This window comes from Streptomyces paromomycinus (assembly GCF_003865155.1).
Classification (GTDB): domain Bacteria; phylum Actinomycetota; class Actinomycetes; order Streptomycetales; family Streptomycetaceae; genus Streptomyces; species Streptomyces chrestomyceticus.
In genome coordinates this window covers 9474680-9532350 of record NZ_BHZD01000001.1, presented here as the reverse complement: position 1 = coordinate 9532350, position 57671 = coordinate 9474680, and the positions used below count along the sequence as shown (strand labels likewise).

Annotated in this window: 39 protein-coding genes and 1 pseudogene (1 of these 40 cut by a window edge); 16 read left to right on the top strand and 24 right to left on the bottom strand. The window is 74.0% G+C overall.

The features are described from left to right. The 3 genes and pseudogenes from OEIGOIKO_RS40450 to OEIGOIKO_RS40440 all read left to right on the top strand — a co-directional run. Positions 1 to 378: pseudogene (locus tag OEIGOIKO_RS40450) on the top strand (phytoene/squalene synthase family protein) (its annotated part extends 573 nt beyond the left edge of the window); the annotation flags it as partial. A gap of 9 nt (positions 379 to 387) precedes the next feature. Continuing rightward, the gene (locus tag OEIGOIKO_RS40445; protein ID WP_125059594.1) at positions 388 to 1395 is read left to right on the top strand and encodes a DUF5914 domain-containing protein; all 1008 of its coding nucleotides are present in this window, start codon (positions 388 to 390) and stop codon (positions 1393 to 1395) included. 102 nt (positions 1396 to 1497) lie between these two features. Continuing rightward, complete coding sequence (locus OEIGOIKO_RS40440) at positions 1498 to 2058, top strand: cysteine hydrolase family protein (protein ID WP_125058242.1); 561 nt, start codon at positions 1498 to 1500, stop codon at positions 2056 to 2058. A 32-nt stretch (positions 2059 to 2090) separates the two neighbouring features. Here OEIGOIKO_RS40440 and OEIGOIKO_RS40435 read toward each other — a convergent pair whose 3' ends face one another. Beyond that, on the bottom strand, positions 2091 to 2420 hold the full coding sequence (locus OEIGOIKO_RS40435) for a branched-chain amino acid transporter permease (protein ID WP_125058241.1): 330 nt from the start codon (positions 2418 to 2420) through the stop codon (positions 2091 to 2093). Next, the gene (locus OEIGOIKO_RS40430) at positions 2413 to 3141 is read right to left on the bottom strand and encodes an AzlC family ABC transporter permease (protein ID WP_125058240.1); all 729 of its coding nucleotides are present in this window, start codon (positions 3139 to 3141) and stop codon (positions 2413 to 2415) included. The genes OEIGOIKO_RS40435 and OEIGOIKO_RS40430 overlap by 8 nt, the downstream gene beginning before the upstream one ends. Before the next feature lie 83 nt (positions 3142 to 3224). Here OEIGOIKO_RS40430 and OEIGOIKO_RS40425 point away from each other — a divergent pair, with 83 nt between their 5' ends. After that, complete coding sequence (locus tag OEIGOIKO_RS40425; protein ID WP_125058239.1) at positions 3225 to 3683, top strand: Lrp/AsnC family transcriptional regulator; 459 nt, start codon at positions 3225 to 3227, stop codon at positions 3681 to 3683. Between the two features lie 11 nt (positions 3684 to 3694). On the opposite strand, the gene OEIGOIKO_RS40420 is transcribed toward OEIGOIKO_RS40425, so the two are convergent. The 4 genes from OEIGOIKO_RS40420 to ligD all read right to left on the bottom strand — a co-directional run bounded on the left by OEIGOIKO_RS40420 (position 3695) and on the right by ligD (position 8903). After that, entirely contained in the window at positions 3695 to 5296 is a 1602-nt protein-coding gene (locus tag OEIGOIKO_RS40420; RefSeq protein WP_125058238.1) for an FAD-dependent oxidoreductase, read from the bottom strand. Next, positions 5277 to 6572: a lycopene cyclase family protein gene (locus tag OEIGOIKO_RS40415; RefSeq protein ID WP_246177910.1), complete on the bottom strand. Its 1296-nt coding sequence runs from the start codon at positions 6570 to 6572 to the stop codon at positions 5277 to 5279. The genes OEIGOIKO_RS40420 and OEIGOIKO_RS40415 overlap by 20 nt, the downstream gene beginning before the upstream one ends. Positions 6573 to 7074: 502 nt before the next feature. Then, on the bottom strand, positions 7075 to 7740 hold the full coding sequence (snpA, locus tag OEIGOIKO_RS40410; RefSeq protein ID WP_125058237.1) for a snapalysin: 666 nt from the start codon (positions 7738 to 7740) through the stop codon (positions 7075 to 7077). Between the two features lie 275 nt (positions 7741 to 8015). After that, entirely contained in the window at positions 8016 to 8903 is an 888-nt protein-coding gene (ligD, locus tag OEIGOIKO_RS40405; protein WP_125058236.1) for a non-homologous end-joining DNA ligase, read from the bottom strand. A gap of 41 nt (positions 8904 to 8944) precedes the next feature. Between ligD and ku the strand changes: the two genes are divergently transcribed. Together ku and OEIGOIKO_RS40395 are read left to right on the top strand one after the other, a co-directional pair. Continuing rightward, positions 8945 to 10054, top strand: coding sequence for a non-homologous end joining protein Ku (ku, locus tag OEIGOIKO_RS40400; protein ID WP_125058235.1), 1110 nt, complete (start codon positions 8945 to 8947; stop codon positions 10052 to 10054). A gap of 77 nt (positions 10055 to 10131) precedes the next feature. Next, positions 10132 to 10509 carry an RNA-binding S4 domain-containing protein gene (locus tag OEIGOIKO_RS40395; protein WP_125058234.1) on the top strand — a complete coding sequence of 126 codons (378 nt, stop codon included), beginning with the start codon at positions 10132 to 10134 and terminating at the stop codon, positions 10507 to 10509. 64 nt (positions 10510 to 10573) lie between these two features. Here the strand turns inward: OEIGOIKO_RS40395 and OEIGOIKO_RS40390 are convergent, their stop codons facing one another. The 3 genes from OEIGOIKO_RS40390 to OEIGOIKO_RS43410 form a co-directional block, all read right to left on the bottom strand. Next, positions 10574 to 10987: a YchJ family protein gene (locus tag OEIGOIKO_RS40390; RefSeq protein ID WP_125058233.1), complete on the bottom strand. Its 414-nt coding sequence runs from the start codon at positions 10985 to 10987 to the stop codon at positions 10574 to 10576. An 85-nt stretch (positions 10988 to 11072) separates the two neighbouring features. Beyond that, a complete protein-coding gene (locus OEIGOIKO_RS40385; RefSeq protein ID WP_125058232.1) occupies positions 11073 to 12041 on the bottom strand; it encodes an SGNH/GDSL hydrolase family protein in 969 nt (322 codons plus the stop codon). Between the two features lie 215 nt (positions 12042 to 12256). Then, positions 12257 to 12601 carry a hypothetical protein gene (locus OEIGOIKO_RS43410; RefSeq protein ID WP_246177909.1) on the bottom strand — a complete coding sequence of 115 codons (345 nt, stop codon included), beginning with the start codon at positions 12599 to 12601 and terminating at the stop codon, positions 12257 to 12259. 307 nt (positions 12602 to 12908) lie between these two features. Between OEIGOIKO_RS43410 and OEIGOIKO_RS40375 the strand changes: the two genes are divergently transcribed. Continuing rightward, complete coding sequence (locus OEIGOIKO_RS40375) at positions 12909 to 13109, top strand: hypothetical protein (RefSeq protein ID WP_030021550.1); 201 nt, start codon at positions 12909 to 12911, stop codon at positions 13107 to 13109. Positions 13110 to 13134: 25 nt separating this feature from the next. Here OEIGOIKO_RS40375 and OEIGOIKO_RS40370 read toward each other — a convergent pair whose 3' ends face one another. Beyond that, positions 13135 to 13503 carry a hypothetical protein gene (locus OEIGOIKO_RS40370; protein WP_125058231.1) on the bottom strand — a complete coding sequence of 123 codons (369 nt, stop codon included), beginning with the start codon at positions 13501 to 13503 and terminating at the stop codon, positions 13135 to 13137. A gap of 115 nt (positions 13504 to 13618) precedes the next feature. Here OEIGOIKO_RS40370 and OEIGOIKO_RS40365 point away from each other — a divergent pair, with 115 nt between their 5' ends. Beyond that, positions 13619 to 13885: a hypothetical protein gene (locus tag OEIGOIKO_RS40365; RefSeq protein WP_125058230.1), complete on the top strand. Its 267-nt coding sequence runs from the start codon at positions 13619 to 13621 to the stop codon at positions 13883 to 13885. A gap of 92 nt (positions 13886 to 13977) precedes the next feature. On the opposite strand, the gene OEIGOIKO_RS40360 is transcribed toward OEIGOIKO_RS40365, so the two are convergent. The 7 genes from OEIGOIKO_RS40360 to OEIGOIKO_RS40325 all read right to left on the bottom strand — a co-directional run bounded on the left by OEIGOIKO_RS40360 (position 13978) and on the right by OEIGOIKO_RS40325 (position 42783). Beyond that, positions 13978 to 14199: an MbtH family protein gene (locus OEIGOIKO_RS40360; protein ID WP_125058229.1), complete on the bottom strand. Its 222-nt coding sequence runs from the start codon at positions 14197 to 14199 to the stop codon at positions 13978 to 13980. Between the two features lie 49 nt (positions 14200 to 14248). After that, positions 14249 to 35833, bottom strand: a complete 21585-nt coding sequence (locus OEIGOIKO_RS40355) for a non-ribosomal peptide synthase/polyketide synthase (protein ID WP_125058228.1) — start codon at positions 35831 to 35833, stop codon at positions 14249 to 14251. Positions 35834 to 35957: 124 nt separating this feature from the next. Next, a complete protein-coding gene (locus OEIGOIKO_RS40350) occupies positions 35958 to 36782 on the bottom strand; it encodes a 2OG-Fe(II) oxygenase (protein ID WP_125058227.1) in 825 nt (274 codons plus the stop codon). A 357-nt stretch (positions 36783 to 37139) separates the two neighbouring features. Further along, on the bottom strand, positions 37140 to 38765 hold the full coding sequence (locus OEIGOIKO_RS40345) for an ABC transporter substrate-binding protein (protein ID WP_125058226.1): 1626 nt from the start codon (positions 38763 to 38765) through the stop codon (positions 37140 to 37142). Between the two features lie 22 nt (positions 38766 to 38787). Next, a complete protein-coding gene (locus tag OEIGOIKO_RS40340; protein ID WP_125058225.1) occupies positions 38788 to 40923 on the bottom strand; it encodes a hypothetical protein in 2136 nt (711 codons plus the stop codon). A gap of 117 nt (positions 40924 to 41040) precedes the next feature. Further along, complete coding sequence (locus OEIGOIKO_RS40335; RefSeq protein ID WP_125058224.1) at positions 41041 to 41508, bottom strand: DNA-binding protein; 468 nt, start codon at positions 41506 to 41508, stop codon at positions 41041 to 41043. 369 nt (positions 41509 to 41877) lie between these two features. Beyond that, positions 41878 to 42783: an NAD(P)-dependent oxidoreductase gene (locus tag OEIGOIKO_RS40325; protein WP_125058223.1), complete on the bottom strand. Its 906-nt coding sequence runs from the start codon at positions 42781 to 42783 to the stop codon at positions 41878 to 41880. A gap of 84 nt (positions 42784 to 42867) precedes the next feature. On the opposite strand from OEIGOIKO_RS40325, the gene OEIGOIKO_RS40320 reads away from it, so the two are divergent. Continuing rightward, on the top strand, positions 42868 to 43239 hold the full coding sequence (locus tag OEIGOIKO_RS40320) for a winged helix-turn-helix transcriptional regulator (protein WP_125058222.1): 372 nt from the start codon (positions 42868 to 42870) through the stop codon (positions 43237 to 43239). Between the two features lie 82 nt (positions 43240 to 43321). On the opposite strand, the gene OEIGOIKO_RS40315 is transcribed toward OEIGOIKO_RS40320, so the two are convergent. The 3 genes from OEIGOIKO_RS40315 to OEIGOIKO_RS40305 form a co-directional block, all read right to left on the bottom strand. Further along, positions 43322 to 45286, bottom strand: coding sequence for a SpoIIE family protein phosphatase (locus OEIGOIKO_RS40315; RefSeq protein ID WP_125058221.1), 1965 nt, complete (start codon positions 45284 to 45286; stop codon positions 43322 to 43324). Positions 45287 to 45551: 265 nt separating this feature from the next. Then, positions 45552 to 45782 (bottom strand): cold-shock protein, encoded by a 231-nt coding sequence (locus OEIGOIKO_RS40310; RefSeq protein ID WP_031000384.1) that lies wholly within the window; start codon positions 45780 to 45782, stop codon positions 45552 to 45554. A gap of 170 nt (positions 45783 to 45952) precedes the next feature. After that, positions 45953 to 46522: a TetR/AcrR family transcriptional regulator gene (locus OEIGOIKO_RS40305; protein WP_125058220.1), complete on the bottom strand. Its 570-nt coding sequence runs from the start codon at positions 46520 to 46522 to the stop codon at positions 45953 to 45955. A gap of 170 nt (positions 46523 to 46692) precedes the next feature. On the opposite strand from OEIGOIKO_RS40305, the gene OEIGOIKO_RS40300 reads away from it, so the two are divergent. Next, entirely contained in the window at positions 46693 to 47694 is a 1002-nt protein-coding gene (locus OEIGOIKO_RS40300; protein ID WP_125058219.1) for an alpha/beta fold hydrolase, read from the top strand. Between the two features lie 51 nt (positions 47695 to 47745). On the opposite strand, the gene OEIGOIKO_RS40295 is transcribed toward OEIGOIKO_RS40300, so the two are convergent. The 3 genes from OEIGOIKO_RS40295 to OEIGOIKO_RS40285 form a co-directional block, all read right to left on the bottom strand. Further along, entirely contained in the window at positions 47746 to 48321 is a 576-nt protein-coding gene (locus OEIGOIKO_RS40295; RefSeq protein ID WP_125058218.1) for a GNAT family N-acetyltransferase, read from the bottom strand. Further along, positions 48318 to 49184 carry an aminoglycoside 3-N-acetyltransferase gene (gene aac(3), locus OEIGOIKO_RS40290; protein WP_125058217.1) on the bottom strand — a complete coding sequence of 289 codons (867 nt, stop codon included), beginning with the start codon at positions 49182 to 49184 and terminating at the stop codon, positions 48318 to 48320. Before aac(3) ends, OEIGOIKO_RS40295 begins: the two co-directional genes overlap by 4 nt. Positions 49185 to 49250: 66 nt before the next feature. Next, positions 49251 to 50153: a DMT family transporter gene (locus OEIGOIKO_RS40285; RefSeq protein ID WP_125058216.1), complete on the bottom strand. Its 903-nt coding sequence runs from the start codon at positions 50151 to 50153 to the stop codon at positions 49251 to 49253. Positions 50154 to 50487: 334 nt separating this feature from the next. On the opposite strand from OEIGOIKO_RS40285, the gene OEIGOIKO_RS40280 reads away from it, so the two are divergent. The 3 genes from OEIGOIKO_RS40280 to OEIGOIKO_RS40270 all read left to right on the top strand — a co-directional run bounded on the left by OEIGOIKO_RS40280 (position 50488) and on the right by OEIGOIKO_RS40270 (position 53200). Next, the gene (locus tag OEIGOIKO_RS40280) at positions 50488 to 50682 is read left to right on the top strand and encodes a hypothetical protein (RefSeq protein ID WP_030019622.1); all 195 of its coding nucleotides are present in this window, start codon (positions 50488 to 50490) and stop codon (positions 50680 to 50682) included. A 96-nt stretch (positions 50683 to 50778) separates the two neighbouring features. After that, positions 50779 to 52539 carry an ABC transporter ATP-binding protein gene (locus OEIGOIKO_RS40275; protein ID WP_246177908.1) on the top strand — a complete coding sequence of 587 codons (1761 nt, stop codon included), beginning with the start codon at positions 50779 to 50781 and terminating at the stop codon, positions 52537 to 52539. Positions 52540 to 52663: 124 nt separating this feature from the next. Beyond that, positions 52664 to 53200, top strand: coding sequence for an HAD domain-containing protein (locus OEIGOIKO_RS40270; protein WP_371859042.1), 537 nt, complete (start codon positions 52664 to 52666; stop codon positions 53198 to 53200). Between the two features lie 60 nt (positions 53201 to 53260). Here the strand turns inward: OEIGOIKO_RS40270 and OEIGOIKO_RS40265 are convergent, their stop codons facing one another. Beyond that, a complete protein-coding gene (locus OEIGOIKO_RS40265) occupies positions 53261 to 54763 on the bottom strand; it encodes an SCO1417 family PLP biosynthesis transcription factor (RefSeq protein WP_125058214.1) in 1503 nt (500 codons plus the stop codon). A gap of 100 nt (positions 54764 to 54863) precedes the next feature. Here OEIGOIKO_RS40265 and yczE point away from each other — a divergent pair, with 100 nt between their 5' ends. The 3 genes from yczE (at position 54864) to OEIGOIKO_RS40250 (ending at position 57663) form a co-directional block, all read left to right on the top strand. Next, positions 54864 to 55601 carry a membrane protein YczE gene (yczE, locus tag OEIGOIKO_RS40260; protein ID WP_125058213.1) on the top strand — a complete coding sequence of 246 codons (738 nt, stop codon included), beginning with the start codon at positions 54864 to 54866 and terminating at the stop codon, positions 55599 to 55601. Between the two features lie 182 nt (positions 55602 to 55783). Then, positions 55784 to 56710, top strand: coding sequence for an LLM class F420-dependent oxidoreductase (locus OEIGOIKO_RS40255; RefSeq protein WP_125058212.1), 927 nt, complete (start codon positions 55784 to 55786; stop codon positions 56708 to 56710). 131 nt (positions 56711 to 56841) lie between these two features. Next, entirely contained in the window at positions 56842 to 57663 is an 822-nt protein-coding gene (locus OEIGOIKO_RS40250; RefSeq protein ID WP_125058211.1) for a glycerophosphodiester phosphodiesterase family protein, read from the top strand. Positions 57664 to 57671: the final 8 nt, after the last annotated feature.

The window sequence follows — 57671 nt, the reverse complement described above, 5'->3', positions numbered from 1 at the left end:
GACCGGGGCCGCGTCTACCTCCCCGCCGACCTGCTGGCCGCGCACGACGTGGACCGGGAACTGCTCCGGTGGAGCCGGCTGACCGGCGGCACGGACGCCCGGATCACCGCGGCGCTGCGGGCCGCCGCCGACCTCACCCGCGGCGTGTACCGCCGGGCCGCGCCCGGCGTCGCCATGCTCGACCCGGTGTCCCGGCCGTGCATCCGCACCGCGTTCATCCTGTACCGCGGCATCCTGGACGCCGTGGAGGCCGACGGCTTCGCGGTCCTGCACCGCCGCGCCGTCGTCTCGCGCCCGGTCCGCGCGACCGTGGCCCTGGACGGACTGGTACGGGTCACGGCGGCCCGCACGGCAGGACGCACCGCGACACGCCCCGGAGGAAACACCGTGGACGCTCCCCGCCGCCCCGCCGGACGCGGCCGGTACCCGCTGAGCCTGCGCCGGCGGCCCGTCGCGTGGGAGCGCCAGCGGCCCACCTGGCGGGACGCCGCGCCCGGCGTGATCGCGGGCGCGCTGGAGCGCGCCAGGTCCCGGCCGTCCGGCAACTGGTACGCCGTGGGCGCCGCGCGGGACGTCGGCCGGGACCGGCCGCTGGGCCGGACCGTCGCCGGGGCGGAGGTGGTGCTGTGGCGCGCCGCCGACGGGCGGCTGCGTGGCGGCCCCGGCGCCTGCCCGCATCTGGGCGCGCCCCTGAAGGACAGTCCGGTGCGGTGCGGCACTCTCGTCTGCCACTGGCACGGACTCGCCCTGGACGGCGGACCGTTCGCCGGGTGGGAGCCGTATCCGGTGTACGACGACGGGGTGCTGGTCTGGGTGCGCCTGGACCGGGCGGGCGGTGAGGAACCGCTGGCCAGGCCCCGTGTTCCCCGGCGCCCGGACACCGCCGGCGCCGTCGCGTCCGTGTACACCGGCGTCGGCCGCTGCGAGCCGGAGGACGTGGTCGCCAACCGGCTCGACCCGTGGCACGGCGCCTGGTTCCACCCGTACTCCTTCGTCGACCTGACCGTGACGGACGGTCCGGCGGGTCCGGAGGACGCGTTGACGGTGGACGTCTCCTTCAAGGTGGCGGGGCGTCTGGTCGTACCGGTCCGGGCGGAGTTCACCGCGCCCGGGCCGCGCACCGTGGTCATGCGCATCACCGAGGGCGAGGGGGCGGGCTCCGTCGTGGAGACCCACGCCACGCCGCTCGGCGCCGACGCATCCGGCCGTCCGCGCACCGCCGTCGTGGAAGCGGTCGTCGCCGCCTCCGGGCGCCCGGGGTTCGCGGTGGCCCGCGCGGCCGCTCCCCTGCTGCGGCCGCTGATGCGGGCGACGGCGGGGCGTCTGTGGCGCGACGACATGGCGTACGCGGAACGGCGGTGGGAACTGCGCAGTTCGGGGCGCTTTCCCGGGTGAAAAGACCGGTCGAGGGGGCCGCGTAGGATGCGAACGGCCGGATCCCGACGGCCCGTTCCGGCGCCGGACCGGCCCCGGATCTCCTTCGTTCCCGGAGACGACATGAGCAGCGCTCTTCTAGTGATGGACGTCCAGCGGGCCATCGTGGACATCGCCGACGACGGCTCCGGTTACCTGCCGCGCCTGCGCCGGGCGATCGACGGGGCCCGGGCGGCGGACATACCCGTGATCTACGTGGTCATCGCGCTGCGCCCCGGCTTCCCCGAAGTCGGCACGCGCAACCGGCCGCTGGCGGCCATCGCGCAGGCCGGGCTGTTCGTGGAGGGCGCGCCGGGCACCGAGATCCACCCCGAGGTGGCGCCCCGGCCGGGCGATGTGGTGGTCACCAAGAGGCGGGCGAGCGCGTTCTCGGGCAGCGATCTCGACGTGGTGCTGCGGGCGCGCGGCATCGACAGCCTCGTCCTGACCGGCATCGCCACCAGCGCCGTGGTGCTGTCCACCCTGTGCCAGGCGAACGACCTGGACTTCGGCCTCACCGTCCTGCCCGACGCCTGCCTGGACACCGACCCGGAGCTGCACCAAGTTCTCGTCGAGCGGCTGTTCCCGCAGTGGGCGGACGTCGTCGCCGTCGACGACTGGGTCAAGGGGCTCGCGCCTCGGTAGCGGGAGACCGGTCCGGGCCCGGAGGCCGGCCTTCAGCTCGCGAAGACCGTGCTGGCCAGGGCGACATGGACGGTGGTGCCGCCGAGGATGCTCAGCAGGGCGTTGCGGCGCCAGAGATGCAGTCCGACGGTGGCGGCCAGTGCCGCCAGGGGCGCGATGGCGGGTGCCTGGGACAGCGGCAGATCGCGCAGGCAGTAGACGAGCAGGATCACCATGATGCCGGACGGCATGGTGACGCTGAGGTACTGGAGTGTCTTGCTGGCGCGCAGGGAGGCCAGGACGGTGAAGGGCACGGCACGCAGGGTCCAGTTGACGGCGGCCGAGACCGCGGCGGCCAGCAGCAGGTAGCGGGTGTCAGGCATGTGACGGCCTCTTGCGGGTGGCGAGGTGACGGACCAGGAGGCCGACGGTGAACAGGGCGAAGGCCACGGGCAGCAGTTGGCCGGGGAGGACGGTGCGGGCGGCCAGCGCGCTGAGCAGTGCGAGGACAGGCGTGGGCAGGTCGCCGCGGCGTTCGGCGACGGCGTCCAGGGCCAGGACAGCGAACAGGGCGGTCATGGCGAAGTCCAGGCCGGTGACGCGGTCGGGTATCAGCGAGCCGAGCAGGGCGCCGACGGTGGCACCGCCGACCCAGTAGACCTGGAGGATCGCCTGGAGCGACAGGATGCGCGCGCCGGACCACGACCGGGCCTGCCCGCCGGTGGTCATGGCGTACGCCTCGTCGGTCAGGGCGAAGGTGCTGTACGCCTTGCCGAAGCGCCCCCGCACGCGGTGCAGGGGGAAGGACAGTGCGTAGAAGACGTGCCGGGCATTGACCATGAAGCCGGTCAGGGCGACCGTGGCCAGCGGCGCGGCCGCGACGGTCAGGCCCACCAGCAGGAACTCGAACGATCCGGCGTAGACGACGGCGGCGAACAGCGGCGCGCACCACCGGGGCAGACCGGCGTGGGCGATGACGACCCCGAGGGCGAGGCCGAGCGGCAGCAGGCCCAGCCCGACCGAGGCGGAGTCCTTCAGGGCCGCGAGGGCTTCGGTCCGCCGCCGGGGCGGGGGCGTGGGGGCAGGGCAAGGGGGGCCGCTCATCGCGACCGGAAGCATGGGCACAGGGAAATCCTAGAAAGATTTCCGCCTTATTTGGTTTCCGATAACTCGCTTAAGGTGGCGTCATGAGCAAGGAAATCACCCTCGATGCCGTGGACCGCGACATTTTGTTTCACCTGCGCCAGGACGGCCGGCTGACGAACGTGGAACTGGCCAAGCGGGTCGGCCTGACCCCGCCACCGTGCCTGCGCCGCCTCAAGCGGCTGGAGGAGACCGGCGTGATCACCGGCTACCGCGCCGTCGTCGATCCCGAAGCCGTCGGCCGCGGCCTGGAGGTCATGGTCGACGTCGAGGTCTCCGCCAACGACCTGAGGACCATCGGCATACTGGAGGAGACACTCTCCTCGTACGAGGAAGTCGTCGAGCTCCGCCGGATGTTCGGCCGCCCCGACTACTTCCTGCGCGTCGCCGTCGCCGACCACGACGCCTACAGCGCCTTCCTCACCTCCAAGCTCACCGGCCTGCCCGGCATTCTGCGGGTGGAGTCCCACCTGACGATGCAGAAGATCAAGACCGACTCCTGACCGCGCGTGCCTCAGGTGCCGAGCAGTCGCGCCAGTCCGCGCAGCACCGCCGACCGGCCGCGGTCGGGGACCGTCCACAGCGTCTGGCCGCGCACGCCCCACCGCTCCAGGAGGGTGTTGGCGGCGAGGAAGCCCGTGGTGGCCGCGCGTTCCATCAGGGCCACCGGCAGGCCGGTGCGTACGAGGTCGCCGGCGACCGTCACGGCCGGGTCGGGGGTGCGTACGGTGGGGCGGTCGTGGTAGCCGCCCACCGGGAACAGGGGGCAGTCGGCGTGCCACTCGTGCTGGGCGTCGAGGGCCTTCGCCTCGCCCGTCTCCGGGTAGACGCGCTGGAGCTGGCCGATCAGCCGGTCCTGCTGCGCCTGCCGGGCGGTGTCCGTGCCGAGCGCGTACGCGTGCAGTTCCACCACCGAGCCGCCGTTACGGGAAGCCCACCGGGCCGCCTCCCCCTCCCAGCGCTCCAGCACGCTGACGTTGTCGAGCGGGCCGAAGCCGCTGGTGCCGAGGAATCCGGGCCGGTCCGGGGCCACCGGCCGGTCGAGCCAGAGCCGGGAGACGAGGAACGGCGGTGCGGTACGCAGCCGCAGCATCCGTTCCCGCCACTCCTGGTCGCCCAGTCCTGGGGAGGCGGCGACCACGCGGCGCAGCCCGGTCACGTCGAGGGCGAGCACGGCCGCGTCATGGCGCGCCGTGCCGTGGCCGCCCCGTACGGTCACCCCCGCGCCACGCGGGCCGGGCTCCACGGACTCCACCGCACAGCCGGTCCGGAGGGCGACGCCGTGCCCGGTCAGATAACGTCCCAGCGGTTCCCAGAGTGCCTGCGGGAACGGCTCGCCGGGGACGTCGAACAGCAGCCCTTCGCTGGACCCGAGGAAGTAGATGTGGAACATCAGGGCCATCTCGGCGGCCGACAGTTCCGCGGGGTCGGCGAAGAAGCTGCGGGAGAACACCTCGAACGCCAGGTGGTGCGCGGCCTCGGGAAAGCGGATGCGGTCCAGCAGTCGGCGCGCGCTGACGCCGTCCAGGCGCTCGTACACGTCGGGGGTCCGTACGTCGAGCAGCGGCAGGGCGGCGCGCGGGTTCATCCGGGCCATCTCGCGCAGGGTGAACGTCGGGCTGAGCGCGGCGAAGCCGAGGGCGCTCCACGGGGGTGTGCGCGGGACATGGGCGAAGCTGTCCTGGAGGCCGCTGCTGTGGCGCAGCGGGTAGTCGGGCAGCCCGGTGAGCGCGGCCAGCGCCGGGTCGGCCCGCCGCAGCAGGCCGCGCAGGTTGTAGTACTGGCGGAAGAAGGCGTGGAAGCCGCGGGTCATGGTCGCAGCGGAGCCGTCGGCGAGCCGGACGGTCCGTCCGGCGAGCCGGCCGCCGAGCCCCGGTTCCCGCTCGTACAGCGTGACGCGGACGCCCCGTTCGGCGAGTCCGGTGGCCGCGGCCAGTCCGGCGATGCCGCCGCCGATCACCGCGGCGTGCGGCGCCTCGCCGGTGATCCTCGCCCGGCCCGGCGGGGGCGGCACGACCCGGGCGCGCCGGTCCCGGCCCCGGCGTGGCGCGGTGGGGGCGCGCCGGGCGGCGGCCGGGAGCGCGGCAGGGTCGGCTTCACTCGGGAGGGGCGTCATCGGACGGTCCGTTCCTGTTCGGGGCCGGGGCGGTGCTCGGAGCGTCGCGCGGTGCGGTCTTCGGCGCGCCGCTCTCCGTACAGGCCGGGCGTACGTACGGACGGCGGCGCAGCCTCGGAAGCTCGGCGACGGTGCGCAGCATGGGCAGGACGGGGGTGTGCAGGCCGATCGACAGGTCCTCGCGCAGCCGGGTGCCGCCGTCCAGGAAACGCAGCAGCCGTTCCATCGGTACGCCGCGGAACAGCCCGGTGAAGAAGTCGGCGCCGTCGATGCGCCCGCGGTCGAGGGCGCGCAGCAGGACGGCGTCCATCAGCCGGGAGCGTGCGGAGTGCGGGGGCGGCGGGTCCGGGGCGCGGCCCTGGTGGAAGGCGGCGGCGATGGCCCGGGTCTGGCGCTGGACGGCGGCGAAGGTGTAGCCGGTCGACGGCCGGGTGGCGCCGCCCGCGGCGCCGATCCGGAAGACGCCGGGCCCGGCGGCGCGCGGGAAGCGCGCGTCGGTCATCGGGATGACACCTTGTTCGGAGGCGGTGATCCGGTACGGGCCGAGCGGGCGGACCGCCGTGAGGTAGTGGCGCAGCGCGCGGTGGTAGGCGGCCTCGTCGAGCGGAGCGGCGGAGAATTCGGTGTACTCGACCAGCGCCTCGTGCGGGCCGAGCGGAAGGACGTAGCCGAAGGAGAGCCCGTGGTCCGGCTGCGGGGTGCGGAAGTCCATCAGGTCGGCGGTCGCGGGGTCGAACTCCGGCCGCTCGGTACGGACGAACCAGCCGTGGAAGTGCTGGAGCAGGGTGGTGCGGGCGGGCGGCAGGGCGGGCAGCGGCCGGGAGTCGAAGACCCAGCGGGCCCGTAGCCGTACGGGGGCGCCCTCCGCCGTCGTCCCGCGGACCTCGGCGCCGCCGGGCAGCGTACGCACCTCGTCCACGACGGCCGTCACCCGGCGCGCGGAGGGGGTGGCCGCGAGCCGGTCACCGACCAGTTCCTCGAACGCGCCGGAGCGCATCATCTTGTACCGCAGCGGTGCCGGGCGCCCGGTCAGCGGCGTTCCGTCGGCCCCGTGGACGCGGAGCCGGTCCCAGGAGGCCGCCAGGACGCCGTCGTACTCGCCGTCCGGCCGCTCCCAGTAGCACCAGGTGCGTTCGGGCGGCCTGAGCGGGCCCGGCGGCGCGTCCACGACGGTCACCTGGGGACAGCGGGCACCTGGTGGCGGGGCACAGAGCCGGTGGGCGAGGGAGAGTCCCGCGGCGCCGCCGCCCACGACGGCCACTTCCGTGTCGTACACGCCGACTCCCTCCCGTACCGCCCGGCACCGTACTGACGGGTCCGCCACGTCTCCGTGTGCCCGCCCGGCCGGGTTCCACCGGTCTCGGGACCGCCCGCCGGCCGTCCGGGCCGCCGGTGCCGGACCGGGACCGCCGTCATGATCCTTACCATGCCGGCCGGGCGGCGACCGGCTCCCGACACGCGCGGCAGCGGGGTCCAGGACATCGGTACGGGAACGGAGAAAGCCCCGGCCAGACGGGGGGAGCTGGCCGGGGCGGTCCGGAACGGGCGGGGACACCGGTCGTCGACGCGTCGACGAGGGGTCCGCACCGCCCGTGATCAATTGAACGATAAACCATTGATGGCCTCTACACCAAACCAGATCGATGTGACGCATATCGCTCCCCTGCCGTCACACCCGGTACGCACGGCCACGCGTACCCCCTCCGCCCGTACCCATGCGACTGCCGCGCGGCAGGGGCCGGTCCCCGCCACGCGGCAGTCGTCAGGCGATCAGACGGTCAGGAGACCGGGGCGAGCTGCGCCACCAGGCCGTTGCGCCACAGGGCGTCCACCCGGGCGCGCTCCTGCGCGTTCGGGTTGGTGTTCTGGCAGGAGGGGCCGGGGCCGCCACCCGACATCAGCTCGCTGCAGGGGCCCGAGTAGTGGTCGGGCAGACCGAGGACGTGGCCCGTCTCGTGAGCCACCACTCGGGTGGAGTTGTACTGCTGGTTCTGCCGGTAGTCGAGGAAGATGTAGCCCCGGCCGTGGCCGTCGGTGCTCGCGTAGGAGCCACGGGCGTCGTTGCCCTCGCGGTACGAGAAGTCGCCCCGGGAGCCTTCCTGGAGCTTCACGTTGTTCACCGAGCTGTTCCAGATCTGCGTGCTGCGCGCTATCTGGCTGCGGAAGGTGGGGGCGCTGCTCGCGGTGTACGTGACGGTGACCGCCTTGATGCCGGGCGTCGCCGCGCGCTTCGCGGCGGCGGCCTTCATGACGGCCTGGAAGAACGCCTTGTTGTTCACGGCCTCCTCGGCCGAGCCGGCGTACTTGGCTATGGAGGCCGGAGTGGAGACGCTCGCGCCGGAGGGGGCGGCCGGCGCGGAGGCGGCGGTGGCGGGGACGGTACCGAGGGAGGCGGCCAGACCGAGGCCGAGCACGGCGGTGAGAACCGTACGGGTGGGTCTCATGGGGGAACCTCGTCATCCGTGGGAGGGATTTGGTACCGGGATTGTGGAGGAATCAAGACCTCCAGCGGATGACAGCTTTTGGTGATAGGGCCATGACATCGCCCCGGCTCCCTGCGGACACAGGTGGCCGCAACTCCCTTGTCACCAAAGGTTCATGACGCGGCGATGGCGCCGTTCACACCGTCGGCACGGGAACGTGGCACGTGCCCGCGTCATCACCGACTACGTCGAATGACGTATTCCGTACGCGTTCGACGCAGGTGCGGGCCCGGACGTCAGCCGGGCAGCGGGCGCGCCCGATTGAGGTTGAGCAGGGGCGCGAGCAGGTCGCCGTGGCGCTCACGGCGCTCCGCGACGGCGTCGAAGAGGAACGTGAGCTGCTCCGGGTCCGTACAGGCCTCGATCTCGTCCCAGCTCACGGGGGTGGAGACGGTCGGCAGCTCGCGGGCGCGCACCGTGTAGGGAGCGGCGGTGGTCTTGGAGGCCGAGTTCTGCGAGAAGTCGATGAAGACCTTCCCCGGCCGCAGGGCCTTGGTCATCCGGTGCACGACATGGCCGGGCAGGGTCCGCTCCGCCTCGACGGCGATCGCCTTGGCGTACGCCGTGACGTCGTCCGAGGGCGTCGGCTCGATCGGTACGAGGATGTGCAGGCCCTTCGAGCCGCTGGTCTTCGCGTAGACGTCGAGGCCGTCGGCCGCCAGGCGTTCGCGCAGCCACCGGGCCACCCCGCAGCATTCCACGATCGTGGCCGGCACCCCCGGGTCGAGGTCGAACACGAGGCGGTCGGCGCTACGGGGCGCGGCGGCGGTCCACTGCGGGGTGTGCAGCTCGACGACGAGGTTGGCGGCCCACATCAAGGTCGGCACGTCGCGGACCAGCACCTGCTGCCGGGACTTCGCCGTGCTGCCGGGCACCTCGGTGGTCTTCACCCATGCGGGCGTCCCGGGCGGCACGTTCTTGGTGAAGAACTGCTGGCCGCCGGGCCCGTCGGGATACCGCAGGAAGGAGACGGGCCGGTCGTGGACGTGGGCGAGGAGGGCGCCCGCGGTGGTGGCGTAGTAGTGCAGCAGCTCGCCCTTGGTGGTGCCGGTCCGCGGATACAGGACCTTGTCCAGGTTGGTGAGCGACAGCCGCCGCCCCTCCACGACGGTGATTGGCGACATACCATGACAATTACATAAAAATGCCGTGGCAAGGGTGAGACATGCGATCTGTTTGGAACGGGTCTATCTCCTTCGGGCTGGTCAGCATCCCCGTGAAGACCTACAGCGCGACCGAGCGCACCGCCTCCGTCTCGTTCGTCCGCATCCACGAGAAGGACGGCGGCCGGATCCACTACCGCAAGGTGTGCGAGCTGGACGGCGAGGAGGTCCCCAACGAGGAGGTCGGCAAGGGCTACCAGGCCGCGGACGACACGATCGTGCCGATCACCGACGAGGACCTGGCGAAGCTGCCGCTGCCGACGACCAAGACCCTGACCATCCTGGCCTTCGTCGGCGCGGACGAGATCGACCCGCTCCAGCTGGACAAGTCCTACTTCCTGGGGCCCAACGGCGTCGCCGCCGCCAAGCCGTACGCCCTGCTGCGGGACGCGCTGGAGCACCAGGAGAAGGTCGCGATCGGCAAGGTCGCCATGCACGGGCGGGAGACGCTGGCCATGCTCCGGTCGCACGACGGGGCGATCGCCATGCACACCCTGCTCTGGCCGGACCAGGTCCGCTCGGCGCGTACCGTCGCCCCGAGCGACAAGGTCGAGATCCGGGAGAACGAGCTGACCCTCGCCGAGACCCTGATGGACTCGCTCGGCGAACTGGACGAGTCCGAGCTGCACGACGACTACCGGGAGGCCGTCGAAGAGCTGGTCTCCGCGAAGCTGGAGGGCGGCGAGCCGACCGCGCCCCGGGCCGCGCCCGGCGCCGGCGGCAAGGTCATCGACCTCATGGCCGCGCTGGAGAACAGTGTCCGCGCGGCACGCGAGTCGCGCGGCGAGGGCGGGGACCCCGAGGGCGGCGGGGCCGGGTCGGAGCAGGACGAGGAGTCGGCGTCGGTCACGCCGATCGGGAGCCGCAAGACGGCGAAGAAGACCGCGGCGAAGGCCGCGTCCGGCAGCGGTGCCAAGAAGACGGCGGCGGCCCGTAAGACATCCGGACCGGCCGCCAAGAAGACCGCTTCCGGCAAGGCGTCGGGCTCGGGCGGTTCCGGCAAGAAGACGGCCGGGAGCGGAGGCTCGGGCGGCAAGAAGAAGACGTCCACGGCCAAGTCCGCCGCGAAGAAGAGCACCGCCAAGCGGAGCGGGAAGAAGGCGTCGGCCTGAGCCGCCGCGTGCCGGCGGTCCCCGTACGGCACGGAATCCGAGTCCCCCGGCGGCCCCGGGGGCCTTAAGGTCGGTGCATGGCTTCAGACGAGGGAACGGTGCGCGTCGACAGCTGGATCTGGTCCGTCCGGCTGACCAAGACGCGTTCGGCGGCCGCGACGGCCTGCCGTGGCGGACATGTACGGGTCAACGGGGAGCGCGCGAAGGCCGCCCAGGCGGTGCGGCCGGGCGACGAGGTCCGGCTGCGGCACGCCGGGCGCGAGCGGGTCGTGGTGGTCTCGCGCCTGGTGCGCAAGCGGGTCGGCGCCGCGATCGCCGCGGAGTGCTTCGTCGACAACAGTCCCCCGCCGCCGCCCCGCGAGGAGATCGCCGCGGTCGGCCACCGCGACCGCGGTGCCGGACGGCCCACCAAGCGCGACCGGCGCGAGCTGGAGCAGCTGCGCGGCGGCCGCTGAGCCCGGCAGAGGCGGACGGCGGTACGGGAGGCTCAGTGGTCCCCGTACGTCCGCCCGGCACGGCTCACAGCTCGCCCAGGTACACCCAGGCGCCCTCGTCCCGCACGAAGCGGCTGTTCTCCTCCTGCACGCCGGGCTCGCCGTGCAGCGTGTAGTGCGCCCGGAACCGGACGGTGCCTTCGCTGTGGAAGGCACTGCCGCCCGTCGTGGCGACGATCTCCAGGCGCGTCCACCGCTGCTTCGGCTCGAAGTCCAGGTCCGCCGGGCGGGTCGCGGGGTGCCAGGTGCGCAGCAGGTACGGTGCGTCGCCGGCCGCGAAGGCGCTGTAGCGCGAGCGCATCAGCCGCTCGGCGGTGGGGGCGGCCGCCTGCCCCTGGTGGAAGCGGGCGCAGCACTCTCCGTAGGACGCCTGGAGTCCGCAGGGGCAGGGGGCGGAAGGGTCGATCGCCGTTCGTCGGCGTGCGTGGTTTTTGGACACTCCTAGATTGTGACCGTCACGGGAGGCCGGACGGCCGGTGCCCCCCTTGAGCTCTCCCGCACCGGCCCCCTGCGCATCTCCTCCGTCAGTCGGCCGTGCTCCGCAGCCAGTCGTCGACCGTGGCCGTCACGGCACGGGCGAAGCGGTCGATGCCCGGCGACCGTACGGGGCAGGGCCGGGGTGTGGTGGTCGTCGGGGCCAGGCAGAAGTGCAGGGCGTCGTCGGTGCGGTGCAGGTCGGTGATGCCGCCGCCGGGGGCCGGGTGGGTGCAGTACGCGGGGTGCGCGCGCTCGTAGGCGTCGCAGGGCAGTTGACGGGTCCAGCGGTAGCGGTCGGCGGCGGGGCTGAGTGTGCGGCCCGCGTCCGCGTACAGGTCGCCGGACGCGGCAGCGCGGGCGGCGTAGACGGCGTTCACCCTGCGGACGCGGTCCGGGTGGAAGGCGTCGGGTGCCTGGGAAGCCCAGACGATCTTCGGGCGGGCGAGGCCGGAGGCCCGGGCGGCCGCGGTGATCTCCTCGGTCAGCGCCCGCGCGTCCGCGGCGTACCGGTCGTAATAGCCCGCCGTACCGTAGGTGGCGCCCGCCATGCAGGGCGTGTAGCCCCAGGCGTTCCCCCAGAACTGGAGGATCACGACGCGCGGGCGCACCGTCCGTACCAGCGCGGCCGCCTTGTCCCCGGCGGGGACCAGCGACTTTCCCCGCCAGGCCGTCAGGTAGTCGCACAGTGTCGTGCCGGAGTGCGGCGCGCTGTGCAGCGTCACCCGGCCGGTCGCGTGGAGGCGTTCCGCGAGCGCCTGCTGGCTCTCCATGGCCAGGGAGTCGCCGAGGTAGATCGCGGGGACGGCGCGGGCGGGCGGTCCGGGCGTCGCGCTCTCCGCCGCTCCGTCCGGTGGCGGCGTGGAGGCGCTGCCGCCGGGCGCCCGGGCGGTCGCGGCCGGGCGCGGGCCGGAGGGAGTGTCCGTGGGGTCGGAGGCGAAGACGACGCTCCAGCCGAGGGCGCCGACCAGGGCCAAGGCCAGCACGCCGAGCAGCGGTACCACCCAGCGCTGGGTCATCGGGCCGCCCCTGGTCGCGCGTACGGCCGGTGGCTCATGTCAGGTGCACTTCACACCGGCCCGGGCAGACCAGCCAAGCACACCGCGCCGCACGGGAAAAGACCGCTGCCCGACGAGGGCGGCCGACAGCCGGAGGTCCGGCCGCTGCCCGGCCGGGGCCGTCGTCGCGCTACGGTCCCGGCCTTCCGATCGTGCGGTGTCGCCCGGTGTGCGGGTCAGTTCGCGAGGCGCCCGCGACAGCCCACCGGCGCTTCGCCGGGGAACTGGGCCGCCCCCTCGAAACGTGTCCCGTTGTCGAAGAAGGTCACCTTGCCGAAGAAGGTCACCGACCCGTTGCCGCCGTCCGGTGAACTCCAGGTCACGGTGGCGCCCTCCGCCGGCCCGCCGCTCTCGGGGACCACTTCACCGCGGCTGGTGGTGCTCACCGACAGCGGTTCGTCCGGCTGCCGGCCACCGCCGCCGGTGCCGCTGCCCGTGTTGTACGCGGCCGCGAAAGCCTTGACCGTGCGGAGCGGCGTCCGGCGCGGTGTCCGGAAACGTGCGGGACCCGTCCCGGACAAGCCCGGACAGCGCACCGGTGGACGGAGCGGGTACGGACCCGGCAAGGTCGTCGGGGAGCCCGGGAACGCGGAGCGGAGCGGGACGCCCTGCTACGGGGGTGCGGACAGCGCGGGCCGACGGCCTGCCGGCGAACGGGCGGGTGCGGCGGCGGGCACTGCCCGCCGGGCGCCTCCCCCTGCGCGGTCCCGGGCCGGTCCTGATCCGCACGCCGTGCGGCGCTGCCGGACCGGTCCCATGATGGAAGCAGCGGAGGCACTGCCGGCCCGGCGGGGCCCTCCGGACCCGAGCGATCCATCGGGAGGCGCCATGGGCAAGGACAACACTCCGGGTTCCGACGAGGCCCGCGCGGCGAGGCTGCGGGAGCTGTACACGGGCGGCGAGCGCCCGTTCGATCCGGAGGACCTGGTCATGGCCAGGGGCCTGGAACCGACGCCGGAGCGGGTCGAGGAGGCCCGCAGGCTCATCGAGGAGAAGGGTGCCGCGGCGATCGAACGCTATCTGCCGTAGCGGTGCCGCGAGCCGGGTGTACCGCTCAGTTCGGTGACACCAGGGCGGCGACGCGCGCACGGTAGGCGGCGCTGTCCTCCCGGCTCAGCGGCAGCCGTCCGTCGCCTGCGAGGTGCGACGGGAGGTAGGTGGCCTGCTTGACGGCCTGGGAGAGCGGACCGGGCAGATTCAGCAGGAACTGCCCCTGTTCGGCGGTCTCGATGACCATCCACGCGTCGGAACCGCGGTCGTCGGGGGCGGTCGGCTCGATGGTGCTCACGGCCGTCACGGTCAGGGTGGGCGGCACGTCGGCGGTCGTCGGGGTGCCGTCCGGCGTCGTAGCGCCGGTCGTCGCCGTTACGTCGGTCGTCGTCGGTATGTCGGTTCCCGTCGTGTTCTCGTTCTCCGTACTCATGTTCCCTCCCTAACAACCGGGTACGGGTCCGGGCCAGCGGTCGCGCCGAGTCGTGTCTCACAGTGGCCGGGGGAATGCGGGACGGGGACCGCGGAAGGAAAGGTGACCGACGGACATGAGCCGCAGAAGAGACCTGGCCGGGGTGACCCGTCCGACACGCGCCGAAGGAGTCCGATCCCCGATCATGGCCCGCATGGACGAGGACACCCACACCACCGGTCCGGCGCCGGACGCGGCCCGGCGTACGCACGACCGGGAGCGCCGGCAGGCCCGTCTGGTGCTCGCGGGACGCGCCGAGAGCGCGGCGGACCTGGCGATGCTGATCGACGCTCTGGGGCTCGACCCCCGGGAGGACCACGAGCCGTCGGGGCGGTGGGAGTGAGGCGGGGCCCGGCGGACGGCTGAGCCCCTGTCCCGGCAGCGGCCGGCCCGGCGTGAACCCGTACCGGCCGGTCCGGCGTGAACCCGTACCGGTCAGTCCGGTGCGGAAGCGTCCATCGTGTCGGCGAGGGATTTCGGGCGCATGTCCGTCCAGTGCTCCGTCACGTGGTCCAGGCAGCCCTGCCGCGTGTCCTCGCCGTGCACGACGGTCCAGCCGCCGGGCAGCCCGGCGGCGGCGGGCCACAGGGAGAACTGGTTCTCGTCGTTGACGAGGACGAGGTAGGCGGCGTCCGGATTCTCGAACGGGTTGGTCATGACGTGCGGCTCCTTGGCGGGCGTGTCGGGGTGCGGTTACGGACTGCGGTTACGGACTGGTCGTGCTGCGGGACGGGGGTCCGTCCGGGTGGCCGTACGGCCGCGGCGTCCCGTCCAGTGCGGCGGCGATCACGGGTCCGATCCGGGCGAGGGCGTGCGGCCGCATCATGTGCCCGTGCTCGCAGCACGCGTCGTGGGTGCGCACGGCGCCGGAGACGTACGGCTGCCATGCTTCGGCGGGCCAGTGCGGTTCGCCGCGTTCGGGCTCCGCCTTGAAGAGCAGCAGGTCGCCCTCGAAGACGGCGGGCCGGAAGGTGTACCAGCGCAGCCGGGTGTTGTCGGTCAGGGTCTCCGCCACGGCCGTCACCACGGGTTCCGCCAGCAGGGCGGCCAGTGCGCTGCCTTGGTCCCGCAGAATCTCCGCCGCCCGGGCGGCGTCGGGCGCCTCCGGCGCGCCGGCACAGCCGACCGAATCGACGAACAGTTCGGCCACGTCCTGGGCGGTGTGGTGCGGAAGTGCGCGATCGGGGTCGATCTGGAGGGGCGCGGTGTCCAGGAGGGCCAGGAAGGCGACTTTCTCGTCCTGTTCCTGGAGGCGGACGGCCATGGCGTGGGCGACTGCGCCCCCGAAGGACCAGCCGAGCAGGTGGTAGGGGCCGGTGGGCTGGACGGTGCGGAGCTGATCCAGGTAGTCGGCGGCCATGTCCGCGATGGTTTCGGGGCGGGCGGCGGGCTCGGTCAGACCGCGTGCCTGGAGTCCGTACACGGGACGGTCGTCCAGGTGGCGCATGAGTGCGGCGTACGGCCAGCTGATGCCCGACGCGGGGTGGACGCAGAACAGTGGCGGGCGGCTGCCGTGCGGGCGCAGCGGCAGCAGGACGTCGAGGGCGTCGACGGCCGGGGCGCCCCCGACGGCCGAGGCGCCCCCGCCCGCCGCCGTGCCCCCGTCGCCCGCCACGTCCAGGGCCCGTACCAGCCCGGCGGGTGACTGGGCCGAGAACAGGGCGCGCAGGCCCGGATCGGCGCCGAAGACCGCGCGGACGCGGCTGGTGAGGCGGGCCGCCAGCAGCGAGTCGCCGCCGAGGTCGAAGAAACCGTCGTCCGGGCCGACGGAGGGCAGGCCGAGCACTTCGGCGAAGAGCGCGCTCATCAGCTCCTCGGGCGGCGTGCCCGGCGGCCGGCCGCCCTCCGCCGCGGCGAAGACGGGGGCGGGCAGCGCGCGCCGGTCCAGTTTGCCGTTGGCGGTCAGCGGCAGTACGTCCAGGAGGACGACGGCGGCCGGGACCATGAACCGGGGCAGCCGTTCGCGCAGGAAGCTCCGTACCCGGGCGGGGTCCGGCTCCGTACCGGGAGCGGGCACGGCGTACGCGACGAGCCGCCGGCGGCCGGGGGTGTCCTCGCGGACGGCCACGGCGGCGCGTGCCACGTCCGGGTGGGCGAGCACCGCGGCCTGCACCTCACCCGGCTCGATCCGTACGCCGTTGATCTTCACCTGGTCGTCCACCCGGCCGAGGTACTCCACGGCACCGTCGGGCCGGTACCGTCCCAGGTCGCCGGTCCGGTACATGCGTGCGCCGGGCGGCCCGTACGGATCGGCGACGAAGCGTTCGGCGGTGAGCGCCGGGCGGCGCAGGTAGCCGCGGGCCAGGCCGGCGCCGGTCAGGTGGATCTCGCCCGGTACGCCCGGCGGGACCGGGCGCAGTGCGGCGTCCAGGATGTGTACGCGGGTGTTCCAGACGGGCCGTCCGGCGGCCACGTCGGTGCCGTGCGCGACGGCGTGCAGACTGTCGCCACTGGCTTCGGACGCGCCGTAGAAGTTGACCAGGCGGGCGTCCGGGAGGGCGTCGGCGAACCGCTGGGAGAGGGCGGGCGGCAGGGCTTCTCCGCTGGTCACCCACAGACGGCAGGTCTTCAGCAGTCCCGTGTCGCCGTCCAGGAGGGCGGCCAGCAGGCTGGGCACGACGGTGATGCGGGTGGCGCGGTGGCGGGCGGCGAGGGCGGCCAGACCGGCGGGGCTGCGGGCGGTGTGGGAGTCCGCGAGGACGACCGGCGCGCCGTGCAGCAGGGCGCCGAGGAGTTCGGTGGTGCCGTCGATGAAGCTCAGGGTGGTCTTGGCGAGCACCGGCTGTCCGGCGTGCCAGGGGTAGGTGCGGCCGCACCACAGCAGGCGGTTGACGCATCCCCGGTGCAGGCCGACGACGCCCTTGGGGGTGCCGGTGGAGCCGGAGGTGTAGATGACGTAGGCGGGGTGCAGCGGCTTGAGGGGGGCGCGGCGGTCGGCGTCGGTGAGGTCGGTGTCCCGTGCCGGGTCGACGTTGCGGTCACCGTCCGCCGCGTCCAGGACGAGGCGCGGGACGGCCGGGACGCCCATGGCCGGGGTGTCCGTGGCCGGGGTGTCCGTGGCCGGGGCGCCCATGGCCGGGGCGTCCGTGACGAGGACGTCCGTGCCGGGGAGCGCCGGTGCGGTGGCGCGGTCCGTGACCAGCAGGACGGGTCGGGTGTCGCCGAGCATGAAGGCGAGGCGCCCGGCGGGGTAACCGGGGTCCAGGAACAGGTAGGCGGCGCCTGCCTTGAGCACGGCGAGGACAGCGGTGACCATGGTGGAGGTGCGGGGCAACGCCAGCCCGACGACGTCCTCGGGCCCGGCTCCGCGGGCGACGAGCAGGCGGGCCAGGCGGTTCGCCGAGGCGTTCAGTTCCGCGTAGGTCAGGGTGCGGTCGTCGCAGATCAGGGCGGGCGCGTCAGGGGTGGTGGCCGCCTGGTCCTCGAAGAGGCGCGGCAGGACCAGGTCAGGGACGCCGTGCGCGGTGTCGTTCAGGTCGCGCAGGGTGTGCCGTTCGCGGGCGGTACGGAGGTCCACCTGCCCGATGCGCCTGCCCGGGTCGTCCGTCGCGGCGTCGGTGAGCCGCAACAGGCGCGCCACGAAGGCCTCGACGGTGGGGCGGTCGAAGAGGTCGGTGCTGAACTCGACCTTCGCCTCGACACCGGCCGGGGTGCCGTCCGGTGCGCGGTGTTCGGTGGCGTTGATCTCCATGTCGAGCCGGGCGGTGCCGGTGCCGGCGGGCAGCGGTGTGACGGTGACGCCGGGCAGCCCCCGTTCCCCGCCGGCGGCGGGCCGCCAGGTCAGCAGCGTCTGGAAGAGCGGGTGGCGGGCGGCCGTGCGGGGCGGGTTGAGGGCTTCCACCACGCGGTCGAAGGGGACGTCCTGGTGGGCGTACGCGGCGAGGTTCACGTCCCGTACCCGGCTGATCAGTTCGCGGAAGGACGGGTCGCCGGAGGTGTCGGTCCGCAGGACGAGGGTGTTGACGAAGAAGCCCACGACGTCGTCGAGCGCCTCGTCGGTCCGCCCGGCGGCCGGGGTGCCGAGGGGGATGTCGGTCCCGGCGCCCAGCCGGGTCGACAGGGCCGCCAGCGCGGCCTGTACGACCATGAACACGCTCGCCCCGCAGTCCCGGGCGAGTGCGGCGAGCCGCTGGTGTGCGGCCGCGTCCCAGGAGAAGGCCAGCACCTCGCCGCGGCCTGCGGGAACGGCCGGGCGCGGCCGGTCGGTGGGCAGGGTCAGCTGGTCGGGCAGGCCGCGCAGGTGCCCGGTCCAGTACGTGAGCTGTTCGGCGAGGAGGCTGTCCGGGTCGGCGGGGTCGCCGAGGAGTTCGTGCTGCCAGAGGGCGTAGTCGGCGTACTGGACGGGCAGGGGCGGCAGGCTGGGCGGGCGGCCGTCGCGGCGGGCGGCGTAGGCGTGGGCCAGGTCGCGCCACAGGGGCCCGAGGGACCAGCCGTCGGCGGCGATGTGGTGGAGGACGAGGATCAGGACGTGTTCCTCGGGGCCGAGGACGAGCAGGTCGGCGCGGAGCGGGAGTTCGCGGGTCAGGTCGGCGGAGCGGCGGGCCGCCGTGCGGACCCGTTCGGCCACCTCGGCTTCTCCCCGGCCGGTCGCGTCCGTGACGGTCACGGCGGCGAGCGCGGCGTCCCGCCCGAGTACGGTCTGCCTCGGCACACCGCCGGTCTCGGGCAGTACGGTCCGCAGCACTTCGTGCCGTTCCATCACGTCCACGAGCGCGGTGCGCAGCGCGGAGGCGTCCAGCGGGCCGGTGAGCCGCATGGCCAGCGGGATGTTGTACGTGGCGCTCGGCCCTTCCATGCGGTGCAGGAACCACAGGCGGCGCTGCGCGGGGGACAGCGGCACCGCCTCCGGCCGGGGCAGCGGGCGCAGGGCGGGCCGGGGGCGCCGGGCGGTACGCAGCCGTCCGGCCGTACCGGCGGCGGTCGGGGCGGTGAAGAAGGCGCGGAGGTCGAGTTCGGTGCCGAGGACGGAGCGGATGCGCCCGGCCAGCCGGGTGGCCAGCAGGGAGTCACCGCCGAGGTCGAAGAAGCTGTCGTCCATCCCGACCGAGGGCAGGCGCAGCACCTCCGCGAACAGGCCGCACAGCACCTCTTCCTCGGGGGTGCGCGGCGTGCGCCCGGCGGTTGCCGGGGTGAAGGCGGGGTCGGGGAGAGCGCGCCGGTCGAGCTTGCCGGCGGCCGTCAGCGGAAGCGTGTCCAGGAGGGCGACGGCGGCCGGGACCAGGTGCTCGGGCAGCCGGGCGCGCAGGAACTCCCGTAGGGCGCCCGGTGCGGGGGCCGCTTCCCCCGGTGCCGCGACCGCGTACCCGACCAGCCGTGCGGTGCCCGACGTGTCCGTACGGACGGCGACGGCGGCGCGGGCGACGGCGGGATGTGCGGTGAGGGCCGCCTCCACCTCACCCGGTTCGATGCGGACGCCCCGTACCTTCACCTGGTCGTCGGCCCGCCCGGCGAACTCCAACTGGCCGTCGAGACGCCATCGCGCCAGGTCGCCCGTCCGGTACATCCGCTCCCCCGCCGCCCCGAACGGACACGCCACGAAGCGCTCCGCCGTCGGCCCGGGCCGGTGCGCGTACCCGCGTGCCAGTCCGGCGCCCGCGAGGTACAGCTCCCCCGTGACACCCGGCGGTACCGGCCGCAGCGCCGCGTCCAGCACATAGGCCCGGCTGTGCGTGACGGGCGCGCCGATCGGCGGGGTTCCGTCGCCGCACAGGGGTTCGCTGAGGGTGGCGCAGACCGACGCCTCGGTCGGGCCGTACGCGTTGATCATGCGGCGGCCGGGCGACCAGCGGGCCACCAGCCCGGCCGTGCCCGCCTCGCCTCCGATGACCAGGGTCTCCAGGTCGGGCAGCGGCGCGTACGGGACGGTGGCCAGCACCGTCGGCGGGACGAGGCAGTGGGTGACGCGCTCCCGGGCCAGGAACTCCGCGAGCGCGGCGCCGCCGAGCGGGCCGGGCGGCGGCACGACCAGCGCGGCGCCGGACGCGAACGCCATCAGCGTCTCCATGACGGACGCGTCGAAGCCGGGGGAGGCGAGCTGGAGCACCCGGCTGCCGGGGCGCAGGCCGAAGCGGGCCGTCTGGGCGGCGGCGAGGGCGTGCAGGCCCGTGTGGGGCACCGCGACGCCCTTGGGCGGGCCGGTGGAGCCGGAGGTGTGGATGACGTAGGCGGGGTGTGCGGGCCGGAGCGGGGCGAGCCGGTCGTCGTCGGACGGGTCGTGGTCCGGCTGCCCGGCGAGGGACCGGAGTGCGGTGCCGGCGTCCAGGACCAGGCACGGCGGCCCGTCCGGGGGCAGCTTGCGGGCGGCGTCGGCGGTGGTCATGACGAGGACGGGGGTGGCGTCGCGGAGGAGGTGTGCGATCCGCTCGTGCGGCAGCCCGGGGTCCACGGGGAGGAGGGCGGCGCCTGTCTTGGCCACGGCGAGGACGGCCAGGACGGCCGTGGCGGACCTCGGCAGGCAGAGGGCGACGATGCGCTCCGGGCCCGCGCCACGGCTGATCAGGAGGTGGGCGAGGCGGTTGGCGTCGGTGTTGACCGCCGCGTACGTCGTCGTCCGGCCCCCTTCGACGAGGGCCGGCGCGCCGGGATCTTCGGCGGCCCGGGCCTCGAACAGCGCGGGGAGCAGCCCGGTCGGCAGTCCGCGCGCAGGGCCGCTCCACCGGTGCAGCAGCAGACGGCGCTCGCCCGCGGAGAGGATGCCGGCCTCTCCGACGGGCCGGTCGGGACGCGCGAGGACCGCTGTCAGGAGCCGTCGCAGCCGTACGGCCAGGGTTTCGACGGTGCCGCGGTCGAAGAGTGCGGTGGCGAACTCCACCGAACCGTCGATCCCGGCGGGGTGCCCGCCGGGGCCCCGCCGTTCGGTGAGGCGGAAGGAGAGGTCGAACTTGGCGGTGCCGGTGTGCGCCTCTTCCCGCCGGACCGCCACTCCGGGGAGGGCCGGAGCGTCGTCGGATGCCGCCTCCACGGCCAGCGCGACCTGGAAGAGCGGGTTGCGTCCGGCGGCGCGGTCCGGGTTCAGCGTCTCGACGAGCCGTTCGAAGGGCACGTCCTGGTGCGCGTACGCCCGCAGGTCACGCTCCCGTACCCGCCGCACCAGCTCGTGGAACGACGGGTCGCCGGAGGTGTCGGTGCGCAGCACCAGCGTGTTGACGAAGAAGCCGACGACGTCGTCCAGCGCGGCGTCGGTGCGGCCTGCGACGGGGGTACCCAGCGGCACGTCCGTCCCCGCTCCGAGCCGGGTCAGCAGCGCCGCGACGGCGGCCTGCGCCACCATGAACACGCTCGCTCCGTGCTGCCGGGCCAGCTCCGTGACGCGGCCGTGCAGTTCCGAGTCCCAGCGGAACGCCACGACCGCTCCCCGGTGGCCGGTGGCGGCCGGACGCGTACGGTCGTAAGGCAGCGTCAACCGGCGCGGCGCGTCGCGCAGTTCCTCCCGCCAGAACTCGACGTGCCGTTCCGTGCTCCCGCCGTCCGCCGACGTCTGCCGTTGCCACAGCGCGAAGTCTGCGTACTGCACCGGCAACGCGTCCCGGTCCGGGGCGCGGCCGGCGGCCCGCGCCGCGTACGCCGTCGCCACGTCCCGCCACAGCGGCGCCAGCGACCAGCCGTCCGCGGCGATGTGGTGCACCACGACCACCAGCACCGACTCGTCTCCGGCGCACGAGAACAACTCGGCGCGGAACGGGATGTCCGTCGCCAGGTCGAACACGTGGCGCGTCGCGCGGCGTACCGCTCGCTCCAGCGCGTCGGCGGACCGGTGCGCGGCCGGCGTCCGGACGAGGAAAGGGCCGTCGGCCGGGCGCGGCACCTGGTACGGCTCGCCGTCCGCCGCTTCGGCGTACACCGTCCGCAGCACCTCGTGCCGCTCCAGTACGTCTCCCAGCGCCGCGTCCAGCGCGTCGGCGTCCAGCGCGCCGCGCAGCCGCAGGACCAGCGGCACGTTGTACGTCGCGTCCGGTCCCGTCATCCGGTGCAGCGTCCAGAGCCGCCGCTGGCCGGACGACAGCGGCACGCGGGCGGGCCGGGGCAGCGGGCGGAGCGCCGGGCGCGGGCGGGCCGCGGTGCCCAGCCGGGTGGCCAGGGCGGCGGGGGTGGGTGTCTCGAAGACGGCGCGGAGTCCGAGTTCCGCGCCCAGGACGGCGCGGACCCGGTTGACCAGCCGGGTGGCGAGCAGGGAATGGCCGCCGAGTGCGAAGAAACCGTCCTCGGCACCGACCTCGGGCACGCCGAGCACCTCGGCGAACAGGTGGCGGAGCACGTCCTCTTCGGGGGTGCGGGAGGCGCGGCCGGAGGGCCGGCCGCCGGTGTCCGGCGCCGGCAGAGCGCGGTGGTCCAGCTTGCCGTTGGCCGTCAGCGGCAGGTCGTCCAGGAACACGATCGCGGCCGGGAGCAGGTGGGCGGGCAGCCGGGCGCCGAGGAAGGCGTGCACGTCCGCGGGGTCCGGCGCGCTGCTGCCCGGCTGTCCCGGGGGGCCGTCCGGCCGCCGTGGGGTGGCGCCGACGGGCACGGCGTATGCCACCAGTCTGCGGTCGCCCGGCCGGTCCTCCCGCACCACGACAGCGGCACGCGCGACACCGGGATGCGCGGTGAGGACCGCCTCCACCTCCCCCGGCTCCACCCGGAAACCCCGCACCTTCACCTGCTCATCGGACCGCCCGACGAACTCCAACTGCCCATCAGCACGCCACCGCGCCAGATCACCCGTCCGGTACATCCGCTCCCCCACCACCCCGAACGGACACGCCACAAAACGCTCCGCCGTCAACCCCGGACGGTTCAGATAGCCACGCGCCAACCCGGCCCCCGCCACATACAACTCCCCCACCACACCCGGCGCCACCAACCGCAACCCCACATCCAGCACAAACACCCGCGCACCCGCGATCGGCGTCCCGACGGCCGGCACCGAACCACCCGTCAACGGCGCGGTCATCGTCACGCACACCGTCGCCTCCGTCGGCCCGTACGCGTTGACCATCGAGCGGCCCGGCGCCCAGCGTTCCGCCAGTGCGGCGGGGCACGCCTCGCCCGCCACCACGAGCGTGACGCCCTCAGGGAGGCTGCCGGGGGCGAGCGCCGCCAGGGACGAGGGCGGCAGGGTCAGGTGGGTCACGCCGTGCGCGGCCACGGTCGTGGCCAGGGGCGCGCCCGGCAGCAGGCGGTCCGGGGGCACGGTGACGAGGCAGGCGCCCGTCAGGAGGGCCAGGCACAGCTCCCAGAAGGACGCGTCGAAACTGGGCGAGGCGAAGGCCGCCACCCGGCTGCCCGCCCCGGCGCCGAGGCGTTCGCGCTGCGCCGCGGCGAGGGAGGCGATGCCGCGGTGGGAGACCAGCACGCCCTTCGGTGTCCCGGAGGAGCCGGAGGTGTGGATCACGTAGGCGGAGCTGTCGGGAAAGGCGGGGGCCGTCCGCTCGGCGTCGGTGAGGCCGGTGTCCGGCAGATCCGCGAGGGCACGCTCGGTGGCGTCCGCGTCCAGGAGGAGGCGGGGTACGGACGTGCCGGGGAGCGTGGCGCCGGTCGGCTGGTCGGTGACCAGGAGGACGGGGGCCGCGTCGCGGAGCAGGAAGGCGATGCGCGCGGGCGGGTAGGCGGGGTCGACGGGGAGGTAGGCGGCGCCTGCCTTGAGGACGGCGAGCACGGCTGTGACGGACTCGGCGGAGCGCGGCAGCGCCAGGGCCACCACGTCTTCCGGGCCCGTGCCCCGGGCGGCCAGCAGCCGGGCCAGGCGGTTGGCGCGGGCGTCCAGTTCCGCGTAGGTGAGCCGGGCGTCCGGTGAGGCGACCGCCGGCGCGTCGGGGGTACGGGCCGCCTGGGCCTCGAAGAGTTCGAAAAGCGTCGCGGCGGGCAGCGCGCGGGAGGTGCGGTCCGCGGTTCCCAGCAGTGCGTCCCGCTCGGCGGAGGTCAGGATCTCCAGGCTGCCGACGGGCCGGTCCGGATCGGCGACGGCCGCTTCCAGCAGTCTGCGCAGGCGCGTGAGCAGCCCTTCGACGGTGGCCCGGTCGAACAGGGCGGTGCGGAACTCCGCCTCCCCCTCGATGCCGGCCGGAGCCCGCCCCGCGTCCCGGCGCTCCCGTACGGCGACGGTCAGGTCCATCTTCGCGGTCCCGGTGCAGACATGGACCTGCTCGGCCTCGGCCCCCGGGAGGCCGTACCCGGACCGGTCCGTACCGTTCGTCGCGAGGGCGACCTGGAAGAGCGGGTTGCGGCCGGCCGAGCGGTCCGGGTTCAGTGCCTCGACCAGCCGCTCGAACGGTACGTCCTGATGGGCGTAGGCCCGCAGGTTCGTCTCCCGCACCCGGTCCACCAAGGTGCGGAACGACGGGTCGCCGGAGGTGTCGGTGCGCAGCGCCAGCGTGTTGACGAAGAAGCCGACCACCTCGTCCAGCGCCGCGTCGGCACGGCCCGCGACCGGCACCCCCAGCGGGATGTCCGTCCCCGCCCCCAGCCGGGTGAGCAGCGCCGCCAGCGCGGCCTGCACCACCATGGACACACTCGCCGCGCACTCCCGGGCCAGTTTCACCACCCGGCCGTGCAACTCCGCGTCCCACCGGTACGCGACCACCGCTCCCTGACGGTCGGCGACTGCCGGGCGCGGGCGGTCGTACGGCAACGCCAGCTCTTCGGGCAGGCCGTGCAGCTCCCGCCGCCAGAACGCCGTCTGCCGCGCCACTGTGTCGCTGCCGGACGCCAGCATGTCCCGCTGCCACAGTGCGAAGTCCACGTACTGCACCGGCAGCGCGCGCCAGTCCGGCGCTCTCCCCTCCGTCCGCGCCTCGTACGCCGTCGCCACATCCCGCCACAGGGGTGCCAGCGACCAGCCGTCCGCCGCGATGTGATGGACGAGGAGGACCAGCAGCGACTCGTCCTGCGGGCCCCGGAACAGTTCGGCGCGGAACGGCAGTTCACCGGCCAGGTCGAAGGCGTGACGCACGGACCGGGTCACCTCGGGCGCGTCGGCCGCCACGTCGTCGACCTGCGTCACCGTCAGGTACGGCCGCCCCGCGTCGTGGTCGCGCACCACCTGGTACGGCTCGCCGTCCGCCGCCTCGGCGAACACCGTACGCAGCGCCTCGTGCCGCCCCGCCACGTCCCCCAGCGCGGCGGCCAGCGCCTCGGAATCCAGCGTTCCGCGCAGCCGCAGCACCAGCGGCACGTTGTACGTCGCGTCCGGCCCGTCCAGCCGGTGCAGGAACCACAGGCGTCGCTGCGCCGAGGACAGCGGCAGCCGGGCAGGCCGTTCGGCCCGTGCGACGGCGGGCCGGGCGGCCGCCGCGCCGCCGACGCGACGCGCCAGCGCGGCCGGAGTACGTGCTTCGAACAGAGCGCGGATGGTCAGCTCCCGGCCCAGCGCCGCGCGGGCCAGGCTGACGAGCCGGGTCGCGAGGAGGGAGTGCCCGCCCAGTGCGAAGAAGTCGTCCTCGGCACCTGCCTCCGGCAGACCGAGCACCTCGGCGAACAGGCCGCACAGGATCTCCTCGCGGGCGTCGCGCGGGCCGCGCCCCGGGGCGGGCCCACCGGGCATCGGAAGGGCACGCTGGTCCAGCTTGCCGTTGGGGGTGAGGGGCAGCGCGTCCAGGAGGACGATTGCCGAGGGCACCAGGTACGCGGGCAGCCGCTCGCCCATGTACGCGCGCAGTGCGCCGCGCGCCGGAGCGTGTCCGGGCGCGGGGACGGCGTATGCCACCAGTCTGCGGTCGCCCGGCCGGTCCTCCCGCACCACGACAGCGGCACGCGCGACACCGGGATGCGCGGTGAGGACCGCCTCCACCTCCCCCGGCTCCACCCGGAAACCCCGCACCTTCACCTGCTCATCGGACCGCCCGACGAACTCCAACTGCCCATCAGCACGCCACCGCGCCAGATCACCCGTCCGGTACATCCGCTCCCCCACCACCCCGAACGGACACGCCACAAAACGCTCCGCCGTCAACCCCGGACGGTTCAGATAGCCACGCGCCAACCCGGCCCCCGCCACATACAACTCCCCCACCACACCCGGCGCCACCAACCGCAACCCCACATCCAGCACAAACACCCGCGCACCCGCGATCGGCGTCCCGACGGCCGGCACCGAACCACCCGTCAACGGCGCGGTCATCGTCACGCACACCGTCGCCTCCGTCGGCCCGTACACATTCACCAGATGGTGTGTGGCGGCCCACCGGGCCGCCAGGTCAGCGGGACACGGCTCGCCTGCCACCGCGAGCGCGACGCTCCGCGGCAGCGCGCCGGACGGCAGGCCCGCGAGCACGCTCGGCGGCAGCTTCAGGTGGGTCACGCCGAACCGCGCCACGGCGCCGGCCAGTTCCTCGCCCGCGAGGAGCGAGTCGGCGGAGGCGATCGCCAGGGTGGCCCCGGAGAGGAGCGCGGTGCACAGGTCGGACACGGAGGCGTCGAAGCTCAGCGAGGCGAAGAGCAGGACGACGCTGCCGGGGCCGGTGCCGAAGCGCGCGGTCTGTGCGGCCGCGAGTGCGGCGATGCCCTCGTGCGGGACCTGCACGCCCTTCGGCCCGCCGGTCGAGCCGGACGTGTGGATGAGGTAGGCGGGGTGCTGGGGCCGCAGGGGCGCCGTGCGCTCGGGGTCCTGGACAGGGGTGTCCGGGAGACTGCCGAGCAGGGCTCGGGTGTCCGGGTCGTCCAGGACGCGGCGGGGTTCCGGGCCCGGTGGCAGGGTTCCGGCGGTGGCGCTGTCGGTGAGCAGCAGCACCGGCCGGGTGTCGCGCAGCAGGCTGGTGATCCGCTCGGCCGGGTGGGCCGGGTCGAGGGGTACGTAGGCGGCTCCGGCCTTCAGGACGGCGAGGACCGCGACGATCAGTTCGGCAGAGCGTGGCAGGGCGAGGGCCACCGCCCGTTCGGGGCCCGCGCCGTGCCGGACGAGCAGGCGTGCCAGCCGGTTGGCCGCCGCGTCGAGTTCGGCGTAGGTGAGGGTGGTGCCGGCGCTCCGTACCGCCGTGGCACGGGGGGTCCGGGCCGCCTGGGACTCGAAGAGGGCGGGCCAGGTCCGTGGCGCGGGGGCGGGTTCCGGGGCGGCGCTCCAGGTGTGGAGGACGCGGGTGCGCTCGCCGGGCGAGAGGACGGGGAGGTCTCCCACGGGGCGGTCCGGGGCGTCCGCCGCTGCCTTCAGGACACGTACCAGGCGGTGCAGTGTGGCGGCTGCGGTACCGCTGTCGAACAAGTCGGAGCGGTGGCCCAGTTCTAGGCCCAGCCGTTCGCCGGGGAGCGCGGCGAGGCTCAGCGGGTAGTGGGTGCCGGAGGTGATCCGGGGGGCGGAGGCTTGCAGCGGGCCGGTGCCGGTGCCGAGGGGGTGGGACGGGAGGTTCTCGAAGACCAGAAGGGTGTCGAAGAGCTGGTCGTGTCCGCAGAGGCGGTGCAGTTGAGTGAGTCCAATGTGCTGGTGGGGCAGCAGCGCGGCCTGTTCGTCCTGCAGGCGGGTCAGGATCTGGGTGAAGGGCCGTGCCGCGTCGAGACGGACCCGCACCGGCAGGGTGTTGTTGAACATCCCGACCATGCCCTCGACGCCCGGCACGTCGGCGGGCCGCCCGGAGACCGTGGCGCCGAAAAGGACGTCGGTCTGCCCGGTGAGACCGCGCAGGACCACGGCCCAGGCGCCTTGCAGGACGGTGTTCAGCGTCAGGCCGTGGCGGCGGGCCAGCGCGCGCAGGGACGCGGTCAGCCCGGCGGACAGCGTGGCCCGGACGTGCCCGTGTCGCGCGCTCGCGTCGACGGCCCGCCCGGACGCCACGAGGGTCGGACCTTCCACGCCGGAGAGTGCCTGCCTCCAGGCGGCCTCGGCCGCCGTGCGGTCCCTGCCCTGCACGGCGACCCGGCGCAGGTATTCCCGGTACGGCTCCGCAGCGCCCAGGCCCGAGGCATCGCCGCCCGCCCTGTGGACCGCGAGCAGGTCCCGCAACACCAGCGGCCCGGACCAGCCGTCCAGGATCAGGTGCTGGACCGTCAGCAGCAGCCGGTGCCGGGCGGGTGCGAGGCGCAGCAGAGCAAACCGAAGCAGGGGGCTACGGGCCAGGTCGAAGCGGGTGGCACGGGCGTCGGCGGCGATACGGTCCGCGCAGGCGGCCTGTTCGTCGCCGGTGAGGTCCGCGAGGTCGTGCTCGGTCCACGGAAGAGTTACGGCTCGCGGGTGCGGCACCACCTGGACGGGGGTGCGCAGGCCGTCGTGGCGGAAGGCGACGCGCAGGGCGGGGTGCCGGTCGAGTACGGCCCGTGCTGCCGCGCGCAAGGCGCCCGGGTCGAGGGGGCCGTGCAGGTCCACGGCGAGTTGGCTGGTGTAGACGTCCGGAGCCTGCTCGTCGTACAGGGCGTGGAAGAGCAGCCCCTCCTGGAGCGGGGTGAGGGGCCAGACGTCGGCGAGGTCCGGGCAGTCGTGCGTCAGCCGGGCGGTCTCGTCCTCGGTGAGGGGGACGAGGGGGAAGTCGGCGGGCGTGCGGCCGTCCGCGTCCGGTGCGGCGGCCCGCTCCGTGAGCGCGGTGAGCAGGCCGGACCAGGTGTCCGCGAGGTCGCGTACCTCGTCGTCGGTGAACAGCGCGCCGGGCCAGGACCAGGCCGCCGTCAGGACCGGGCCGCCGGGGCCGCTCTCGACCAGCGCGTCCAGCGTGAGGAGGTGGGTGGCGGGCTGCGCGGGGTCGGCTGCGCCGGTGATGCCGCCGGAACCCGGGACCGGCGCCCAGTCCCCGGCCCGCGGCGAGAGGCGGCCGAGGTTGTTGTAGGCGATCAAGGGGCGCGTGCCGTCGGCGAGGGCCGGGGCCGTCCGGGGGTTGAGGTGGCGTAGCAGTCCGTGACCGAGGCCGTTGCCGGGTACGGAGCGCAGCTGTTCCTTGACGCGTCGGTAGGCCCGGTCCAGTGCGGGCCCGCCGGAGCGGAGCCGGGCGGCGTCGGTGCTGCCCGGGTCGAGGCGTACGGGGTGGACGCTGGTGAGCCAGCCGACGGTCCGCGCCAGGTCGACGGTCTCCGCCGTACCGGTGCCGCTCCGGTCCCCTGGTTCTTCGCGGCCGTGCCGTTCGATGTCGAGCAGGACGGCGGTGTCCTGGCAGCCCGTACGACGGCGGCGCCAGTCGGCGACGGCCAGACCGAGAGCGGTGATCAGGACGTCGTCGGTCCTGCCGTGGAGGGCGGCGGGCACCGGGCCGAGCAGCGGAGCCGTGCGCTCCGGCGGCAGGGTCAGGGTCAGCCGTCGCACCGTGCTCGTCAGGTCCCGGGACGGGTCGTACGGGAGGCGGGACAGGGGCGGTTCGGCGGTGCCGGTCAGGCCGGTCCACAGGGGAAGTTCGGCGACCCGGTCGTGCTGCTGGGCGAGGTCGGTGAGCCGCTGGGACCAGGCACGCAGCGAGGTGCCGACCGGTTCGAGCGCGGGACGGCGGCCGGCTGCGGCAGCTTCCCAGGCGGCGCGCAGATCGGGCAGCAGCACACGCCAGGAGACGCCGTCGACGGCGAGGTGGTGGATCGTCAGCAGCAATTTCCCCGGCCGGTCGGCGCCGGCGTCGAACCACACGGCCTGGAGGAGGCCCCCGGCCCGGCCCGACTCCGGGTCCAGCCGGTCCCGCGCGGCGTCCCGGTGGCGGCGTACGACCGCGCCGAGTGCGGCGTCGTCCAGCTCCGTGACGTCCACGCGGCGGACGAGATCCGCGTCGGTACCAGTACCAGTACCGGCGTCCGCTCCGGCGCTCCCGCCCGTACCGGACTCCGCCCCCGGCGGGGCGATGCTCAAGGCCCACGCCACTCCCCCCACCCGGCTCAGCCGCAGCCGCAGCGCGTCGTGGTGGACGGTCAGCGTGCGCAGCGCGGTGGCCAGGTGCCGGGTGCCGAGACCGGGCGGCACCTGCACCAGGACGGCCTGGTGACAGCCCGCAACCGGCCCGCCGGTCTCCCGGAGTGCGTGCATGACGGGGGTGAGGGGCAGCGGGCCGCTGTCGTCTCCGGCGGGTGCGGCGGGTACCGGCCGCGCCACACCTGCCCGTGCGGCGAGGGCTGCGACGGTGCGGTGGCGGAAGACGTCGCGCGGGGCCAGGGCGAGCCCCGCCCGGCGGGCCCGGCCGACGAGCTGGACGGCGATGATGCTGTCGCCGCCGAGTTCGAAGAAGTCGTCGTCCACGCCTGCCGCGCCGGTACCGAGGCCGAGCACCTCGGCGAAGAGGCGGGACAGGGTCCGCTCGCGGTCGTCGCGGGGTGCCCGGTGCGCGGAGGCCGCCGCGTAGTCGGGCCGTGGGAGGCGGGCGCGGTCCAGTTTGCCCGCGGTGGTCAGCGGCAAGGCGTCGAGGACGACGACCGCGGCGGGCACCATGTGGTCCGGCAGCCGTCCGGCCGCGTACCGGCGCAGCTCCCGCGGGTCGGCGGCCCGGCCGGCGGCAGCGGTCACATACGCGACCAGTCGCCGGTCGCCCGGCCGGTCCTCCCGGGCTACGACCGCTGCCGTCCCGACCGCGGGGTGCGACGTCAGCGCGGCCCGTACTTCCCCTGGTTCGACGCGGAAGCCCCGTACCTTCACCTGCTCGTCCGCGCGGCGCACGAACTCCAGCGAGCCGTCGGCGCGCCGGCGGACCACGTCCCCCGTCCGGTACATCCGCTCCCCCGGCGGCCCGTACGGGCAGGCCACGAAGCGCTCGGCGGTGAGCGCGCTCCGGCCCAGGTAGCCGCGAGTCACCCCGGCGCCCGCGACGTACAGCTCCGCCGCCGCGTCCGGCGGGGCCGGGCGCAGCGCGTCGTCCAGGACGTAGGCACGGATGCCGCCCAGTGGCCGGCCGAGCGGCAGGGGCCGGGAGTCCGGCAGGGGCCCGTCGAGGAATCCGGCGATGGCGAATACCGTGGCCTCGGTGGGTCCGTACGCGTGGACGAAGCGCGCGCCGGGCAGCAGTTCCCGGCCCGCTCGCGCGGTGCGGGGCAGCAACACTTCGGCGCCCAGTTCGACGCGGCGCAGGGCCAGTTCTCCGGCGAGGGCGGGTTCTTCGCGCAGGGTGTGCGTCAGGTGCTCGAAGGCGGTCGATGTCTGATGGAGCAAGGTGACGCCTTCTCGCACGAGCAGGCGCAGCAGTTCCGCCGGGGACCGGCTCTCCTCGTACGGCACCACGACCAGGCGGCCACCGTGCAGGAGAGGCCCCCACATCTCCCAGACCGAGAGGTCGAAGGTGTGCGAGTGGAGCAGCGCTGTGACGTCGTCGGCGCGGAAGCCCAGGTGCAGGGTGTCGTGGAACAGGCGGGCGACGGCGTGGTGCGGGACCACCACGCCCTTGGGTTCGCCGGTGGAACCGGAGGTGTGGATGACGTAGGCGGGGTGGGCGGGCAGCAGCGGGCAGACGCGCTCGTGGTCTCGTACGGGTGCGTCAGGGGACCGGCGGAGCGCGTCGGCCAGCTCCGCACCGTCCCAGGTGAGATGAGGCACGGGTGGCGCGGCCGCCGGGGTGCGGGTGGTGAGCAGCAGCATCGGGCGGGCGGCACGCAGGATCTTGTTGTTGCGTTCGGCGGGCTGCCCGGGTTCCAGGGGCACGTAGGCCGCGCCGGTCTTCAGCACCGCGAGTACGGCAGTGACGAGGTCCGCCGAGCGTGGCAGTTCCAGCGCCACGTACTGTTCCGGCCCGGCGCCGCGCGCGAGGAGCACGCGGGCCAGCCGGTTGGCGGCTGCGTCGAGCGCTCCGTACGTCAGGGTGGTGTCGCGGAAGGTCACGGCCGGAGCGCCGGGTGTACGGGCCGCCTGGCGCGCGAACAGCTCCGGCAGCAGGGCCTGGCGGCCGTGCGAGCCGGTGGCCGTGTCGCGCTCTGCTGCCGTGCGCACGTCCAGGTCGCCGATCGGCCGGTCGGGGTCGGCCGTCCCGTCCGCCAGCAGGCTCCGCAGCCGTTCCAGAAGGGCTTCCACCGTGGCGTGGTCGAAGAGATCGGCGTTGAAATGAGCGACGCCGGTCAGGGAGCCCGCCCCGGCGGGACCGCCGGGCGTCTCGGTGACGCTGATCTCCAGGTCGGTGACAAGGGTGCCGGTGGCCAGCTCCCGTGCCTCGGCGGTGACACCGGACAGGACAGGGGCGGTGGCCGGGGTGTGCTGCCAGACCAGCATCGTCTGGAACAGCGGGTGACGGTCGCCCGAGCGGTCCGGACGGAGTGCCTCCACGACCCGTTCGACAGGCACGTCCTGGTGGTCGTACGCCTCCAGGCCGGTCTCGCGTACGCGGCTGAGGAGCGTACGGAAGTCCGGCGCGCCCGACGTGTCGACGCGCAGCACCAGCGTGTTGACGAAGAAGCCGATCAGGTCGTGCAGCGCCTCGTCGGTACGTCCCGCGACGGGGGTGCCGATCGGAATGTCCTCGCCCGCGCCCAGCCGCGTCAGGAGCGCGGCGAGCCCTGCCTGCACCACCATGGAGGGCGTCGCGCCGTACTCCCGCGCCAGCGCGCGCACCGCTCGCGCGAGCCCGCTGTCCCACTGGAAGCGGCAGGACCCGCTGCGCCCGGTGGGCGCGTCAGGGCGCGGCCGGTCACAGGGCAGGGTGATCCGGTCCGGCAGCCCGGCCAGCTTCTCCGTCCAGTAGGCGAGTTGGGCGGCGGCCGTCGTGCTGCCGGTTCCGTCGTCCGCGTCGAGGAGGTCACGCTGCCACAGCGTGTAATCGGCGTACTGCACGCGCAGCGGGGCCCAGGACGGCGGGCGTCCTTGCCTGCGCTCCTCGTAGGCGCGCGAGAGGTCGCGCCACAACGGGGCCAGGGACCAGCCGTCCGCCGCGATGTGATGCAGCGTCAGGGACAGGATGTGCTCCTGCGGCCCCAGGACGAACAGGCGGGCCCGTACGGGCGGCTCGGCCGCGAGGTCGAACTCCTGGCGCGCGGCCTCGTCGACCAGGCGGTGTGCGGCATCCGGGGTGGTCCCGGTGACGGTCATGCTGAGCCGCACGGCCTCCGGGGGCAGTACGGACTGACGCGGCCGCTCGCCGTCCTCCGGGAAGACCGTGCGCAAGGCCTCGTGGCGCGTCACGACATCACGCAGCGCCGCTTCCAGTGCCTGCCGGTCGAGCCGTCCGGAGAGCCTGAGGGTGAGCGGCACATGGTGGGTGGGGCGCGGTCCTTCCATGCGGTGCAGGAACCACATCCGGCGCTGTGCGAAGGACAGCGGCAGCTCGGCGGGGCGCGGGGACCGGGCCGTGAGCGCAGGACGGCGGGAATCCCCGCCGGTCAGCCGCGCGGCCAGGCCGGCCGGGGTCGGTGTCTCGAACACCGCGCGCAGGCCCAGCTCGGTACCGAAGGCCGACCGCACCCGGTTCACCAGCCCGGTGGCCAGCAGCGAATGTCCGCCGAGGCGGAAGAAGTCCTGGTCGGGGCCGACTTCGGCGAGGGAGAGGGTCTCCGCGAAGAGACCGCACAGGATGTCCTCGCGGGCGTCGCGCGGTGCGCGTCCGCCGGGGGCGCGGTGGGTGTCGTCCGGGTCCGGCTGGGGCAGTGCCCGCCGGTCCAGCTTGCCGTTCACCGTCCTCGGCAGCTCGTCGAGGACCAGGACTGCGGACGGGACCATGTGGTGCGGCAGCCGGGCCGCTACGGCGTCGCGTACGGCGGTGCCCAGCGCGGCGTCGGCCCGGCGCCGGGCCGGTTCGGCGGTCAGCGCCCGCAGGTCTCCGTGGGCGCGTACCGCCGGGAGGTGGACGTCGGTGTACGCCACGTCGGCCGCCGCGACGGGTGTCGTCCCGGAAGGCGCGCCCCCGCCCCGCAGGAACACGGCGTCCAGGCTGCCGTCGTCCGCCCCGGACCAGGTGACGAGCGCCTGGTAACCGGCCGTGTCCGCGAGCTCGTGCAGGTCTTCCGGGTCGACGGCGGTCCCCCGCCCGGTGCCGGCCGGCCCGGCCCCCGGCACGTACCCGTCCAAGCGCCCGTTGGGGATGCCGCTCACCCGGAAGGCGCCGGTCCGGTCGCTGCGCAGCCGCTCCGCCAGCGACGGCAGGCCGCGCACCTCGCTCCCCCACCGCACGCGGGGCGCACCGGCCAGGGAGACCACGGGGACCGGGCCTTTGCGCAGCACCACGTCGTACCGGTAGCGGCTCAGCTCGTTGTGGTGCCGCCCCCGTTTGACGCGGAGGTCCACCGCACTCACCCCGGGCAGCGCTCCGTGCGGCAGGGCCGTGAAGAAACCGGGCGCGATCAGCAGCTCCTGGTCGCGCGCCAGGCTCCGCCGGACCGCCGCGGCCAGTTCGGTGCCGTCCGGGACCACGCCTCGGGCCGCCGCGCGGAGCCGTTGCAGTGCGGTGTGGAAGTGGCGGTTCAGCCGGAGGTCGCGTACGTCACCGACGAAGAGGGCGCCACCGGGCGTGAGGCGGTCGAGGGCGCCGCGCAGGACGGCGAGGAGGTAGTCCGCGTCGGGGAAGTACTGGGCGACGGAGTTCAGTACGACGACGTCGAAGCCGCCCTCCGGCAGGCCCCGCATGTCGTCGGCGGCCTGGCAGGTCAGGGTGGTGCGGGCGGCCAGTGCGGGGTCCGCCGCGAGCGCGCCGCGCAGTCCGGTGACGGCTGCGGCGGACAGGTCGGTGCCCCGGTAGCTCTCGCAGTGCGGGGCGAGCCGGGCCAGGAGGAGGCCGGTGCCGACGCCGATCTCCAGAACCCGGCGGGGCCGCAGGGCCCGTACCCGGTCCGCGGTGGCGTCCCGCCACTCGCGCATCTGCTCCAGCGGAACAGGCCGTCCGTCGGCGCTGTTCCGCCACCCCGCGAAGTCCTCGCCCAAGGCAGCGGGCCGGCGTCCGAAGGCCGCGTACAGGTCGTCGTACACCTGCCGCCAGACCGCCAGGGCCGCGTCGGTGTCCGCCGCGCGTTCGGTACGCCCGTGCGGTGGCTCCGGACGCCGGTACGGCTGCGGCACGACGTAACCGACCAGGCTCGGCCCTCCGTCCGCGTCCCGGCGGACGGCCACCGCGGCCTGGGCGACGTCCGGGTGGGCCGCGAGGGCGGACTCCACCTCCCCCGGCTCGACACGGAAGCCGCGGATCTTGATCTGGTCGTCGGCGCGGCCGGCGAACTCCAGACCGCCGCCGGGCCCGCGCCGCACCAGGTCGCCGGTCCGGTACATCCGGGCACCGGGCGGGCCGGACGGGCAGGCCACGAAGCGTCCGGCGGTCAGGCCGGGGCGGTTCAGATAGCCGCGCGCCAGCCCGCCGCCCGCCACGTACAGTTCGCCCGTGCCGCCGGGCGGCACCTCGGCCAGCCGGCCGTCCAGCACGTGCAGCGTGAGGTCCGCAACCGGCTCCCCGATGGCGCTCGGCGCGCCGGGGCGGGCGCCGGCCCGGTCGCAGGCGGCGTAGGTGGCGTGCACGGTGGTCTCGGTCGTGCCGTACATGTTGACGAGCAGCGGCGCGCCGTCGGGGTGCCGGGCGTACCAGCCGGCGAGCCGGGCGGGGTCGAGTGCTTCACCGGCGAGGACGACCACGCGCAGCGGCGCGTCCCGCAGTTCGCCGGGGTGTTCGCCGTCGGCGGTCATCAGCGCGGAGAAGGCGGTCGGTGTCTGGCACAGGACGGTGACCCGCTCGCGGGCCAGCAGCGCCAGGAACTCGGCGGGCACCCGGCCGGTCCGGTACGGGACGATCACGAGCCGCCCCCCGGTCAGCAGCGCGCCGAACATCTCCCACACCGAGACGTCGAAGGCGCAGGAGTGGAAGAGGGTCCAGGTGTCGTGCGGGCCGAAGCGGAACCAGTGCGCGGTGGAAGTGAGCAGGCGGACGACGTTGGCGTGGGTGACCACGACGCCCTTGGGGGTGCCGGTGGAGCCGGATGTGTGGATGATGTACGCGCAGTCGCGCGGGTCCGGCCGTCCGCCGCGGTCGGCGTCGGTGACGGGCGCGGGTGAAGCCCGGTCCAGGAGCCGCCGCGTACGGTCGCCGTCGAGCAGGATCACGGGGACGCCGCTCTCGGCGGGCAGCCCGCCCGCCGCCTCACGCGCCGTCAGTACGGCGACAGGCGCGGCGTCCCGCAGCAGGAAGGCGACACGCCCGGCCGGGTGATCGGGGTCCACCGGCAGGTAGGCCGCACCACATTTGAGCACCGCCAGGACGGCCACGACCAGGTCCGCCGTACGCGGCAGCGCCAGCGCGACCACCTGCCGAGGACCGGCGCCCCTGCCGAGGAGCACCCGGGACAGCCGGTTGGCGGCGGCCTCCACCTGCGCGTACGTCATGCGTACGGTTTCGTCCGCCACGGCGACGGCGCCGGGCGTCCGCGCCGCCTGCCGGGTGAACAGCTCGCCCAGCGTCTCGGGCGGCACGTCCCGGGCGGTGTCCGAGGCGCTGCCCGGGGCCTCACCGGGCAACGCGCCGTCCTGCTCGTCGAACGTCACTTTTTTCTGGACCTCTCACACAAGAAGGGCGCGTCAGGACTGCGCGGGGCCGCACAGGGGGCCGGGCGCGGCGGCGTCCTGCCGGGAACACCGGGAGCGGCGGGGACCGTCGGCCCCGGCCCGGTCAGCTCCAGTACCGCAGGGGCTCGTCGGGACCCTTGCAGGCGATGAACGCCGCCATGCCGACACGGTGCCCGCCCCGGGCCGGGGTGACGGCGTGCAGCATCCGGGAGCTGAAGACGATCAGGTCGCCCGCCTGCGGATGGATCACGTGGTCCGGGGGCTCGACCGTCGCCGGGTCCAGCCCCTCGACCTCCAGGATCGTGCGGGACTCGGCGTGCGTGGGTTCGCGCCGCCACAGCTGAAGGTCGCCGCCCTCCTCGGGCACCTGGAGGTAGATGTTGGCGACCAGCTGCTCGGTCACCCCGGCGGCCTCCGGGGCGTCCGTCTCCTGCTCGATGCGGTCGTTGTGCGGAAGGAAGACCGAGGTGTCCGGGCGGAACACACGCAGCGCGCCGACGAAACACGGCCGGCCGCGCAGCCGCAGCAGTTCGGCACCGGCCGGCCAGCATTCCTGGAGCAGCAGACGGACGTGGTCCACCGGGGACAGATACGGCGCGAACAGCGCGCGTACCTCCTGGATCGAGGCCAGTGCGACATCGTGGTATTCGGCGGTCAGTTCGGGATTCCACGCCGTGTCGATGTGCGGCAGGTGCACTCGTCCCACCGTACTCGTATATTTCTTGTGATAATTGCCCAGCGCTTTGTGCCGTACCGCTTTCCCGGCCGCTTCCGCCGCGATGCGCCGGTCGCAGAAGCCGGGGACGTGAACGGCGGCGATCTCGCGGCGAGCCAGCCGCAGCAGGGAATCCCGGGTCAGTTCACGGGCGAAGTCACCTGCCGCGGCGGCCACGACGTCCGCGCCGGGTCCGGAAACAGTCGAAGTCACATCGTCACACTCCACTCAGCGGTGCACGGCCGGGGACTCCGCTCGGCCGCCGGCACCACGCCGTGCGGCCGCCCCGGCCCCGGAAACGGGAAAGCCGGGGTCGTGCGGGAGGATATGAGCACTGCCCCTGACCTTTCGGCGCCCGCTCGCGCGCACACCGCTGCCGGAATACCGCGGACACGTCCGGGACCAGGTTCTCCCGGCGCACGGCCCGCCACACCGTGCTCACCGGCAGCCCGCCCCATCGGGGGAACCCGCGAACCGCCCCTGGACGAGTGCCGGTGGAACGACGTTCCGACAAACTGCGGAGATGAAGGAAAGCCCGGCCCGGTCCGTCCGGGGCCGGGCCGGTGTTTCTCAGCCGGTGCCGCTGGGCACCGCGCAGTCGGCCGGCTGGGGTTTCTTCTCCGGCCAGCCCAGCCCCACGAACGCCACCCGGCGGGTGACCGGGTCGAGCTTCACGACCGCCACCGGTTTGTCGTACGCGTTGCCCCCGTTGGTCAGACAGATCCAGCCGCTCGTGCCCCGCACCCGGTACCGGGCCTCCAGCCGTGGCCACTGGGCGGCGACGCGGTCCCGTCTCGGTACCGTGCCGGCGGCCTGGGCGTTGGCCAGGAAGACGGCCGAGGCGATGGTGCGTACGCCGTCGTGGACCAGCATCGTGCGGGAGTCCTCCAGGGTCACCGGCCCGATGTCGCCGCCGGCCTGCCGCTCGATCAGGCGGCGGAGTTCGCGCAGCTCACTCTGCGGCTCCGTCAGGTACGCCGGCCGGTCCCCGGCCGCCGGTGCCTTGCCGGTGTCCGCCCGCCGTGCCTTCTCCCACGTACGCAGGGACGCGTCCCAGGCGTCCGGGTGGCCCGGTGCCGCGTACTGCACGGTGATCGTGGCGCCCGCCCCGTCGTCGCCGCGCAGTTTCTCCCAGTCGCCCGGGCTCATGTACCGCTCCAGCGTCGCCGCACCCGACCCGCTGACGACGGTGTACTTCTTCCCGTGGCACGGGACCTCGGCCAGTTTCAGGGCGAACAGCCGCAGATGGGCCGGGCGCCCCGCGAAATAGACCACGCGCGCGTCGGATTCACAGATGTTGTGCCCTATCGTCGTGAAGTCGTTTCCGGTGTCACCCAGGTCGTTGATGCCGGGCGAGGTGAACGGCTGGTCCTTCGGTCCCGGCGGTCCGGGTTCCGGCCGGCTGAACGCCTTGGCCAGCGACTCGTCGTAGATGTCGTTCGGGCGGAGGTCCTTGACCAGGACGGTTTCCGCGTCCCGGAGCCCGCCGTGGAAATTGGCGAGCGCGGCCGCCTGCTCCCGGTTGGTGGGAATGACCCGGGCCAGCCCCGGATACGGGACCCGGCCGCTGCGGTCGTCGGGATTGGCGAGCTCATCGGCGCTGACCCTGCTGGCGAGCACCGGAATCCGCAGTTCGCCGGTCAGCCGGGCGACGGCCTTCTTCGTGTTGTCGAGGCTGAGGTTGAAGCCGGTGACGGCGCGCAGATTGTCGCGTGGCGAGTCCGCCATCGCCGCGAGCCGGTCCACCACCTTTTCCTGCTGCCCGTAATCGGCGCCCGGGTTGGCCAGCAGCAGGCGCAGCAGCGGTTTGTTCTCCGAGCGGTTGGCCCGGTACTGCGCCAGGTAGGCGCCCTGCAGTTCGCTGCGGAGCTGGGCGCGTTCGGCGCCGGACTTCGGCTGCAACGGCAGCATCATCGCGACACTGACGATGTCCGGGTCCCCGGCGATGCGCTCGTTCTCCCGGCCGATCGCGTCGGTGACCTGATGGATCTCCTGTGTCCCGAAGTCGTAACCGGAACTGTTGACGCCGACGCATTCACCGGCGCTCCGCTCGACCCCTTCGGCGCAGTGCTCGGGAGCCCCGATCCGGCCCGGGAGGATGACGGCGAGGGGAACGACCACGGCCAGTACGACGAGGACCGTGCACGCCTTGCGGATCCAGGTGGCCCAGAACGTGTTGTACAGGAAGTCCAGCACCGCCGCGTCCTCCCCCTTCGTCTCATCCGATGTGTCTGGTGCACGTGCACGGCCTGAGCGGCTGCTTGCCGGCCAGGCGGTCCCTCCAGTCGCGGGCCGTCTGCGTCAGCGTCCCGGCCCCCGCGGCGGGCTCCTCCCCCAGCCGCTCCAGCAGCTTGGGCAGGGCGTCGGTCACGGCCTCGTCGAGCGGCTCCGTACGGTCCTCACAGAGCCGTACGGCGTGCAGCAGCCGGTCGATGCGCTTGTGCCGCACGTCACCGGTCACCTCCGCCTCGCCCAGCGCCCGCGCGCGCCGGTCGTCGGTACGTCCGAGCAGCGGCGCCTCCGCGATGGCCAGGAGTTCGTCGCACCAGACCCGCGCGCTGCGGGTGAGGAAGGTGCGGTCGAGGTAGTCCGTGACCGTCTCGGCGTCGCCGACCGCCAGGTGGTGGTGCATGCCGTGTGCGGCGGCGGAGCCGAAGAGTTCGTCGGTCCCGTCCTCCTCCAGGGCGCGGTAGTGGTCCCGCAGCAGGGTGTGGTCGCCGTGCCAGGCCGCGCCGTACGCGCGCAGCCGGTACAGGCGCCGCATGAGCAGGCGGCGCAGGCCGAGGTCGCCGATGAAGTGCCGGGGGCAGTGCGGCCAGCCGCTGTCCCGCAGCAGCTCGGCGATGCGGTAGGCGGACAGGCGCTCGTCCCGGCCCGCCTGCACCTCGCGCATCAGGATCTGGGCGCACTCCGCGTCGTGGGCCACCGACAGATGGCTGAGCAGGTCGAGCCAGTGCCCGCGCTGCTCCGGCGGGAGTTCCTCCGGAGGCTGCCGGACGACGAGGTCGTCCAGCAGGAGTTCCGCGACCGGGCGGCCTGCCGCGTCCTCCCCGGAGCGCACCCGCGCGTCCAGCAGGGCCCAGTCGGTGCCCGCGCCGGGTTCCCGGAACGTCAGCGCCGCGGTCGCCTCGCCCAGCCGGGTCACGAACAGCGGGCGTCCGCCGCTCAGCCGGTGGATGCCGCTGTCGATGCGGAGCTGGGCGGCGTTGTCGCCCAGTGCCCGCCGCGCCTGGAGGCGGGCCGTCTCCCTGGACTGCTGGTCACGCGTGAGCATCGGCATACGGACGAGGAGGACGCCGCGCGACAGGGGCGTCAGGCCGGGTACGCCGCCGGCGGGACGGCTCCACAGCGGCAGGCCGCCGTCGGAGGGCCGCCAGCTGACGGGTGCGTCGTCGTCCGTGCCGGCGCCGCCTACGTGGTACAGGAAGCGCCCGCCGTCCTCCCGCCGGGCGGTGGCCATGACCACCAGCCGGTCGTGATGTCCCCGCTCGCGGTCCTCCAGCACCGGTCGCAGCAGCCGTCTGCCGAGGGCGTTGTCCGCGTGGTCGAGCAGCAGGGCGGGCCGCCCGGCCCGGGACAGCCGGCCCAGCAGCGACACGTACGCGGCTTCGATGTCCTGCCGCAGCGCGCGGAAGAGGAAGCCTTCGGCGACCTCGCGCGCTTCGCCGCCCTGCTGGAAGTGCGAGGCCAGCGAGTGCAGTCCCAGCTTCGGGTGGCCGCCCGCACCCGTGTACTCGCCGTAGCACGCCGCCAGCAGCGCCTTGCCCTCCTGGGAGGTGCGGGCGAGCAGTTCGTCGAGTACGGCGTTGATGAACGGTACGGCCCCCGGGTGGGCCACCAGCCCCGCGACGACACCGACGTAGGCCCTGCCCGCCCGGTTCAGCACACCCCGCCAGAAGGAGCCGCGCGGCAGCAGCTCGTCGTGCCGTTGCACCTCGCTGACCAGGGTGGCGGTGTCGGCGAGCGGATCGCTGGCCGCGACCGCCGCGAGGCCCGCGTACAGACGCGGGGTGGCGACCGCTCCGCCGTCGCCCTGCCAGGCGCCGAACTGCCGGGCCACCTCGCGCAGCACCTCCGTCGGCACCGAGCGCGTCTGCGGGTGCTGCTCCGCCTGCTCCCGGTACACCGGGAGCCCGCAGTCGATGTGCGCCGTCGGTACGTGGCGGCCGAACTCGCCCCGTACGCACCGCAGGAACCGGCCCTTGCCCGTGCCGGGGCCGCCGACGAGCAGGACCACGGGCAGGTCGGGGCCGTACAGCGGCTTGCGGTTGCGGCCCGCGCGGGTCTTGCCGAGCAGCCTGGCCGCCAAGCCGTCGTCGTCGAGCAGCTTGTCGAATCCGAGATCGTCAGGCACGGGTCCCCCGATGTGTCACCGACCGTACCGCTGGTGATGACACGTCAGGTTAGTGCAGCGTCCGGCCTTGAGGGAGGGTTCCTCCCGGCCGAACCTGCCGTCCCGGCCCGCCGTCCGTCACTCCTCGTCGGCCTCGTCGGCGGCGCGGATGCGGCCGGCCAACCGCTCGTACCGCTGCCGGGCCGCCTGCGGAGTGCCGAGGCCCAGCCCGAAGGCCACCTCCGGCCAGGTCATGCCGCGTCCGCGGGCCATCCGCAGCAGGCCGGCCTCCAGCTCGTCCAGCTCGCCGCGCACCAGCGGCAGCAGGGTCAACGCCGCGGTGATGTCCGCCCGGTCCACCTCCGGCTCGCCCTCGTCGAGCCGCGCCGCCCCGCTCATCAGGAACGCCACCAGCCGGACGGCCTCGTGCGGACCGAGGACGGACGGATGCGTCTGCCGCGCCCGCTGCTCCTCGGTGGCCGCGTGCCGCTCCGCGATCCGGAACAGCGCCGTGTGCACCCGTTGCGCACGCGCCTGCTGCGCGTCCGGCAGCGGGAAGGGGTCCGGGCCGCAGTGCTGGTCGTGCTGTTCGGAGGTCGAGGTCATGGAGTCAGCATGCGACCGGCACGAGAGCGCGTCAACGCTTTATTGTGAACAACTTGTTTGCTCACGTTGATGCCGGCTCGCTGTCTGTCGTCCGGTGCCGTCACGGAAGGGGCGGACCGGGGCGCCGTCGTCACCGGCCTTCCGCCGCCGAACGCCCCCGGCCCGCCTGGGCCTCGTTCATCTTCCCCGAGGAACGAAGCGAGTCGATACTGCCCAGCACCCCGCCCCCCATGCGCACCGTCACGACGATCACCCGGTCGGCGCAGCGCGGGCGGCGCGGCCATGGCCTGCACCGGCGAATCCGTGGCCAAGGGGGTCCGGCCGGCACGCGCCGGCCGGACCCGCCCTGCGTGCGACGGGCCTTTGGGGTCAGCGCGGTCCCCGGATGCCGTCGATGATGCGCGTCCAGCTGTCGCCGCCGTGTCCGTCCGCGATCGCGCGCCGGTAGTGGGACTGCACGGCCAGGGGAAGCGCGAGGTCGAGGCCGAGCGATGTACTGGTCTCGACGATGTGGTCGGAGGTGGCGCCCATCATGGTGACCGTGGCGAGGGCGCCGGGATGTTCTCCGGCGTCGAGCGCGGTGCCCGGGTTCTCTTCACCGGCCCTCAGGATGTCACCGATCGCGTCGGCGGAGGAAAGCAGCTCCGGCAGCGCTTCCTCGGCCTTCATTCCCGCGGTGCCGAGCATCGCGGTGGCGTGCATCAGTCCGGACAAGGTGGTGAGGAACAGCGCGAGTTGGGCTTGGTACATCATCTGGGCGAGGCCCGGGTCCGCGCCCAGGTGCTTCGCTGTTCCCAGCAGTTCCAACGTTGCCAGGTGGCTCTCCGGCACCACGTCGCGGCCGCTGTAATAGACATGGGCCGCCGTCGTGCCGATCATCGGCGCGGGGACCATGACACCTCCGGTGAGGAAGACGGCACCGTGGCCCGCCGCCCAGGCCGCTGCCTCGCGTGAGCGGTCGGGAGTGTCGGAGCTGAGGTTGACCAGCGTGCGGCCGGCGAGCGATGCGGTGGCGCTGCCGAGGATGTCGTACATCGCCTGGTAGTCGGTGAGGCTGAGGATCACGAGGTCACTCGCTTCGACCGCTTCGCCGGGTGTCGCCGCGAGCGTCGCTCCGTGGGCGACGACGCCGTCGGCCCGGCCCGCGGTGCGGTTCCAGACGGTGACCGGGTGTCCGGCGGTGAGGAGGGTGCGGGTCATCGCCTGGCCCATCGGGCCGAGCCCGATCACCGTGACGGGGCTGTTTTTCCTGGTGGTGAGGTCCTGTTCGTTCACCCCTCCATGCTCGAAGAGGGGCGCCGCTCCTGGAAGTACCTACTATTTACTGCGGTACTCACCTCTACGTAAGGGGGATCGGCGATGGCCAAGGCACCGAGACGCGGGCCTTACATCTGCGGCATCGACGCCGCGCTCGACGTGGTGAGCGGCAAGTGGAAGGGATTGATCCTCTGGGAGCTCGACGCCCACCGCGTACGCCGCTTCGCCGAGCTACGGCGCGGACTGCCGGGAGTGAGCGAGAAGATGCTGACGCAGCACCTGCGCGAGATGGAGGAGGACGGTCTCGTGCACCGCGAGGTCCATGCCGAGGTGCCGCCTCGGGTGGAGTACTCCCTGACCGAGCACGGGCGCACACTCAATCAGGCGCTCGGACCGCTCGGCGCCTGGGGCGCTGAGCGGATGCGTCGCGAGAGCTCCGAAGCGGTCGCCGTGGCCGAGGCCGCCCGCGGGTGAGCGACCCGGCCACCGGTTCCGTGCGGGCGCGGCCCCTGTGCCGCGGCGGCGGTGCGGCCGCTCCGTGAAGCGTGCCCCCCGGTCAGGAGACCGGCTCGGCCACCGCCACCGCCTCTTCGCCGCCGCGCGGATCCGCAGCCGTGTCGCACTGCCGGTGGCCGGCGGCCGGTGCCGGAGCCCTCAGGAGCGTGAACCAGACGGTCTTGCCGGCGGCGCCGGGGCGCGTGCCCCAGGCATCGGCGAGGGCTTCGACGAGCATCAGGCCGCGGCCGTTCTCCTCGGCGGTGTCCGCGAGCCGGGCCCGGGGCCGGGGCGTACTGCCGTCCACGACCTCCACGCCCAACTCCCGGGCGCTGTACCAGACACGCAGCGTCAGCGGCCCTCGCGCGTGGCAGACGGCATTGGTCAGCAGTTCCGACGACAGCAGCAGCGCCGTGTCGGCGAGCGCGGTCAGACCCCACGCCCGCAGGGTGCGCAGCAGGAAGCGGCGCCCTTCCGGGACCGAGGACGGCGTGCCGGGCAGGTCGACGGCGACGGTGTCCAGCGGGGCGGCGGGGAAGCCGACCAGCAGAAGGGTGACGTCGTCGGCGTACGTGGCGGTGTTCGGGAGCAGGGTGTGCAGGACGCGGTCGGCGGCCTCCTCCAGGTCCGTCGTGGTGGTGAAGACCTCGCTCAGGGTGGCGGTCAGCAGGTCGAGCTGGGTCCCGATGTCGCTGTGCGGGGTCTCCACCAGGCCGTCGGTGTAGAGGGCCAGCGTCGTACCGGCCCGGAGGGGCAGGCGGACCTCCTGGTGCGGTACGCCGCCCACGCCCAGGGGGATGCCGGTCGGCACCGGCAGCGCGCCGACCGTCGCGTCCGGGGCGACGAGCCAGACCGGCAGGTGCCCGGCCGAGCAGGCGGTCACCTCGCCGAGCGCCGGGTCGGCCTCCAGATAGGTGCAGGTGACGAATTGTTCCGGCAGCCCGCGGGTGAACGTGTCGAGCGTCTGGATCAGTTCGCACGGCGGCGTTCCGGCGAGCGCCAGCGCCCGCGCCGCGGAGCGGAGCTGGCCCATGACCACGGCCGCGTCCAGACCGCGCCCCATGACGTCCCCGATGATCACGCCGACCCGCCCGGCGCCCAGGTCGATGAGGTCGAGCCAGTCGCCGCCCACGCCCTGTCCCTGGGTGGAGGGGAGGTAGCGGGTGGCCGCGCGGGCTCCGGGGATCTGTTCGGAGGCGCCCATCAGGCGCAGGGCCAGGGCGATGTGCCGCTGCTGCGCGTACAGTTCGGCGAGTTCCCGCTCGGCCTTCTTGCGGTCGGTGATGTTCCGCATGGTGGAGCAGGCGCCGGTGATGACGCCGCTCCGGTCGCGGATCGGCCAGAGGGTCACGTCGACGTCCAGCACCCGGCCGTCGCTGGTGGCCCGCCGCGTCTCGTAGTGCTCGATCCGCTCACCCCGGCCGATCCGCTCCAGCAGACCGGCCTCCTCGTCCTTGAGGTCCGGCGGGATCAGCAGCCCGATGTGCTGCCCCACCATCTCCCCGGCCAGGTAGCCGTACATCCGCTGCGCCGCCGCGTTCCAGAACGTGATCCGCCCGTCGAGTCTCTTGATGAGGATCGCGTCCTGCGCCGATTCCACCACCACCGCCAGCTCGTCGATCTGCGCTTCCGCCTTCTTGCGGTCGGTGATGTCCCGGGTGAGGGAACAGGCGGCGTGGACGACGCCGCGCCGGGAACGGACCGGCCACAGGGACACGTCCACGTCCAGCACCCGGCCGTCGCTCGCGACCCGCCGCGTCTCGTAGTGCTCGATCCGCTCACCCCGGCCGATCCGCTCCAGCAGACCGGCCTCCTCGTCCTTGAGGTCCGGCGGGACCAGCAGCCCGATATGCCGGCCGACCGTCTCCTCCGCCCGGTACCCGTACAACCGCTGCGCCGCCGCGTTCCAGAACGTGATCCGCCCGTCCAGCGTCTTGGTCAGGATCGCGTCCTGCGAACACTCCACCAGCCCCCGGAACAGCTCCTGCTCGCCCGCGCCGTTCCGCGGAGCCTTCACTGCCGTCATCCGTGCCTCACTTCATGACGCATCGACGCCCCGGGCAACGAGAGTGACGAGCTCCCGTCACGGCACCCGCAGCCGGCCCGAGTACACCCCGCCCGCCGTGCCCCGCAGACCCTTGCCTGCGAGGGTGCGGACATTGGAGCACGCGCCGTCCGGCGTCATCAGCCTTGTCCGCTTTTGGACAACACCGGACTGAACCTTTCTGCTTTCCCGCCCGGTTGCGCTTGCATTCGTGAGGCAGTCGCACAGCGCAGCCGGGCGGTCACCGTCAGGCGGGGAAACGGTACCGGCCCGGGAGCCGGTAGATGTTCTCCGCCCGGATGCCCTCGAAGTCCTCGACGAGGTTGAAGGAGACGCGCTCCCCCGTCGTCAGCGTGCGGGCCGGTTCGTCCCCCTGGATCGCCGAACGGTAGGCGAGGACGTCCGGTCCGCCGCCGGTCTGGGCGACCAGGCCGGCACCTCGTTCGTGGTCGAACCACTTGACGACGCCATGGGGCACAGCAATCACCTCTGTCGGATGGAGCGGGCGGGACATCCCACGGGTGCCCCCTCACCGGTGGTTAAGGGGGCGCATTCGCGGGCGCACGTAGCTCGGCCCCGGCGCCCGGCACTGCCCTCACCCAGGCGCACGCCGTCCTGGCGCCGGAGCCTGTGCCGGAGCCGGGCCGGTCAGGCCACACCCGCCGCGTCGAGCAGTGCGGCCGCCGTGGTCACGGCCAGCCCGGCCAGGCTCTCCACGCGCGCTCCGGCGCGCGCGCTCGCGCCGTCGAAGACCAGGGTCAGTTGACGTGCCAGCAGCTCGGGGTCGGCTGCCCCGCCCCGCTCCGCCTCGGCGCGGAAGGCATCGGTCAGATGCCGTTTCACTTCCTCGGCGACGATGCTCGCCGGGTGCCCGGGGTCCTTGAGCTCGACCTGTGCGGCCAGGAAGGGGCAGCCCCGGTAGTCGGCCGTCTCCGCCAGCTTTTCGAGCCGTTCGAAGACGTACAGGATGCGCGTACGCGGCGGGCCCGCCTCGACGGTGCGCAGGGCGAGCTGCTCCTCATAGGCGGGGGCGCGCCGCCGCAGGCTGGCCGCGAAGACCTCGTCCTTGCTGTCGAAGAGCTGGTACATCGAGCGCTTGGAGATACCGGCTGTCCTGCACAGGGTCTCGACCCCGATGGAGGCGCCCTCGCGGTAGAAGAGTTCGGCCGCCGCGTCGAGCAGCCGGTCCCGGGTGGAGGCTGTGCCGGTACTGGACATGTGAGGAGCGTACCGCGCCTCCCACGGCGCTCCGGAACCGGTCGGTGTACCCCCGAGTGCTGTTCAAGAACACTGAACGGTTTACGGTTCCTCTTGAGGAAACCGATCGGTTTCCTCCGCTGGACGACAGGCACCGGCATAAGCCGCCGCCCCGAGATGCCGGAGGACACGTGACCGTCACCGTCAAGCACCGCTCCGTGGAAGTCAACGGAGTCACGCTGCACATCGCCGAGCAGGGCGAGGGGCCGCTGGTCCTGCTGCTGCACGGATTTCCGGAGAGCTGGTACTCCTGGCGCCACCAGTTCGGCCCGCTCGCCGCGGCCGGATACCGGGTGGTGGCGCCGGACCAGCGCGGCTACGCCCGCAGCGAGCAGCCCGCGGACACCGACGCGTACAGCATGCTGCACCTGGCCGGCGACGTGATCGCCCTGATCCACGCCCTCGGCGAGGAACAGGCCGTCGTCGTCGGTCACGACTGGGGCGCGCCCGTCGCCTGGGTCACGGCCATGCTCCGTCCGGATGCCGTACGGGCCGTGGCCGGGCTCAGCGTGCCGCCCGTCCTGCCCGCGGGCATGGCGCCGCCGGAGGTCACGCGGCGGCTCTACGGAGACGGCTTCTACCAGTGCTACTTCCAGCAGCCGGGCGTTGCCGACGCGGAGCTGGCCCGGGACCCGGCATCGACGTTCCGCCGCATACTGGCCAGCGGCTCGGGCGACAACCCCGCCACCACCGCTCCGCGCCCCTGGATCGTTCCCGACGGCACGGCCCTCATCGACTCCGTCCCCGAACCGGAGCACCTGCCCGCCTGGCTCACCCCGGACGACGTCGACGCGTTCGTCCGCGACTACGCGGGCCACGGGGAGCGGGCGTTCACCGGCCCCCTCAACTGGTACCGGAACATCGGGCGGAACAACGAGCTGCTGGCCGCTTTCCGGGGCCGCGGCATCGACCAGCCCGCGCTGTACATCGGCGGGGACCGCGACATGGTGATGTCGCTGCACGGCATCGCCGAACTCCTCGCCTCGCTCAAGACGGTCGCGCCGAAGCTGCACCGCAGCATCACCCTCCCGGGCTGCGGACACTGGACCCAGCAGGAACGGCCCGCCGAGGTGAACGCCGCGCTGCTCGACTTCCTCGGCCGGCTGCCCGACCCGTCACCGGCCGAGGGCTGACATCCGCGCCACCCGCCCCCGGCCGCGCGTCATCCGCTCCCCGGCCGCGCGTCACCCGCTGCCCGGCCGCGCGGCATCCGCTGCCCGCGGCCGTGTCGGCCGCGTCGCACGGTAGACGTAGTGCGCGCGGCCGGCTGCGGGGCTGTCCGGTTCGAGTTCGCCCTCGGCGACACGGCACAGCCCGGCCTTCTCCAGGGCCCGCCAGGAGGCCCGGTTGGCGAGCGGTACGGGGATCAGGACGGCCGGCGCGTACGGATGGTCGCGCCAGGTCGCCCGGACGAGGGCCCGGATCATGCGCGGACCGTGTCCCCGTCCCACCTGTTCCGCGTCGCCGATGAGGTAGTCGAGGGTCATCGTCTCGTCGGCCACCTCGGTGACGGCGGCCAACTCGTCCCGGTATGCGGGGTAGTCGGCGAACCGGGACCGCTGGACCAGGCCCAGCGGGCGGCCGTCGAGGAGGACGAGCAGGTCCTCGGCGGGTTCCTCGCCCCGGGCCACCGGACCGAAGTCGCGCTCCACCCCCTTCACCGAGGTGTCGTGGTTCCACCACCGGGCCACGTGCGGCTGCGCCAGCCAGTGCCGCAGGAGCGGGAAGTCATTTCCGGTGACCCGGCGCCAGGTGATCATCCGCCGGGCCCCCTTTCCCGGCCCAGCTTCTCCTCCATCCAGGCCACACCGAAGTCGACCACGTCACGGGCTTCGAAGAGATGGCTGTCGGCCGCCCCGACCGTTCCCCTGCGGCCGATGCCCGCGGCACGCATGTCCCGTCCGATGATCTCGAACGCTTCCGTTCCCTCGGGCACGAGGGCGGAGTAGTCGAACGCCCCGTCCTCCGAGTCGATGTCGTGGAACCGCCGCCAGACCCGCTCCCCGTCGACGAGGATCGGCTGCTCGTAGTCCACGAACCGCTTACCGGGCGCGTCGGCCAGCGCCTCGGCGTGGTGCAGGAGCGTGAGCGCCTCCAGCGGGGCGCCCAGCAGCAGCACCCGGCCGCCCATCGCGACCAGCCGCGCCAGCGGGCTGTCAGGGCCGTGCGGGTCGTCCCACGGATGGTCGGCCGTCAACGCGGTGGCCGCCGCGCCGAGCGCCGCGAAGCTCGCGTCGGGGTGACGGCTGCGGACGGCTCCGGGCCGGCGGCGCAGCGCTTCCGGGAGGCGCCCGTTGTTGTGGTCAGCCTCGCTCAGCACGGGGTCGTACGCCGGGTGCTCCGCCCGCAGGGCGTCCTGCCAGGTCTGCGGCCAGTCGGTGAAGTCGTACGGCGGGGCGTCGTTCCAGCCGCAGGTCACCATCAGGGTTCCCCGCTCTCCCACGACGTCGCGGAGGGCTCCGATGACCGTCTCCGGGCCGCCTGCCACGTAGCCGACGGCGGACATCCGCGTATGGAACATCACGGTGTCCCCGTCGCCGAGGCCGAGCGCGGTCAGGTCCCGGGCGAGGCGGGTCCGGGTGACCGGGCCGTCGGAGCGCTTGAGCAAGGCGAGTTCGTCCATGGACGGGAAGGTATCCGTCGCTCACGGTCACCGGCACCGTATTTCTCTGCGGGCCCCGGCCACCGATCAGCTACCGGACCGCCCGCCCCCGGAAGCCCCGTCCCCTTCCCCCTCCCCTCCCTCCGTGTCGGCCCGGGGCAGCACCACGACACCCCACGTGACCATGACCGCCCCGAGGCCTTCGAGGACCAGCCACCAGCCGGTGCGGACCCGCTCCCCGTACACCACGATCCCGAGGGCCAGGCTGACCAGCGCCTCACCCAGGGTGAGAGCGGGCTGCGACGCCACCAGGGGCCCGGACTCCATGGCGTTGGCCAGCAGGAACAGTGCGCACGCGCCCGCCGCCACGAAGGCGTACGTCTGCCAGGCGGCGAAGAACGCGCCGGGCCCGTGCCGGTCGAAGGTGTCGGTCGCCGCCTTCATCAGCGTCGCGGTCAGGGCGTAACCGATCGCGGAGGCGCAACTGAACAGGGCCGCACGGGCCTTGCCGCGGGGCCTTGGCAGGGCGGCCAGTACGCAGGCGGCCATGACGCCCCCGGAGACGAGCAGCGTCAGCACCCACTTCCCGGCGGACACGTCCTCGGTGCTGCCGCCGTGCGGGGCGGCAGCGGCCAGCCCCAGGCCGAGTCCGGCGGCCACCATGACCGAGGCCGCCCAGCCGATCGCGGGCAACCGCCGCCGCGCCACCGCACTGGCGACGAGCAGCGTGAACGGCAGCTCGGTGACGAGGATGGGCTGCACCAGCGACAGCGACCCCAGGGTCAGCGCCAGGGCCTGGCACGCCGCGGCGCCGACGATGACGGCGATCCCGCCCAGCCACGCCGGGCTGCGCAGCAGGTGCCGGAACAGCCGGACGCTGAAGGCGTCGCCGGGCGGCACCTTGCGTGCCGCGATCCGCTGGAGCACGGTGCCCGTGGCGTTGGCCACGGCCGTCAGCAGGGCGAACAGCGCGGAGAGCACAGCTGTCACGGAGGGCTCCTGCGGTCCGGCGCGGCGGTCACCGGCCGCCGCTGCCCCCACGGTGCCAGACCCGCCGCCCGGCCCGGTAGCGCACCACCGCGCGCCCCGGGCCCGCGTCGGCACGCCCCCCGGACGGCCCCACCCGCCAGGCCCGCCACGACTCCCGCCACTAGCGACCTGACCTGCAATTATGCGGCTTCTGGGGGCCGTCCGGGCAGTTGGGTTGCGCCGGCCGGGGGGTTTCGCCGGTGAATCACCCGTTCGCAGCTTTTTGCGGCTTGATACGTGCTGTGAGGCTGGAAGGACTCATGGTGACCGTCCCCACCACCGAGGAGAGAACTCCATGATTCTGTCCATCTCCGGCGTCGTTCTGCTCGGCATCATCGTCTTCCTGTTCTTCCGCAAGGACGGGCTCAAGGTGTCCCACGCCCTGGTCTGCGCCCTGTTCGGCTTCTACCTCGCGGGGTCCGCGATCGCCCCGAGCATCAAGGCCGGCGGGGCGAGCCTGGCCAATCTCCTGGGCGGCATCAAGCTCTGACCTCCGGTTCCTCTCCCGCGCGCCCGCCCGGCGGCATCCGGCCGTCCGCGGTCCCGGCGGGCGGAGCGGCCTCCGCACGATCCCCCAGGAGATGATGTGGCCCGGCGTCCACTGCCCCGCATCCTGACCGACAGCGCGCCGATCGCGCGCGGGCGCGAGTTCGCGCGTACCGCGGCGGACGGCGCGGCCGACGTGTTCCACCCGCTGATCATCATCAGCCGGGGGCTGCGCCGGCTGATCGCCGCCGGTCGCCGGCGCTGGTCCGACACGCCCAAGGAGCGGCGCGGCTCGCTGCTGTTCCTCGCCGCCGGCAGCGTCGTGGCGGTGGCCCTCGTCCCGTACGGGCCCGTGCTCGCGCTGGTCACGGTGATGGCGGCGGCAGCCTGGGCGGGCCGGGAGCAGCAGCCGGCCGAGGAGCCCGCCGCCGGCCCGGGGGAAGCGGAGACCGGCCGCCTCCAGGCGCTGTACGAGGCACTGGTGCCGTACTTCGCGATCGAGGGCGATCCCAGCCCCCTGTACGCCCACGACGGGGACTGGGAGAGCGCCTTCACCGAGTACGCGTTCGACGAGGCCGGGCGCCCGGCCTCGCTGACGCTGCGGTACCCGGCGTACTTCACCGACGGCGACGCGGCGTCCCGGGCCCGTATCGAGCAGGTGCTGTACGCCAAGTCGGGGCGCGGCAGGGAGTACCACTTCGCGTGGGACGAGGAGTCGAACCAGCTGACGCTGACGGTGCTGCCGCCGCTGCCGACCGACATCGCGGCGCAGCGGTTCGTGACGACGCACGGGGAGACGGTCCTCGGTTTCACCGACCCCGGCGCTGTCCAGCGGACGCTGCCGGTGGAGGCCGGCGAGGAGACGCGGGACGTACCGCCCGTCGTGTGGCGGACCGGCCTGCGGTCGACCGAGCCGCACCTGCTCGTGCTGGGGCAGCCGGGGGCCGGTACCACGACGCTGCTGCGGTCCATCGCGCTGCAGGCCCTGCCGTACGGCGACGTCCTGGTGATCGACGGCAGCGGGACCGGCGAGTACGCGTGCCTGGCGGGGCGGACCGGTGTGATGGGCGTCGAGTCCGGGCTGTCGGGGGCGCTGGCGACGCTGGAGTGGGCGGCGCACGAGACCGAGCGGCGGCTGATCACCGCCAACCGCGCGCGGCAGGCCGGGCGGCAGGCTCCGGACGACATCCGCTGGCCGCTCTGGATCATTTTGGACCGGCCCTCCGCACTGGCCCACCTCTCGGTGGCCGAAGGGCGGGACGACCCGCAGGAGCTGCTGCACGTGCCGTTGCGGCACGGCCGGGCGGCCTACGTCACGGTGGTGGTGGCCGACCAGCTCGACAGTGCCGGGCTGCTGAGCGAGCCGGTGCTGACGCACACCCGGGCCAGGGTCGTCCTGGGACCGGCCACGCCGGAGGACGTGCAGGCGGTGCTCGGCGCGCCGCCGCACACCACACCGGCCGTCGACGTACCGCCAGGGCGCGGCTACGCGCGGCTGGGCAGCGGACCGGTGCTCCGCCTCCAGGTCCCGGCCACACCGGACCCGTACGACGACGCCACGAGCGAGGCGCACCGGCAGGCCGTACTGGACCTGCTTCCGGAGCCCGCGGCCGCGATGGAGGAGGACGCGACCGAAGATCTGAGCGCGGCAGCCGGCATGGCCCGGTCGGACGGCGCGGGCGCCACGGATGACGTCGTCGTGGGCGGTACGGATGACGCCGTCGCGGGTGGTGCCGTCGGGGTGGACGTCCTGTTCGGCGCCGTAGGCCCGGCCGCGCCGTCCGCCCCCGAGGAGACCACCGAACCCTCCGGGCCGGCACCGGCGCACCGCACGGTCGACGTGGGGCGCGCGGAGGGCTGAACTCGGCCGGCCTGCTGAGACCCGGTCAGCGACCGCGTGACACGGAACGCCTCCTCGTACGAGGCCAGCACCGCACTCATGGCCCCGCCGGAAGCCGAAGCGGTCGCGTTACCGTTCCCCTGTGATCGACACGCTCCCGCTCCTCTTCCTCGACGTGGACGGCCCCCTCATCCCCTTCGGCGCATCCCGGCAAGAGCTCCCCCACGGGTACCCGACGTACAGCTCAGGGCGGCGGCAGCCCCGGGGAGCCGGCACGCATCCGCTGATCAGCAGGATCGATCCGGCCCACGGGCCCCGGCTGACAGCTCTGCCCTGCACGTTGGTGTGGGCCACGACGTGGATGTCCGACGCGAACGACTGCATCGCACCGTGGCTCGGCCTGCCGGAGCTTCCGGTGGTGAACTGGCCGGAGCCGTCCGACGAGGACGAGACGGGGCGGGTGCACTGGAAGACCCGGATCCTTCTCGACTGGGCCGCCGGGCGTCCGTTCGCCTGGGTCGACGACGAGATCACCGACGCCGACCGGACGTGGGTGGCGGCACACCGTCCGGGGCGCACGCTGCTGCACCACGTCGACGCCCGCAAGGGCCTCATGGACGCGGACTTCGCCGCCCTCGACCAGTGGCTACGGACCTGCGTACCGGCGGGAGACAACCGCTGACCACCGGCACACCGGCACGAGCCGACCGCTGACCACGCCCGGGAGCCGTCCCCTCCCCCCTCACGCCACAAAGCTGTGCGGCGCCTCCACCTCCCCGGCAGCCGTCCCGGTCGCCACCTGCTGGGCGGCCGCGGCCAGCCGGGAGGCGGCCTCGTCGGCCACGGCTCCGCTGACGGTGAAGGGCAGCCGGACGAACCCTTCGAACGCGCCGTCCACGCCGAACCGCGGCCCCGAGGGCACCCGTACGCCGAGCCGCTCCCCCGCCTCCGCGATCCGCGAGCCGGAGAGGCCCCCGGTCCGCGCCCACAGGGTGAGACCGCCGCCCGGCACGCTGAACTCCCAGTCGGGCAGGTGGCGTCGGAGCGCGGCGACGATCGCGTCGCGGTTCTCGCGGGCCTGGTCGCGGCGGATCTCCACGGCCTGCTCCCAGCCGTCCCCCTCCAGGAGCGAGACGATGGCGAGCTGTTCGAGGACCGGCGAGCCGAGGTCGGCGAAGGCACGGGCGGCGACCAGGCTGCGGATGAGGTCGGGGGCGGCCCGTACCCAGCCGATGCGCATCCCCGCCCAGAACGCCTTACTGACGGAGCCGACCGTGATGACATTGCTGCCCGCCGGGTCGAAGGCGCAGACGGACCGCGGCATCTCGATGTCGTCCAGGCGGAGTTCGGCCATGGTCTCGTCGACGACCAGGACCGTGCCGGCCGCGCGGGCGGCGTCCACCAGGCGGCGGCGCTGGTCCTCGGTGGCGAGGGTGCCGGTCGGGTTGTGGAAGTCGGCGACGACGTACGCCATACGGGGCGCGGCGTCCCGCATGACCTGGCGCCAGGCCGGGATGTCCCAGCCGGCGAGGCGGTCGGTGAGGGCGACGGGCACGAGCCGGGCGCCGGCGTCGCGCATCAGCTGGAGGATGTTGGCGTACGACGGGGAGTCGACCGCGACCCGTTCGCCGGGCCGGGTGATCTGGCGGCAGATGGCGGCCACCGCGCCCATGGCACCGGTGGTGACCATGATCTGTTCGGGCATCGTGGGGATGCCGCGGGCGGTGTAGCGGTCGGCGAGCGCCTGGCGCAGGGCCGGCAGGCCGGCCGGGTAGTCGCCGTGGGTGTGCGCGTACAGCGGGAGGTGTTCCATGGCGCCCTGGACACCGCGCGTCAGCCAGGGTTCGGGCGCCGGGAGGGCCGCGCAGCCGAGGTCGATCATGGAGCTGGCCGCTTCCGGGGGCAGCGGCTCCAGGCCGCGGGTGGGCAGCGGGTTGCCCGCGGGGACGGCGGTCCAGCTGCCGGAGCCGCGGCGGGACTCCAGGAACCCTTCGGCGCGCAGCGCTTCGTAGGCGGCGGCGACGGTGGTGCGGCTCACGGAGAGCGCGGCGGCCAGTTCGCGTTCCGCGGGGAGGCGGGCGGCGACCGGCACCCGGCCTTCCAGGACGAGGAGGCGGACGCCGTCCGCGAGGCCGCGGTAGGCGGGGATGCGGCGGCCGGCCGGTGCCACGGCGTCGCGGGTGTCCTGCGACCGGAGCAGCCGGGCGAGTTGCGACGCCCCCACCGCTGAAGTCCACTGCGCCATCGTGAGCAGTCCACCTTTCCCGGATTGGCCCTGGAAACCGATCATCTCCGAGCCACAGAGTGTCATGCGCCAGTCCAATCATGCCAGGAGGGGGAAGGTTTTGTTCAGCACCCGGAGGTCCGGCGCCGCGGAGGGCGCGAGCGACAGCGAGGCGGACGTGACGTCCGGCCGCCGCGCGGACCCCACGCCCGGCCGGCGGCTGCCGCGCCGCCTCGTCCACCTCTACACCGGGCTGGTGCTCTACGGCCTCAGCATGGGCCTGCAGTTGCGCGCCGGGCTCGGTCTGGAGCCGTGGAGCGTCCTCAACCAGGGCATTTCCCGCCACACCGGTCTGACGATCGGCACCGTCACGATCGTCTCCGGCGTGCTGATCCTGCTGCTGTGGATTCCCCTGCGGCAGCGTCCCGGGCTCGGGACGGTCTCCAACGTCGTGATCCTCGGGCTGGTGATGGACGCGACGCTCACCCTCGTACCGGAGATCACCACCCTCGCCGTCCGCATCCCCCTGCTCGCCTTCGCGATCCTGCTGAACGGCATGGCGACGGGGCTCTACATCTCCGCCCGCTTCGGACCCGGCCCGCGGGACGGCCTGATGACCGGCCTGCACCGCCGTACGGGCCGGCCGCTGCGGCTCGTACGGACCTGCATCGAGGTCGCGGTGCTCACCGTCGGCTTCGTCCTCGGGGGCTCGGTGGGTGTGGGCACCGTGCTGTACGCACTGGCCATCGGGCCGCTGGCCCAGTTCTCGCTGCGCTTCTTCACGATCGGCGGGCAGCGCGGCCGCGTGGTGGCGTCGTCCGAGCCCGCTCCGGCCTCCGCGCCCGCGCCGCTCTCCTGACTCCCCGGTCCTCCACCGCCCTCGCGGTGCTCGGGAACAACTCCCTTACCCTTGTACCGATTTATCGCCTCACGTCCCCGGCCCCACCTGCGCCGACTGTTACGCTCCCCCTCTCAACCACTCCTCTGACCTGGTCTTTTGCTGCCCGGCGACGAGGGGTGCAGCAACCGAGGGGAGCGACTGTGAAGATCGGCATCAACGTCCTCAACTACGGGGAGGGCACCACCCCCGAAAGCATCGAGACGTGGGTGCGCGGCGCCGAGGAGCTGGGCTACCACCTGGCGATGATCTCCGACCACGTGACGCTGCCCCCGGAGGTCGCGGGCGCCTTCCCGCCGCCCTTCTACGACCCGTTCACCACGCTGGCCTGGCTCGCGGGCCGGACCAGCACCATCGAGCTGGGCACGACGGTCGTGGTCCTCCCGTACCGCCACCCCCTGCAGACCGCACGCGTGACCGCGAACCTGGACCGGTTCAGCGGCGGGCGGCTGGTGTTCGGCGTGGGCCTGGGGTGGTCGCGGCAGGAGTACGCGGCACTCGGCGTCGACTACGCCTCCCGCGGCCGGATCACCGACGAGTACCTTGCCTGCATCAAGGAGCACTGGACGCAGCCGGTGCTCTCCTTCCAGGGCGAGCACGTCGCCTGCACGGACATCACCACCGGGCCCGGCCCGGTCCGCGACCCGCATCCGCCGGTCTGGGTGGGCGGCCTCAGCGACGCCGCGCTGCGCCGGGCCGGACGGTTCGGGGACGCCTGGCACCCGTACACGCTGGGCGCGGACGCGATCCGCGAGCGGCTGCCGGTCCTGGAGGCCGCGGCGGAAGCGACCGGCCGGCCGACACCCGCGGTGACGCCCCGGATCGCCCTGCACCTCACGGAGCGGCCGGTGGAGTCGGAGTCCCGGCTGCCGGGCCACGGCACGGTCGGCCAGGTCCGTGCCGACCTGGAGGCGCTGGCGGAGCTGGGCGTCCCGTACGTCGTCCTCGACACGTTCCTGTCCAGCTACGCCGGGCCGGTTCCGCCCGAGGAGAGCCCCCGGCACGATCTCACCCAGCTGGAGACCGCGGCGGAGCGAATCCTCGATCTTCCGGGGGAGACGCTGCGCTGAGGACGGCGGGCCGGGGCGGCGGGCGCCCCGGCGCCGTACCGCGTGGCCACCCGGGCGCGGCTCCGCGGGCCGCCCCGGCCCGTGGCCGGTTGCCGACGGCCGGCCGGTCCGTCCTGTATATCCTCTGGCCAATGCGCTCCCAGCAGTTGACCACCCGCGGGTTCCCCGTACGGCACCCCTTCCTCGACCACCCGGCCCCGCTCGCCTTCGCCCACCGGGGCGGCGCCGCGGACGGACTGGAGAACACCGCCGCGGCCTTCCGGCGCGCGGCGGCGCTCGGCTACCGCTATCTGGAGACCGATGTGCACGCCACGTCGGACGGCCGGCTCGTGGCCTTCCACGACGCCACGCTGGACCGGGTCACCGACCGGGGCGGGGCGATCGGCCGGCTCCCCTGGCAGGCCGTCCGCCGGGCCCGGGTGGCGGGCCGGGAGCCGCTGCCGCTCTTCGAGGACCTGCTGGAGGAGTTTCCGCAGGCCCGCTGGAACGTCGACATCAAGGCGGAGGCGGCGCTCCGGCCCCTGCTGGACCTGCTGCGCCGCACGGACGCCTGGGACCGGGTGTGCGTCGGCTCGTTCTCGGAGGCCCGTGTCGCGCGGGCCCAGCGGCTGGCCGGCCCGCGGCTGGCGACCTCGCTCGGGACACGCGGCGTGCTGGGGCTGCGGATGCGCTCGTACGGCCGGGGTGTACCCCTGGACCGGCTGCTGGGGGCGGCGGTCCGGCGCAATGCGGTGTGTGTGCAGGTGCCGGAGCGGCAGTCCGGCATCCGCGTGGTCGATCCGCTGCTGATCCGGGCCGCGCACGCGTGGCGTTTGCAGGTGCACGTGTGGACGGTGAATGATCGACGGCAGATGGCGGCCCTGCTGGACCTCGGCGTCGACGGGATCATGACCGACGACATCGGCGCCCTGCGGGAGGTGCTCACCGCCCGGGGGTCCTGGCCCGCGGAGTGAGGCCCGCA

Bases quoted from the DNA above. Each gene is read 5' to 3' on its own strand.
- OEIGOIKO_RS40440 (WP_125058242.1), top strand. From the start codon at position 1,498: ATGAGCAGCGCTCTTCTAGTGATGGACGTCCAGCGGGCCATCGTGGAC.
- OEIGOIKO_RS40435 (WP_125058241.1), bottom strand. From the start codon at position 2,420: ATGCCTGACACCCGCTACCTGCTGCTGGCCGCCGCGGTCTCGGCCGCC.
- OEIGOIKO_RS40430 (WP_125058240.1), bottom strand. From the start codon at position 3,141: ATGAGCGGCCCCCCTTGCCCTGCCCCCACGCCCCCGCCCCGGCGGCGG.
- OEIGOIKO_RS40425 (WP_125058239.1), top strand. From the start codon at position 3,225: ATGAGCAAGGAAATCACCCTCGATGCCGTGGACCGCGACATTTTGTTT.
- OEIGOIKO_RS40420 (WP_125058238.1), bottom strand. From the start codon at position 5,296: ATGACGCCCCTCCCGAGTGAAGCCGACCCTGCCGCGCTCCCGGCCGCC.
- snpA (WP_125058237.1), bottom strand. From the start codon at position 7,740: ATGAGACCCACCCGTACGGTTCTCACCGCCGTGCTCGGCCTCGGTCTG.
- ligD (WP_125058236.1), bottom strand. From the start codon at position 8,903: ATGTCGCCAATCACCGTCGTGGAGGGGCGGCGGCTGTCGCTCACCAAC.
- ku (WP_125058235.1), top strand. From the start codon at position 8,945: ATGCGATCTGTTTGGAACGGGTCTATCTCCTTCGGGCTGGTCAGCATC.
- OEIGOIKO_RS40395 (WP_125058234.1), top strand. From the start codon at position 10,132: ATGGCTTCAGACGAGGGAACGGTGCGCGTCGACAGCTGGATCTGGTCC.
- OEIGOIKO_RS40385 (WP_125058232.1), bottom strand. From the start codon at position 12,041: ATGACCCAGCGCTGGGTGGTACCGCTGCTCGGCGTGCTGGCCTTGGCC.
- OEIGOIKO_RS40375 (WP_030021550.1), top strand. From the start codon at position 12,909: ATGGGCAAGGACAACACTCCGGGTTCCGACGAGGCCCGCGCGGCGAGG.
- OEIGOIKO_RS40370 (WP_125058231.1), bottom strand. From the start codon at position 13,503: ATGAGTACGGAGAACGAGAACACGACGGGAACCGACATACCGACGACG.
- OEIGOIKO_RS40365 (WP_125058230.1), top strand. From the start codon at position 13,619: ATGAGCCGCAGAAGAGACCTGGCCGGGGTGACCCGTCCGACACGCGCC.
- OEIGOIKO_RS40360 (WP_125058229.1), bottom strand. From the start codon at position 14,199: ATGACCAACCCGTTCGAGAATCCGGACGCCGCCTACCTCGTCCTCGTC.
- OEIGOIKO_RS40335 (WP_125058224.1), bottom strand. From the start codon at position 41,508: ATGACCTCGACCTCCGAACAGCACGACCAGCACTGCGGCCCGGACCCC.
- OEIGOIKO_RS40320 (WP_125058222.1), top strand. From the start codon at position 42,868: ATGGCCAAGGCACCGAGACGCGGGCCTTACATCTGCGGCATCGACGCC.
- OEIGOIKO_RS40315 (WP_125058221.1), bottom strand. From the start codon at position 45,286: ATGACGGCAGTGAAGGCTCCGCGGAACGGCGCGGGCGAGCAGGAGCTG.
- OEIGOIKO_RS40305 (WP_125058220.1), bottom strand. From the start codon at position 46,522: ATGTCCAGTACCGGCACAGCCTCCACCCGGGACCGGCTGCTCGACGCG.
- OEIGOIKO_RS40295 (WP_125058218.1), bottom strand. From the start codon at position 48,321: ATGATCACCTGGCGCCGGGTCACCGGAAATGACTTCCCGCTCCTGCGG.
- OEIGOIKO_RS40280 (WP_030019622.1), top strand. From the start codon at position 50,488: ATGATTCTGTCCATCTCCGGCGTCGTTCTGCTCGGCATCATCGTCTTC.
- OEIGOIKO_RS40265 (WP_125058214.1), bottom strand. From the start codon at position 54,763: ATGGCGCAGTGGACTTCAGCGGTGGGGGCGTCGCAACTCGCCCGGCTG.
- OEIGOIKO_RS40250 (WP_125058211.1), top strand. From the start codon at position 56,842: ATGCGCTCCCAGCAGTTGACCACCCGCGGGTTCCCCGTACGGCACCCC.